The sequence below is a fragment of the Pseudomonas sp. EA_65y_Pfl2_P74 genome, assembly GCF_963970575.1.
GTDB classification, from domain to species: domain Bacteria; phylum Pseudomonadota; class Gammaproteobacteria; order Pseudomonadales; family Pseudomonadaceae; genus Aquipseudomonas; species Aquipseudomonas baetica_A.
The window spans coordinates 57,068-107,761 of sequence record NZ_CAXAOQ010000024.1 but is presented as its reverse complement, the minus strand read 5'-3'; the positions used below and the strand labels follow the sequence as shown (position 1 = coordinate 107,761).

The 50,694-nt window shown below is 59.8% G+C and carries 32 protein-coding genes and 1 pseudogene; 10 read left to right on the top strand and 23 right to left on the bottom strand.

Translation table 11 applies throughout. The annotated features are described in order from the left end of the window. The first annotated feature begins 365 nt into the window (after positions 1–365). The 7 genes from tpx (at position 366) to AACY18_RS19450 (ending at position 13,252) form a co-directional block, all read left to right on the top strand. A complete protein-coding gene (tpx, locus tag AACY18_RS19480; RefSeq protein ID WP_221734078.1) occupies positions 366–866 on the top strand; it encodes a thiol peroxidase in 501 nt (166 codons plus the stop codon). Positions 867–1,054: 188 nt separating this feature from the next. Next, complete coding sequence (locus AACY18_RS19475; protein WP_339465818.1) at positions 1,055–2,362, top strand: MdtA/MuxA family multidrug efflux RND transporter periplasmic adaptor subunit; 1,308 nt, start codon at positions 1,055–1,057, stop codon at positions 2,360–2,362. Further along, complete coding sequence (locus AACY18_RS19470; protein ID WP_339465817.1) at positions 2,359–5,463, top strand: MdtB/MuxB family multidrug efflux RND transporter permease subunit; 3,105 nt, start codon at positions 2,359–2,361, stop codon at positions 5,461–5,463. The genes AACY18_RS19475 and AACY18_RS19470 overlap by 4 nt, the downstream gene beginning before the upstream one ends. Beyond that, a complete protein-coding gene (locus AACY18_RS19465; RefSeq protein WP_339465815.1) occupies positions 5,460–8,567 on the top strand; it encodes an efflux RND transporter permease subunit in 3,108 nt (1,035 codons plus the stop codon). Before AACY18_RS19470 ends, AACY18_RS19465 begins: the two co-directional genes overlap by 4 nt. Continuing rightward, positions 8,564–10,033 carry an efflux transporter outer membrane subunit gene (locus AACY18_RS19460; protein WP_339465812.1) on the top strand — a complete coding sequence of 490 codons (1,470 nt, stop codon included), beginning with the start codon at positions 8,564–8,566 and terminating at the stop codon, positions 10,031–10,033. The genes AACY18_RS19465 and AACY18_RS19460 overlap by 4 nt, the downstream gene beginning before the upstream one ends. 250 nt (positions 10,034–10,283) lie before the next feature. Further along, the gene (locus AACY18_RS19455; RefSeq protein WP_339465810.1) at positions 10,284–12,365 is read left to right on the top strand and encodes a putative bifunctional diguanylate cyclase/phosphodiesterase; all 2,082 of its coding nucleotides are present in this window, start codon (positions 10,284–10,286) and stop codon (positions 12,363–12,365) included. A gap of 140 nt (positions 12,366–12,505) precedes the next feature. Next, positions 12,506–13,252: an SDR family oxidoreductase gene (locus AACY18_RS19450; protein WP_339465808.1), complete on the top strand. Its 747-nt coding sequence runs from the start codon at positions 12,506–12,508 to the stop codon at positions 13,250–13,252. Between the two features lie 78 nt (positions 13,253–13,330). Here AACY18_RS19450 and mapR read toward each other — a convergent pair whose 3' ends face one another. From mapR to AACY18_RS19430, 4 genes are all read right to left on the bottom strand, one after another. Next, complete coding sequence (gene mapR / locus AACY18_RS19445; RefSeq protein ID WP_007919188.1) at positions 13,331–14,740, bottom strand: GntR family transcriptional regulator MpaR; 1,410 nt, start codon at positions 14,738–14,740, stop codon at positions 13,331–13,333. Between the two features lie 133 nt (positions 14,741–14,873). Next, a complete protein-coding gene (ccoG, locus tag AACY18_RS19440) occupies positions 14,874–16,307 on the bottom strand; it encodes a cytochrome c oxidase accessory protein CcoG (RefSeq protein ID WP_339465805.1) in 1,434 nt (477 codons plus the stop codon). 195 nt (positions 16,308–16,502) lie between these two features. Continuing rightward, the gene (locus AACY18_RS19435; RefSeq protein WP_339465804.1) at positions 16,503–16,736 is read right to left on the bottom strand and encodes a DUF3203 family protein; all 234 of its coding nucleotides are present in this window, start codon (positions 16,734–16,736) and stop codon (positions 16,503–16,505) included. Between the two features lie 160 nt (positions 16,737–16,896). After that, a complete protein-coding gene (locus AACY18_RS19430) occupies positions 16,897–17,064 on the bottom strand; it encodes a hypothetical protein (protein ID WP_339465803.1) in 168 nt (55 codons plus the stop codon). A gap of 217 nt (positions 17,065–17,281) precedes the next feature. On the opposite strand from AACY18_RS19430, the gene AACY18_RS19425 reads away from it, so the two are divergent. The 3 genes from AACY18_RS19425 (at position 17,282) to glgB (ending at position 24,955) form a co-directional block, all read left to right on the top strand. Then, positions 17,282–19,279 carry an alpha-1,4-glucan--maltose-1-phosphate maltosyltransferase gene (locus tag AACY18_RS19425; RefSeq protein WP_339465802.1) on the top strand — a complete coding sequence of 666 codons (1,998 nt, stop codon included), beginning with the start codon at positions 17,282–17,284 and terminating at the stop codon, positions 19,277–19,279. A gap of 100 nt (positions 19,280–19,379) precedes the next feature. Next, a complete protein-coding gene (treS, locus tag AACY18_RS19420) occupies positions 19,380–22,721 on the top strand; it encodes a maltose alpha-D-glucosyltransferase (RefSeq protein ID WP_339465801.1) in 3,342 nt (1,113 codons plus the stop codon). Positions 22,722–22,723: 2 nt separating this feature from the next. Next, entirely contained in the window at positions 22,724–24,955 is a 2,232-nt protein-coding gene (glgB, locus tag AACY18_RS19415; protein ID WP_339465800.1) for a 1,4-alpha-glucan branching protein GlgB, read from the top strand. A gap of 117 nt (positions 24,956–25,072) precedes the next feature. Here the strand turns inward: glgB and AACY18_RS19410 are convergent, their stop codons facing one another. The 19 genes and pseudogenes from AACY18_RS19410 to AACY18_RS28180 all read right to left on the bottom strand — a co-directional run. Continuing rightward, complete coding sequence (locus tag AACY18_RS19410; protein WP_339465799.1) at positions 25,073–26,143, bottom strand: autotransporter outer membrane beta-barrel domain-containing protein; 1,071 nt, start codon at positions 26,141–26,143, stop codon at positions 25,073–25,075. A gap of 493 nt (positions 26,144–26,636) precedes the next feature. Beyond that, positions 26,637–27,452, bottom strand: a complete 816-nt coding sequence (locus AACY18_RS19405) for an endonuclease/exonuclease/phosphatase family protein (RefSeq protein WP_339465798.1) — start codon at positions 27,450–27,452, stop codon at positions 26,637–26,639. A gap of 486 nt (positions 27,453–27,938) precedes the next feature. Beyond that, on the bottom strand, positions 27,939–31,172 hold the full coding sequence (locus AACY18_RS19400) for a hypothetical protein (protein ID WP_339465797.1): 3,234 nt from the start codon (positions 31,170–31,172) through the stop codon (positions 27,939–27,941). A 278-nt stretch (positions 31,173–31,450) separates the two neighbouring features. Further along, positions 31,451–32,209: a PIG-L deacetylase family protein gene (locus tag AACY18_RS19395; protein WP_339465796.1), complete on the bottom strand. Its 759-nt coding sequence runs from the start codon at positions 32,207–32,209 to the stop codon at positions 31,451–31,453. Positions 32,210–32,396: 187 nt separating this feature from the next. Beyond that, positions 32,397–33,053, bottom strand: coding sequence for a glycosyltransferase (locus tag AACY18_RS19390; RefSeq protein WP_339465795.1), 657 nt, complete (start codon positions 33,051–33,053; stop codon positions 32,397–32,399). Further along, positions 33,050–33,649, bottom strand: a complete 600-nt coding sequence (locus AACY18_RS19385) for an SAM-dependent methyltransferase (protein WP_339465794.1) — start codon at positions 33,647–33,649, stop codon at positions 33,050–33,052. The genes AACY18_RS19390 and AACY18_RS19385 overlap by 4 nt, the downstream gene beginning before the upstream one ends. Further along, positions 33,646–34,404, bottom strand: a complete 759-nt coding sequence (locus tag AACY18_RS19380) for a PIG-L deacetylase family protein (RefSeq protein ID WP_339465793.1) — start codon at positions 34,402–34,404, stop codon at positions 33,646–33,648. The genes AACY18_RS19385 and AACY18_RS19380 overlap by 4 nt, the downstream gene beginning before the upstream one ends. Beyond that, positions 34,401–35,399: an acyl-CoA dehydrogenase gene (locus AACY18_RS19375; protein ID WP_339465791.1), complete on the bottom strand. Its 999-nt coding sequence runs from the start codon at positions 35,397–35,399 to the stop codon at positions 34,401–34,403. Before AACY18_RS19375 ends, AACY18_RS19380 begins: the two co-directional genes overlap by 4 nt. A 1-nt stretch (position 35,400) precedes the next feature. Then, entirely contained in the window at positions 35,401–37,560 is a 2,160-nt protein-coding gene (glgX, locus tag AACY18_RS19370) for a glycogen debranching protein GlgX (protein ID WP_339465789.1), read from the bottom strand. Positions 37,561–37,689: 129 nt separating this feature from the next. Then, positions 37,690–38,004 (bottom strand): DUF2934 domain-containing protein, encoded by a 315-nt coding sequence (locus AACY18_RS19365; protein WP_339465788.1) that lies wholly within the window; start codon positions 38,002–38,004, stop codon positions 37,690–37,692. A gap of 27 nt (positions 38,005–38,031) precedes the next feature. Then, a complete protein-coding gene (locus AACY18_RS19360) occupies positions 38,032–40,800 on the bottom strand; it encodes a malto-oligosyltrehalose synthase (protein WP_339465786.1) in 2,769 nt (922 codons plus the stop codon). Then, positions 40,797–42,875: a 4-alpha-glucanotransferase gene (gene malQ / locus AACY18_RS19355; protein ID WP_339465785.1), complete on the bottom strand. Its 2,079-nt coding sequence runs from the start codon at positions 42,873–42,875 to the stop codon at positions 40,797–40,799. Before malQ ends, AACY18_RS19360 begins: the two co-directional genes overlap by 4 nt. Continuing rightward, positions 42,872–44,674 (bottom strand): malto-oligosyltrehalose trehalohydrolase, encoded by a 1,803-nt coding sequence (gene treZ, locus AACY18_RS19350; RefSeq protein ID WP_339465784.1) that lies wholly within the window; start codon positions 44,672–44,674, stop codon positions 42,872–42,874. The genes malQ and treZ overlap by 4 nt, the downstream gene beginning before the upstream one ends. 16 nt (positions 44,675–44,690) lie before the next feature. After that, positions 44,691–46,277, bottom strand: coding sequence for a glycogen synthase GlgA (gene glgA / locus AACY18_RS19345; protein ID WP_339465783.1), 1,587 nt, complete (start codon positions 46,275–46,277; stop codon positions 44,691–44,693). A gap of 586 nt (positions 46,278–46,863) precedes the next feature. Then, positions 46,864–47,817 (bottom strand): D-2-hydroxyacid dehydrogenase family protein, encoded by a 954-nt coding sequence (locus AACY18_RS19340; RefSeq protein ID WP_339465781.1) that lies wholly within the window; start codon positions 47,815–47,817, stop codon positions 46,864–46,866. A 13-nt stretch (positions 47,818–47,830) separates the two neighbouring features. After that, positions 47,831–48,874 carry an alpha/beta fold hydrolase gene (locus AACY18_RS19335; RefSeq protein ID WP_339465779.1) on the bottom strand — a complete coding sequence of 348 codons (1,044 nt, stop codon included), beginning with the start codon at positions 48,872–48,874 and terminating at the stop codon, positions 47,831–47,833. Between the two features lie 87 nt (positions 48,875–48,961). After that, positions 48,962–49,396 carry a YqaA family protein gene (locus AACY18_RS19330; RefSeq protein WP_339465778.1) on the bottom strand — a complete coding sequence of 145 codons (435 nt, stop codon included), beginning with the start codon at positions 49,394–49,396 and terminating at the stop codon, positions 48,962–48,964. Beyond that, the gene (locus AACY18_RS19325) at positions 49,396–49,842 is read right to left on the bottom strand and encodes a DUF411 domain-containing protein (RefSeq protein ID WP_339465777.1); all 447 of its coding nucleotides are present in this window, start codon (positions 49,840–49,842) and stop codon (positions 49,396–49,398) included. The genes AACY18_RS19330 and AACY18_RS19325 overlap by 1 nt, the downstream gene beginning before the upstream one ends. A 232-nt stretch (positions 49,843–50,074) precedes the next feature. Next, positions 50,075–50,602: pseudogene (locus AACY18_RS28180) on the bottom strand (methyl-accepting chemotaxis protein); the annotation flags it as partial. Positions 50,603–50,694 lie beyond the last annotated feature (92 nt).

Here is a 50,694-nt window from a genome sequence, read left to right as displayed (position 1 = left end):
GCAGGAATCTGCAACGAGAAATGCGCCGCATTGGCCGGCCGGAACATACGCTTATCCTTAAGCAAAGAGGAAAAGAGCGCGATGTCGAAACCGTCCCTGGTTTGTGCTCGCGAGAACTGGCGGGCACGGTAACAAGGGCAGAAAAAAATCTATGTAGGAAGACTCGCTGAAGAATGCGGGAACATTCCTCAATACGATTTCAGTTTCAACAGGAACGGTGTAGCTGCCTACTGAGTACTTGGGTTGTATGCAGTTTTGCGTTTCGGCACATGACAATTTCAGTCAAGGCATAGGTCGTCGGACAATTTCGTGCTTAACTTCGGCCTCTTGCATGCTCAACAACAACGTTCAGAAGGACTCAAGTCATGGCTCAAGTCACCCTTAAAGGCAATCCGGTTCAAGTCAACGGCCAGTTGCCACAAGCCGGTTCCAAGGCGCCAGCCTTTTCCCTGGTTGCCGGCAATCTGTCGGATGTCACCCTGAAAGACTTCGCCGGCAAGCGCAAAGTGCTGAACATCTTCCCAAGCGTCGACACACCGACCTGCGCCACCTCCGTGCGCAAGTTCAACGCTCAGGCCAACGACATCAGCAACACCGTGGTGCTGTGCATCTCGGCTGACCTGCCGTTCGCTCAGGCTCGCTTCTGCGGCGCTGAAGGTCTGGAAAATGTCCAGAACCTGTCGACCTTGCGCGGTGTCGAGTTCATCGAGAACTACGGTGTGGCCATCGCTGACGGCCCACTCAAAGGCCTGACCGCTCGTGCCGTGGTGGTTCTGGACGAAAACGACAACGTTCTGCACAGCGAACTGGTCAAGGAAATCGCTGAAGAGCCTAATTACGAAGCGGCCCTGGCCGTCTTGAAATAAATGTTCTGAAACAAGCGCTTTACAATTGTTAACGGCCTGGCACTGTCCAGGCCGTTTTCATTTGTGTATCAGTGTTTTGCCTCACACCTTGAAACGTAAGTTGAAGGTAAATTGCCGGTAAAGCTGCTTTGCTAAATCCCCACCAGTGCTTATCGTTCAGCCTCCCGTAAAAGAAGCCCACGCGCCCAATGGTTAATCACTCCATGCAATCGTCCCCACGCAACGCCCGTCGCTGGCTGATCAGCCTGCTTGTCTTGTTGGTTATCGCCGTCCTGTGCTGGAAATTCTGGCCTGCCGGTTCAGCCCACAAGGAGGGCGACGAGAAAGCGGCGGCCGGTCATACCGGGCGTTCCGGGATGATGCGACCGGGCTTCGGTGGTGGCACGGGGCCTGTTCCGGTGCGGGTGGCGCCGGCCGTCACGGGCGACTTCCCGCTGTATTACAAGGCTTTGGGCACGGTGACCGCGCTCAACACCATCAACGTGCGCAGCCGGGTGGGTGGCGAACTGGTCAAGATCAATTTTGAAGAAGGCCAGATGGTCAAGGCTGGCGACTTGCTGGCCGAGATCGATCCGCGTCCGTACCAGAACGCCTTGCTCCAGGCCGAGGGCACCTTGCTGCAAAATCAGGCGCAACTGAAAAACGCGAAGGTCGATGTCGAGCGTTATCGTGGGTTGTACAAAGAAGACAGCATCGCCAAGCAGACCCTGGACACCGCCGAGGCGCTGGTCGGCCAGTATCTGGGCACGGTCAAGACCAATCAGGCGGCAGTCAACGACGCCAGACTCAATCTCGAATTCACCAAGATCCGTGCGCCAATTACCGGTCGTGTCGGCTTGCGTCAGGTAGACGTCGGTAATCTGGTGACCGCCAACGACACCACGTCCCTCGCGGTAATCACCCAGACGCAACCGATCAGCGTCGCCTTCACGCTGCCGGAAAACAGCCTCGAAACCGTGCTTGCCCGCTACCGAAGCGGCGCCAAACTGCCAGCCGAGGCCTGGGATCGCGGCGATACCAAACTGCAAGCCAGCGGCGTACTGCAAAGCCTCGACAACCAGATCGACGTGGCCACCGGCACTCTGAAATTCAAGGCCCGCTACGATAACCGTGATCAGGCGCTGTTTCCCAACCAGTTCGTCAACGTTCACTTGCTGGCCGACACCCTTAAAGGTGTGGTGCTGGTACCGTCCGCCGCCGTTCAATTCGGCACTAACGGCACCTTCGCTTACGCGCTTGATGGCGACAAGAACGTCACTATTCGCCAATTGAAGGTCGGCGCCAGTGACGGCGAAAACACGGTTATCAACGAAGGCCTCGCCGCTGGTGATCGTGTGGTGCTCGAAGGCACCGACCGTCTGAAAGAGGGCAGTGAGGTCGAGGTGGTCAACGACAGCAATCAGGTGCCCACCACCCCGACCGAGCACTTGCAAGGCCAATCCGCTGCCACGCCTGCTGACGCCGCTGTCACCGACAAGGCCAAGAAGGGCGCATGAACATTTCGCGGCTGTTCATCCTCCGTCCGGTAGCCACCACCCTGAGCATGCTGGCCATTGTTTTGGCCGGCCTGATCGCTTACCGCTTGCTGCCCGTGTCGGCGCTGCCCCAGGTCGACTACCCGACCATCCGCGTCATGACCCTCTATCCCGGCGCCAGCCCGGACGTGATGACCAGTGCCGTCACTGCGCCGCTTGAACGTCAGTTCGGGCAAATGCCGGGCCTCACTCAAATGGCTTCAACCAGTTCCGGCGGCGCCTCGGTGCTGACCCTGCGCTTCAGCCTCGACATCAACATGGACGTCGCCGAACAGCAGGTGCAAGCCGCGATCAACGCCGCGACCAATCTGTTGCCAAGCGACTTGCCGGCGCCACCGGTTTACAACAAGGTCAACCCGGCGGACACCCCGGTGCTGACCCTGGCGATTACCTCGAAAACCATGCTCCTGCCCAAACTCAATGATCTGGTCGATACGCGCATGGCGCAGAAAATCGCCCAGATCAGCGGGGTCGGTATGGTCAGTATTGCCGGTGGTCAGCGTCAGGCCGTGCGGATCAAGGTCAACCCGCAGGCTCTGGCTGCCAACAGCTTGAACCTGTCGGACGTGCGCACCCTGATCGCCGCCTCCAACGTCAACCAGCCCAAAGGCAACTTCGACGGCCCGACGCGGGTGTCGATGCTCGACGCCAACGATCAACTGACTTCGCCGAAGGACTACGCCAACCTGATCCTCGCCTACAAGAACGGTGCGCCGTTACGGCTCAAGGATGTCGCGCAAATCGTCGACGGCGCAGAAAACGAACGTCTGGCGGCGTGGGCCAACCTTAATCAGGCGGTTTTGCTGAACATCCAGCGTCAACCGGGCGCCAACGTGATCGAGGTGGTCGACCGGATCAAGACGCTGCTGCCGAGCATCACCGACAACCTGCCGGCCGGGCTCGATGTAACGGTACTGACTGACCGCACCCAAACCATTCGTGCCTCGGTTACCGACGTGCAGCACGAACTGCTGATCGCCATCGCGCTGGTGGTCATGGTGACGTTTCTGTTCCTGCGCCGTGCCAGTGCGACGATCATTCCATCGGTGGCCGTGCCGCTGTCGCTGATCGGTACGTTCGGCGTGATGTACCTCGCCGAGTTCTCGGTCAACAACCTGACCTTGATGGCCCTGACCATCGCCACCGGTTTTGTGGTCGACGATGCGATCGTGATGCTGGAAAACATCGCGCGTTTCATCGAGGAGGGCGATAGCCCCCTGCAAGCTGCGCTCAAGGGCGCCAAGCAGATCGGGTTCACCCTGATCTCTCTGACGTTGTCGCTGATCGCGGTGCTGATTCCGCTGTTGTTCATGGCGGACGTGGTTGGGCGACTGTTCCGCGAATTCGCTATCACCCTCGCGGTGGCGATCCTGATTTCGCTTGTTGTCTCGCTCACGCTGACGCCGATGATGTGCGCACGCTTGCTCAAACGTGAACCCGAGCCCCATGAACAGGGGCGTTTTTATCGAGCCAGCGGCGCGTGCATCGACTGGATGATTGCGGCCTACGGGCGCAAATTGCAGTGGGTGCTCAAGCATCAGTCGCTGACGCTGATGGTAGCCATCGGCACGTTGGCGCTCACTGTGTTCCTTTATTTGGTCGTGCCCAAGGGTTTCTTTCCGGTGCAGGACACCGGGGTGATTCAGGGTATTTCCGAGGCGCCGCAATCGATTTCCTTCGCCGCCATGAGTGAGCGTCAGCAGGAACTGGCGAGGGTGATTCTTGAAGATCCGGCGGTACAAAGCCTGTCGTCCTACATCGGTGTCGACGGCGATAACGCCACGCTGAACAGCGGTCGCTTGCTGATCAATCTCAAGCCTCACGGCGAGCGCGATCTGTCGGCTACCGAAGTGATCGCACGGCTGCAACCGCCACTCGCCAAACTGGTCGGTATCCGCCTGTATATGCAGCCGGTGCAAGACCTGACCATCGAGGACCGGGTCAGCCGCACCCAGTACCAGTTCAGCATGTCGTCGCCGGACTCCGAACTGCTGAGCCTGTGGAGCGGGCGGCTGGTCGAGGCACTGGCGCAGCGTCCGGAACTGACCGATGTTGCCAGCGATTTGCAGGACAAAGGTTTGCAGGTCTACCTGGTGATCGACCGTGATGCGGCCTCGCGGCTCGGCGTTTCGGTGGCAAACATCACTGATGCCCTGTACGACGCCTTCGGCCAGCGGCAGATTTCAACCATTTACACCCAGGCCAGCCAGTACCGTGTGGTGCTGCAAGTCCAGGCCGGAGAGAAGATCGGCCCGCAGGCGCTGGATCAGATTCACGTTAAAACCACCGATGGCGTGCAGGTGCGGTTGTCGAGTCTGGCCCATGTCGAACAGCGTCAGGCACAACTGGCGATCACTCACATCGGCCAGTTCCCGGCGGTGATGATGTCGTTCAACCTCGCGCCGGGTGTGGCGCTGGGGCATGCGGTTGATGTCATCGAACAGGTGCAGAAAGACATCGGCATGCCGGTTGGCGTGCAGACACAATTCCAGGGCGCAGCCGAAGCGTTCCAGGCCTCGCTGTCGAGCACCTTGCTGCTGATTCTGGCGGCGGTTGTGACCATGTACATCGTGCTGGGCGTGCTTTACGAGAGCTACATTCACCCGATCACCATTCTCTCGACTCTGCCGTCAGCGGCGGTTGGCGCCTTGCTGGCGTTGCTGCTGAGCGGCAATGACCTGGGCATGATCGCGATCATCGGCATCATCTTGCTGATCGGTATCGTCAAGAAAAACGCGATCATGATGATCGACTTCGCCCTCGACGCCGAGCGCAATCAGGGCATGGCACCGCAGGAGGCGATCTATCAGGCGGCGCTGTTGCGTTTCCGGCCGATCCTGATGACCACGCTGGCCGCATTGTTCGGCGCGGTACCGTTGATGCTCGCCACCGGTTCCGGCGCTGAGCTGCGCCAACCGCTGGGTCTGGTGATGGTTGGCGGCTTGCTGGTGAGTCAGGTGCTGACGTTGTTCACCACGCCGGTGATCTACCTGTATTTCGACCGTCTCGGTCGTCGCTGGGGGCGCGCGCCTTCGGCCGTGGAGCCGGTAGAGCAGCCATGAACCTCTCCGGCCCTTTCATCAAGCGCCCGGTCGCGACCATGCTGCTGAGCCTGGCGATCATGCTGTTGGGTGGTGTCAGCTTCGGTCTGCTGCCGGTATCGCCGCTGCCGCAAATGGACTTCCCGGTAATCGTTGTGCAGGCGAGCCTGCCCGGTGCCAGTCCGGAAGTCATGGCGTCTACGGTGGCGACGCCACTGGAGCGCTCGTTCGGCGCGATTGCCGGCGTCAACACCATGAGCAGCCGTTCCAGCCAGGGTTCGACCCGGGTCATTCTGCAATTTGACCTCGACCGCGACATCAATGGTGCCGCGCGGGAGGTACAGGCCGCGATCAACGCTTCGCGCAACTTGTTGCCGAGCGGGATGCGCAGCATGCCGACCTACAAGAAGGTCAACCCGTCGCAGGCGCCGATCATGGTGCTGTCGCTGACCTCGGATGTGCTGGAAAAGGGGCAGCTCTACGATTTGGCCTCGACCATTCTGTCCCAGAGTCTGTCGCAGGTGCAGGGCGTGGGTGAGGTGCAGATCGGCGGCAGCTCCCTGCCGGCAGTACGCATCGAACTCGAACCGCAGGCACTGAACCAGTACGGCGTGGCACTCGACGATGTGCGCAAGACCATTGCCGACGCCAACGTGCGCCGACCCAAAGGTTCGGTCGAGGACGGGCAGCGGTCATGGCAGATCCAGGCCAACGACCAGTTGGAGAAAGCCAAGGATTACGAATCGCTGATCATCCACTACGCTGACGGTGCGGCGTTGCGTCTCAAGGACGTGGCCAAGGTCAGCGACGGCGTCGAAGATCGCTACAACAGCGGTTTCTTCAACGATGACGCGGCGGTGTTGCTGGTGATCAACCGGCAGGCCGGTGCCAACATCATCGAAACGGTCAAGGAGATCAAAGCGCAATTGCCCGCGCTGCAAGCGGTGCTGCCGGCCAGCGTGAAGCTGAACCTGGCCATGGATCGCTCCCCCGTGATCAAGGCGACACTGCACGAAGCGGAAATGACCCTGCTGATCGCTGTAGCACTGGTGATTCTGGTGGTGTTCCTGTTTCTCGGTAATTTCCGTGCATCCCTGATTCCGACGCTGGCAGTGCCGGTGTCGCTGGTCGGCACCTTCGCGGTGATGTACCTCTACGGTTTCTCGCTGAACAACCTGTCGCTGATGGCGTTGATTCTGGCCACCGGGCTGGTGGTGGACGACGCCATCGTGGTGCTGGAGAACATTTCCCGGCACATCGACGACGGCGTCAAACCGATGCAGGCCGCGTATCTCGGGGCCAAGGAAGTCGGTTTTACCTTGCTGTCGATGAACGTGTCGCTGGTGGCGGTGTTCTTGTCGATTCTGTTCATGGGCGGGATCATCGAGAGTCTGTTCCGCGAATTCTCCATCACGTTGGCAGCGGCCATTGTCGTCTCGCTGGTGGTCTCGCTGACGCTGACCCCGATGCTCTGCGCCCGCTGGCTCAAGCCGCACACGCCCGGGCAGGAAAACCGCCTGCAACGCTGGAGCCGCACGACCAACGACTGGATGGTCGCCAGGTACGCCACCAGCCTCGACTGGGTGTTGCGCCATCGTCGTCTGACCTTGCTCAGTTTGCTGGTGACCGTTGGCGTCAACGTCGCCCTGTATGTGGTGGTGCCGAAAACCTTCATGCCGCAGCAGGACACCGGTCAGTTGATCGGTTTCGTTCGCGGTGACGACGGTCTGTCGTTCAACGTGATGCAGCCGAAAATGGAAATCTTCCGTCGCGCTGTGCTCAAGGACGAAGCGGTTGAAAGCGTCGCCGGTTTCATTGGCGGCAACAACGGCACCAACAACGCCTTCATGCTGGTGCGCCTGAAACCGATCAAGGAGCGCAACCTGTCGGCACAGAAAGTCATCGAGCGCCTGCGCAAGGAAATGCCGCAAGTGCCTGGCGCGCGATTGATGCTGATGGCCGATCAGGACCTGCAATTTGGCGGTGGCCGCGAACAGACCACTTCGCAGTACAGCTACATCTTGCAAAGCGGTGATCTGGGCGAGCTGCGCCAGTGGTATCCGAAAGTGGTGGCTGCTTTGCGCGCACTGCCGGAGCTGACCGCAATTGATGCCCGTGAAGGCAAGGGCGCGCAGCAAATAACATTGATCGTCGACCGTGATCAGGCTAAACGCTTGGGTGTGGACATGGACATGGTCACCTCGGTGCTCAATAACGCGTACAGCCAGCGGCAGATCTCGACGATCTACGACAGCCTCAACCAGTACCAGGTGGTGATGGAGGTCAATCCGAAGTACGCCCAGGACCCGGTGACGCTCAAGCAGGTGCAAGTGATCACGGCTGACGGTGCGCGGATTCCGCTATCGACCATCGCTCACTACGAGAGCAGCCTGGAAGACGACCGGGTCAGCCATGAAGGGCAGTTTGCTTCGGAAGACATTTCCTTCGACATGGCCGAAGGCGTGACGGTAGAGCAGGGCAGTGCCGCCATCGAACGAGCGATTGCCAAACTCGGTTTGCCGGAAGACGTGATTGCGAAAATGGCCGGTACCGCCGACGCGTTCGCCGCGACCCAGAAGAGCCAGCCGTTCATGATTCTCGGTGCGTTGCTGGCGGTGTATCTGGTGTTGGGTGTGCTGTACGAAAGTTACATCCACCCGCTGACGATTCTGTCGACGCTGCCGTCTGCCGGAGTCGGCGCGCTGTTGTCGATCTATGCGCTGGGCGGCGAGTTCAGCCTGATTTCACTGCTCGGGCTGTTTCTGTTGATCGGTGTGGTGAAGAAAAACGCCATCCTGATGATCGACCTGGCGCTGCAACTGGAACGGCATCAAGGCATGACGCCGCAGGAATCGATCCGCAGTGCCTGCTTGCAACGTCTGCGACCTATTCTGATGACCACACTGGCAGCGATCCTCGGTGCCTTGCCGTTGCTGCTCAGCCGGGCCGAAGGCGCGGAAATGCGCCAGCCGTTGGGCCTGACCATCATCGGCGGGCTGATTTTCAGCCAAGTGCTGACGCTTTACACCACGCCTGTGGTTTACCTCTATCTCGACAAGCTGCGCCATCGCTTCAATAAATGGCGTGGCGTGCGTACTGACGCCGCTCTGGAAACTCCGCTATGACTGACCGTTCGCTTATCAATCTGGCCACTGTTCGCGGCTCGCGTCTGTTGAGCCTTTCGCTGTGCGTGGCGATGCTCAGTGCTTGCGCTGTCGGCCCGGACTATCAGCGCCCGCAGACGGCTGAAATCGCGCAATACAAGGAAGCCGAAGGCTGGCGTCAGGCCAACCCGAGCGATTCGCTGGCCCGTGGCGCTTGGTGGGAGCTGTATGGCGATCAGCAACTCAACGGGCTGATCGAGAAGCTCAACAGTTCCAACCAGACGGTTGCGCAATCGCAAGCCCAGTACCGACAGGCCCAAGCCTTGGTGCGCAGTGCGCGTGGCGCTTTTTATCCAAGTGTCGACTTGAGTCTGGGCAAGACCCGGTCGAGTCAGGGCACCGGCAGTAGCAGTTCGAGTCTGAGCAGTTCCGCCAGCGGTATTCGCGACACCTACAACGCGCAACTGGGCGTCAGTTGGGAGGCGGATATCTGGGGCAAATTGCGCCGAGGGCTAGAATCTGACAAGGCCAGTGCCCAGGCGAGCTTCGCCGATCTGGCGGCAATGCGCCTGAGCCAGCAATCGGAATTGGTGCAGAACTACCTGCAATTGCGGGTCATCGATCAACAGAAACGTTTGCTCGAAGCCACCGTTGCGGCGTATGAACGTTCGCTGAAAATGACCCAGAACCAATACCGCGCCGGTGTTTCCGGGCGTGATGCGGTGGCTCAGGCACAGACACAGCTCAAAAGTACCCAGGCCGATCTGGTCGACCTGACCTGGCAGCGCGCGCAGTTCGAAAACGCCATCGCCGTACTGACCGGGCAAGCGCCAGCGGATTTCAGCATCGCGCAAACCCAAACCATTCCCGATCTGCCGCAAGTGCCTTTGAGCCTGCCATCGCAGTTGCTGGAGCGCCGTCCGGACATCGCCTCGGCCGAACGCTCGGTGATTGCCGCCAACGCCAAAATAGGTGTGGCGAAAGCGGCGTACTACCCGGATCTGTCCCTGAGCCTGAGTGGCGGCTACAGCAGCAGTAAGTCCCAAGACCTGATCAGCTTGCCGAACCGCTTTTGGTCGGTAGGGCCGAAACTGGACTTGCCGCTGTTTGACGGCGGCATACGCTCGGCTGAAGTCGACCGCACCGAGGCGGTCTACGACCAGACCGTTGCCAAGTACCGGCAGACCGTACTCGATGGCTTGCGTGAAGTGGAAAACTATCTGGTGCAGCTAAAAGTGTATGAGGACGAAGCGGCTGTGCGTCAGGAAGCACTCGATGCGGCGCGCGATTCGCTACGCCTGACGGAAAACCAGTACAAGGCCGGGTTGATTGCCTACATCGACGTGGTCGTGGTGCAAGCCACTGCACTGAGCAACGAGCGCAGCGTGCTGAGCCTATTGCAGAGTCGATTGATCGCCAGTGTGCAGTTGATTGCCGCGCTGGGCGGTGGTTGGGATGGGCAACTCGATGTCAGCGACAGCCGTTAGACCGGTAGGTTTGCTCGCGAAAGCGTCGCAACTTTTGGCATTTCACTGCCTGAAACACTGTTTTCGCGAGCAAGCCCGCAGCAAACGAGCGTCGACCCAGAGCCTTTCAGAACGATCGAACAAGCGTTTCATCGACTTGATGGCAATTTGGTTACTTTGTCAGTGCGTTCTTCTGCGCAATCAGTACAATCGCTGATTTTGCCCGACCGAGAATCGATGCAGTCCGGTTAGGGAGACGACGAGAAACCCTATGCTCATTGGTAGCTATTCCTCCACTTTGGTTTTCATTTCGTTGTGTGTGGCGATCCTCGCGTCGTACACCGCGCTCGATCTCACCGGACGCATCGCCACTGCCAAAGGCCGTTCCGTGCATTTCTGGACCGCCGGTGGTGCATTGGCCATGGGCGTTGGCGTGTGGTCGATGCACTTCATCGGCATGCTCGCCTTCAGGCTACCGATCGATCTGGGCTACGACATCAACATCACGGCGCTGTCGCTGCTGATCGCCGTGCTGTCCTGCGGTTTCGCCTTGTGGCTGGTCAGTCAGCCGAAACTACCGATTGCTCAGTTAGCGTTCGGTGCGCTGATCATGGGCGCCGGCATCAGCGCCATGCATTACACCGGCATGGCGGCGATGCGAATGACGCCGGGGATCGATTACGATCCTGCGTTGTTCGGTGCGTCCCTGTTGATCGCTGTCGGTGCCTCAGCGGCGGCGTTGTGGATCGCTTTCCGCCTGCGCCAGCATTCGCCCCATGTTCGTCTGATTCGCGGTGGTGCCGCGGTGATCATGGGCATCGCCATCGTCGGCATGCATTACACCGGCATGGCCGCCGCGCAATTCCCTGACGGCAGTTTTTGCGGCGCGACGCTCAATGGCCTGAAGGGCAACGGGCTCGACAGTCTGGTGCTGATCACCACGTTGGCGGTGCTGTCGATTGCCTTGCTGACCTCGATTCTCGACGCTCGGCTTGAAACGCGCACCGCCGGGCTGGCGCATTCGTTGACCGTGGCCAACCGCGAACTCACGCAACTGGCGCTGCACGACACCTTGACCGGTCTGCCTAACCGCATGTTGCTTGACGACCGGATCAATCAGGCGATGAAAAAGGTCGATGAACAGGGCGGCTGTTTTGCCTTGATGTTCATCGATCTGGATGGGTTCAAACCCGTCAACGATGCATTCGGCCATCACATGGGCGATCAGTTGTTGCGCGAAGTTGGTGTGCGCCTGCGGGAAGACTTGCGCAGCCAGGACACGCTGGCGCGGATCGGCGGCGATGAGTTTGTGCTGCTGGTGCGCCTGACCGAACCCAACGACGCAGTGGGGCTGGCGGCACGTCAGGTCGGGTTGGTTGCGCAGTCGTTTCGCGTTGCCGAGCATGACTTGCAGATTTCCGCCAGTGTTGGCATCGCCCTGTACCCCGGCAATGGCCGGACCGCTCAGGAACTGCTGATGAACGCCGATGCGGCGATGTATCACGCCAAGGGTGCCGGCAAGAACGGTTACAGCTTCTTTGACGCGTCGATGAACAGCAACGCACGCAAGCAGTTGCAGTTACTGCAGGACTTGCGTGCGGCCCTGGAGCACAGCCAGTTCACCCTGCATTACCAGCCCAAGTTCGACGCTGCCAATGGGCGCCCGGTCGGTGCCGAAGCACTGCTGCGTTGGCAACACCCGATCCACGGTTTGCTGATGCCGGACAAATTCATCGATCTGGCCGAGAAAACCGGCGTGATCATTCCGATCGGAGAGTGGGTGCTTAACGAGGCCTGCCGTCAGATGCGCGAGTGGTATGTGCTTGGCTATACCGACTGGCGTATCGCGGTCAACCTGTCGGCCTTGCAGTTCTGTCATGGCGGCCTGGTGCAAAGCGTCGCCAAGGCGCTGGCGACGCACCATTTGCCGGCGAACAGCCTGACCCTGGAGATCACCGAAACCACGGCCATGAGCGATGCCGATGCGAGCATGACGGTGTTGCAGGAGTTGTCGGACATGGGCGTTGACCTGTCGATCGACGACTTCGGCACCGGCTATTCGAGCCTGATGTACCTCAAGCGTCTGCCAGCCAATGAGTTGAAGATCGACCGTGGGTTTGTGCGGGATCTGGAGCACGACAGCGACGATGCGGCGATTGTCTCGGCAATTGTTGCGCTGGGACAGGCGCTGGGGCTGCGGATTGTGGCTGAGGGTGTGGAGACCGGTGTGCAGCAGGACTTCCTGACAAAACTGGGCTGTGATTCGTTGCAGGGCTATCTGCTGGGGTATCCGATGCCGGCAGACAAATTCATGCAGGACATTGCCCGGGGCGAGAAGCAGGCGGCCGTCTGAGTTAACCCTCACAAGAACATCTTCAGCCTCGCCATTGCTGTGGTCGCAGACCTAGCCTTTGACACGGCTCATGCAAAACCTGCCAATGGCGGTTATTCTTCTCCCCGACTGTTACGTGTGAATTTGGGGGAAAGGCCGGCATGGATAAAGTCATTGTGATCACCGGTGGCGGGCGCGGGATTGGCGCCGCTACGGCTTTGTTGGCTGCCGGGAAGGGCTATCGGATCTGCATCAACTACCAGTCAGACGAACAGGCCGCGCAAAGCGTGCTGGAGCAAGTCAGAGCGCTTGGCGCAACAGCCATCGCGGTGCGCGCCGACGTCAGCATTGAAGACGAAGTGGTCGCGCTGTTTCATCGGGTCGATACCGAACTGGGACGGGTCACCGCACTGGTGAACAATGCCGGCACCGTCGGGCATAAATCGCGGGTCGACGAAATGTCCGAATTCCGCATTCTCAAAACCATGAAAACCAATGTCCTGGCGCCGATTCTCTGTGCCAAGCACGCGATCCTGCGCATGTCGCCCAAACACGGCGGGCAGGGCGGCAGTATCGTCAACGTGTCGTCGGTCGCATCGCGCCTGGGGTCGCCTAACGAATACGTGGATTACGCCGCGTCCAAAGGCGCACTTGATTCGTTCACCATCGGTTTGTCCAAGGAAGTGGCGGGCGAGGGGATTCGGGTCAACGCGGTGCGTCCGGGCTTCATCTACACCGATTTCCATGCGCTGAGCGGCGATCCGGATCGGGTCAGCAAGCTTGAGTCGGCTATTCCGATGGCTCGAGGCGGGCGGCCGGACGAAGTGGCTGAGGCGATTGTCTGGTTGCTGTCGGACAAAGCTTCTTATGCCACCGGGACCTTTGTTGATCTCGGCGGCGGGCGTTGAATTCAGGGACTCAAGCGTCTGGGCGGGTTCCATCGCTGGCAAGCCTGCGATGGAACCCGTTCAATCAACATAAAAAACTCAGAACGACCGGACAATCCGCCCCAACGTCTCCATCGCTTTCTCCGAGTCCTCAGTCCAGGGGCTGCCGTAATTCAAGCGAATGCAGTTCCTGAAGCGTTGGGTCGGTGAAAAAATCGGCCCCGGCGCGATGCTGATGCCTTGCGCCAGCGCCATCTGAAACAACTTCAACGAATCCATCTGCGGTGGCAATTCCAGCCACAGGAAGTAGCCGCCGGCCGGCTGGCTGACGCGTGTCTGTGCCGGGAAATAACGGGCAATCGCGGCGAGCATCGCACTTTGCTGTTCCTCCAGCGCATACCGCAGTTTGCGCAAGTGCCGGTCGTAGCCGCCGTGTTGCAGATAGTCGGCAATTGCTGCCTGCGCCGGCATCGAGGCGCACAGCGAGGTCATCAGTTTCAGCCGTTCGATTTTCTGCGCGTAACGTCCGGCAGCGACCCAGCCGATGCGGTAGCCGGGGGCCAGGCTTTTGGCGAACGAACCGCAATGCATCACCAGCCCTTCGGTGTCGAAGGCCTTGGCCGGTTTCGGCGCTTGTTGGCCGTAATAGAGTTCGGCGTAGACGTCGTCCTCGATCAGCGGCACCTGGTGGCGGCGCAGCAGTTCGACCAGTTCCTGTTTCTTCGCCTCGGGCATGGTCGCGCCCATCGGGTTCTGGAAGCTGGTCATGCACCAGCAGGCTTTGATCGGGTGACGTTCGAGGGTCTGCGCAAGTACACCCAGATCGATGCCGTCACGCGGATGCACGGGGATTTCCACGGCTTTGAGTTTCAGGCGTTCCAGCACTTGCAGGCTGGCGTAGAACGCCGGGGCTTCGATGGCCACCAGATCACCCGGTTCGGTCACGGCTTGCAGGCACAGGTTCAGCGCTTCGAGGGCACCGTTGGTGATCAGCAGTTCTTCCATCGGCAGCATCAGCCCGCCGACCATGTAGCGCAGGGCAATCTGCCGGCGCAGTTGCGGGTTGCCCGGCGACATGTCGGTGACGACCATGCGCGGGTCCATCTCCCGCGCCGCACTGGCCAGGGAACGCGACAGGCGTTGCAGCGGGAACAACGTCGGGCTGGGGAACGCTGAGCCAAAAGGGACGGTGCTCGGATCCTTGATCGAGTCCAGCACCGAGAACACCAGTTCGCTGACATCGACCTCGGTGGAGTCGTTGACGTGACTGCTGATCACCGGCTCCGAGAACGGACTCGGCGCGTGGGTATTGACGAAGTAGCCGGAACGCGGGCGGGCGCGGATCAGACCGCGGCGTTCGAGCAGGTAATAGGCTTGAAACACAGTGGACGGGCTGACGCCGTAAGTCTGGCTGGCGTAGCGCACCGAGGGCACGCGCTGACCGGGGCCAAGGACGCCGGAGCGGATCAGTTCAGCGATGTCGTCGGCGAATTTTTCGTAGCGTTTCATCTTGGGTCCGGATTGATTTCATTCTGGAAGACCGCGTTGCTTACATTCGCGAGCAAGCCCGCTCCCACAGAGGAATGCATTCCAAATGTGAGGGCGGGCTTGCTCGCCAATGGCCGCGCCGCAGTTTAAGGGATCAGCGATTCATCGGCGCCACAAACCTGCTCTTCGACACGCTGTAAACCTCAGGTTCATCGCTGTCGGCAATCTTGAAACTCAGGGTCTGTGAACTGCTGCTCGGGCGTTCCGTGGTCATGGCCACCGACACCGGCACATCGACAATCTCGCCGGGGGCCAGGCTCAGTTCGGTCTTGCCTTGCAACTGGAAGCCGTCGCCGTCCACCAGACTCAGGTTGTAGTCCTGGCGCTGTTGAGTCTTGTTGATGACTTTGAGGGTGTAGATGTTCTCGATCTGGCCCAGACCGTTTTCGCGGAACAGGCCGCGATCCTTGGTCACGTCCAGCGACACCATCGGCCGCTCGACCAGCGCCAGGGCCAGCGCTCCGATCATCAGCAGTAACACGACGGTGTAGCCGATCAGCCGTGGCCGCAGCAGGTGGGTCTTGCCACCCTGCAATTCGCGCTCGGAACTGTAACGGATCAATCCGCGTGGGTAGTTCATTTTGTCCATGATCGAATCACAGGCGTCGATACACGCCGCGCAACCGATGCATTCCATCTGTAAACCGTCGCGAATGTCGATGCCGGTCGGGCAGACCTGTACGCACAACTGGCAATCGATGCAATCGCCCAGCCCGGCCTCGGCCGGTTTCACGTCGCGTTTGCGCGGGCCACGGTTCTCACCACGGGCCACGTCGTAGGAAATGGCCAGGGTGTCCTTGTCGAACATCACACTCTGGAACCGCGCATAAGGGCACATGTGCATGCACACCGCTTCGCGCAGCCAGCCGGCGTTGATGTAGGTGGCGGCGGTGAAGAACAGTACCCAGAACAGACTGACGCCACCGATTTGCAGGGTCAGCAACTCCTCGGCCAACGGTCGGATCGGGGTGAAGTAGCCGACGAATGTCAGGCCGGTCATCACGCTGATCGCCAGCCATAGCGTGTGTTTGGCGGCGCGGCGCGCGAGTTTGTTCAGCCCCCACGGCGCGGCTTGCAACTTGATCCGCTGGTTACGTTCGCCTTCGGTGATCTTCTCGCACCACATGAAGATCCAGGTCCACGAACTCTGCGGGCAGGTGTAACCGCACCAGACGCGGCCGGCGAACACTGTGATGGCGAACAGGCCGAACGCGGCAATGATCAGCAGGGCAGACAGCAGGATGAAATCCTGCGGCCAAAAAGTTGCGCCAAAGATGTGGAACTTGCTTTCGCCAAGGTCCCAGAGAACCGCCTGACGCCCACCCCAGTTCAGCCACACGGTGCCGAAAAACAGCAAAAACAGGAACCCCGCGCCACTCATGCGCAGGGTTCGAAACAGGCCGGTGAAGCTGCGGGTGTGGATCTGGTTATCGCTGGACTTGTTTCTCGCCTTCATTGGGCGACCCGGCACACTTTTTATGTGGGGTGGTTCAACTTCTACGGTTCGGACGGGGATTTGTTCGCTCATGGTCGTTCGCTCATCAGCCTCCATCAGGCCGATGCACTATGAGCGCCGATCTGTTTGCATAACAGACTCAGCTATTTCAATAAAAAGCGTATCAGATGGTGTTTGCCGGCCTGCCTGCGACAACTTGAAGCAGCCCGCAGGCGCAGGCGCAAACCCCTATCTCAAGGGTTTGCGCGCTGTGTTGATCAAGGTCAGTCAAATCACCGAATCACTCTCGTCAGCCTTCAAATGCTTGCGTCCGTCCTTGGCGCCTGCAACGGTCAATGCGTCGGCTTCTGCTTCGGTGAGGTAAAGGCGCTGGCCTTCGATCTCCACGGCCGACATGGCTTTCTCGCTGTCGGTGATCACGGTCAAGTCGCCGCACAGGCGGATTTCTTCGCCGTTTTCAGTGGTGAAAAAACAGGTCTGGTTTTCGATTCGAACGGGCATGGGACGGTCCTTTTTCAGAGTTGCCTGAAAGGTTAGGGCGCAGGCTTTGCTGGTCGTTCTGCGCAACCGATTAATGGTCGCCTGCTCATGGCGGCGCTCTTCAACGTGATGCCACGCATCGCAAAACCCTTTGATAGGGATCACCGATGACGGACCGTCATCAATCAGGCGCAACAATCACTGGCGGCATGGTCGTTGGCGGTTCCTCCCTGGGCGGTGGCGTCGTGCCCGGCGGTTCCTGATCGGGAATCGGCTGCGGCTCGGTCTCGGGCAAAGTGGGTTTATCGATGTTCGGATCAGGCGTTTCGGCCGGAATCGGGATACTCATCTGATGACCTCCGTGTGGCACATGGCGTGAGAAGTGCTTAAGTGAGTTGACCACCTCGCAGCGGATTCGATCCGCTTTTTTGCTCGGGCAAATCCCTGTGAACTTTTCCCGGCGCCGGTCGCTCGGAACTTAAGTGAGTTCATATCGGGGCAGGTGCCTCGTTGTGAACACTGATCCGGCACAAGAGCGTCCTTGGGGCGTTAAGGAGAGATGCTCAATGACTGCTGAAAAACCTTCTGAACTGAACTACAACCCGCACATGCCGCTGTCGCAAGCTTTGCTGCTGCCGCGCATCGTCATTGAAAACACCATGCCGACTCTCGATGGCGGTCAATTTGCCGTCAAATCCATTGTCGGGCGCGATGTGGAGGTCACCAGCAAGGTATTCGCCGACGGTCACGACAAGTTGGCGGTGCGCATTCGCTGGCGCGAGGAAGGCAAAGAGACGTGGCAAAGCGAGGTCATGTCGGAGCTGGGCAACAACGGCTGGCAAGGCCGCTTCCGCCCGGAAGATCAGGGCCGTTATGTGTATTGCATCGAAGCGTGGATCGACCATTTCGCCAGTTTTCAGTATGAACTGGAGAAGAAACACAACGCGGCGGTGCCCGTCTCACTTGAGCTGCAAGAGGGCCGCAGCATGGTGCAACAGGCTGCCGAACGCAGTGAAGGTGCGCTCAGCGAACAACTCGCGGCGCTGCACCATGAACTGTCCGGCCTGCTCGAAACCGAGCAGGTTGCGCTGTTTCTGCACTCACGCAGTGCGCATTTGATGGCCCAGGCCGATCACCGCGCCTATTTGAGCGTGAGCGCCGAATTTCCCATGGATGTCGAGCGCGAACTGGCCGAGTTTGCCAGTTGGTATGAGTTGTTTCCGCGCTCGATCACCGATGATCCCGACCGTCACGGCACCTTTAATGACGTGCATGCGCGGTTGCCGATGATTCAGGACATGGGCTTCGACGTCCTCTATTTCACACCGATCCACCCGATCGGTCGCGCCCATCGCAAGGGCCGCAACAATTCCCTGAGCGCCGGGCCGCAGGATCCTGGTAGCCCTTACGCGATTGGCAGCGAAGAGGGGGGGCACGAGGCCATTCACTCGCAACTGGGCACCCGCGAAGACTTCCGTCGGCTGGTGGTGGCTGCCGCCGATCATGGGCTGGAGATCGCCCTCGATTTTGCCATCCAGTGCTCCCAGGATCACCCTTGGCTCAAACAGCATCCGGGCTGGTTCAACTGGCGGCCGGACGGCACGATCAAATACGCGGAAAACCCACCGAAAAAATATCAAGACATCGTCAACGTTGATTTTTACGCGCCCGACGCGCTACCGAGCCTCTGGGTTGAGCTGCGTGACATCATCGTCGGTTGGGTCGAGGAGGGCGTGAAGATCTTCCGTGTCGACAACCCGCACACCAAGCCGCTGCCGTTCTGGCAATGGCTGATTGCTGATGTGCGCGCGCTGCATCCGGAGGTGATCTTCCTCGCGGAAGCGTTCACCACGCCGGCGATGATGGCGCGGTTGGGCAAGGTCGGTTACACCCAGAGCTACACCTATTTCACTTGGCGCAACTCCAAGGCAGAACTGGCGGCTTACTTCACCGAACTCAATGAGTCGCCGTGGCGCGAATGCTACCGGCCGAACTTTTTCGTCAACACGCCGGACATCAACCCGGCGTTCCTGCATGACTCCGGCCGGCCTGGGTTCTTGATTCGCGCCGCGCTGGCGACCATGGGCTCGGGCCTTTGGGGCATGTATTCGGGGTACGAGCTGTGCGAAGCGGCGCCGGTACCGGGCAAAGAGGAGTATCTGGATTCGGAGAAGTACGAGATCCGTGTCCGCGATTTCAACGCCCCCGGCAACATCATTGCCGAGATCGCCCAGCTCAACCGCATCCGCCGGCAAAACCCGGCGTTGCACACCCACCTGGGCCTGAAGGTCTACAACGCCTGGAACGACAACATCCTGTATTTCGGCAAACGCAGCGCGGACGGCCGCAACTTCATTCTGGTGGCGGTCAGCCTTGACCCGCACAACGTGCAGGAAGCGAATTTCGAGCTGCCGCTTTGGGAGATGGGCCTGCCGGACGACGCGACCACCCATGGCGAAGACTTGATGAGCGGGCATCGCTGGGAGTGGTACGGCAAGTACCAGTTCATGCGGATTGACCCCGCGTACCAGCCGTTCGGGATTTGGCGGATAACCGCCTCCTGAGGTTGGCGAAGATCAGATGTGGGCGCTGCTTTGCCGGCTTCCACAGTGACCAGTTTCTACAGGGAATAATTTGTTTTCCTGAATCGAACAGGAGTTTCACATGGCGAAGAAACCCAAGGCTGCCACCTTTATCAAAGACCCGCTCTGGTACAAGGACGCGGTGATTTATCAAGTTCACGTCAAATCGTTTTTCGACTCCAACAACGACGGTATCGGCGACTTTCCCGGCCTGATCGCCAAACTCGATTACATCGCCGAACTCGGCGTCAACACCATATGGCTGTTGCCGTTCTATCCATCGCCGCGTCGCGATGACGGCTACGACATCGCCGAATACCGTGGCGTGCACAGCGATTACGGGACCATGGCCGACGCCAAGCGCTTTATCGCCGAGGCGCACAAGCGTGGCTTGCGGGTGATCACCGAACTGGTCATCAACCACACCTCCGACCAGCATCCGTGGTTTCAACGGGCGCGCAAAGCCAAACCGGGCTCGGCCGCACGGGACTTTTACGTATGGTCGGATGACGACCAGAAATACGACGGCACGCGGATCATCTTTCTCGACACCGAAAAGTCCAACTGGACCTGGGACCCGGTCGCCGGCCAATACTTCTGGCACCGTTTTTATTCCCATCAGCCGGATCTGAACTTCGATAATCCGCAAGTGATGAAAGCCGTGCTGTCAGTGATGCGCTACTGGCTGGACATGGGCATCGACGGCCTGCGCCTCGACGCGATTCCGTACCTGATCGAGCGTGATGGCACCAATAACGAAAACCTGCCGGAAACCCACGACGTCCTCAAGCAGATCCGCGCCGAGATCGACGCCAATTACCCCGACCGCATGCTGCTGGCCGAAGCCAACCAATGGCCGGAAGACACCCAGTTGTATTTTGGCGATACCGACGCGCACGGCTTGAATGGCGACGAATGCCACATGGCCTTTCACTTCCCGCTGATGCCGCGCATGTACATGGCGCTGGCTCAGGAAGATCGCTTCCCGATCACCGATATTTTGCGCCAGACCCCGGAAATCCCCGCCAACTGCCAATGGGCGATTTTCCTGCGCAACCACGATGAGCTGACGCTGGAGATGGTCACCGACAAGGAGCGCGATTACCTGTGGAACTACTACGCCGCTGATCGCCGGGCGCGGATCAACCTCGGCATTCGTCGGCGGCTGGCGCCGTTGATGGAGCGTGACCGTCGCCGCGTCGAGTTGCTCAACAGTCTGCTGCTGTCGATGCCGGGCACGCCGACCCTGTATTACGGCGATGAAATCGGCATGGGCGACAACATCTATCTTGGCGACCGCGACGGTGTGCGCACGCCCATGCAGTGGTCCATCGACCGCAACGGCGGCTTCTCCCGCGCCGACCCGGCCAGCCTGGTGTTGCCGCCGATCATGGACCCGCAATACGGCTATCTGTCGGTCAACGTCGAAACTCAGGCCGGCGACCCGCATTCGTTGCTCAACTGGACGCGGCGCATGCTCGCCGTGCGCAAGCAATCCAAAGCGTTTGGCCGTGGCACGTTGAAAATGCTCTCGCCGAGCAACCGACGGATTCTGGCGTATACCCGCGAATTCACCGACGCCGATGGCAAACACGAAATCATTCTCTGCGTGGCCAACGTGTCGCGCAGCGCCCAGGCGGCGGAACTCGACTTGTCGGCCTACGTCGGCATGGTCCCGGTGGAGATGCTCGGCGGTAACGCCTTCCCACCCATCGGTCAGTTGAATTTCCTCCTGACCCTGGCACCGTACGGTTTTTACTGGTTCGCCCTCGCGGCGGAAAACCAGATGCCGAGCTGGCATGTGGAACCGGCGCAGAGCCTGCCGGATTTCACCACCCTGGTGTTGAAAAAACGCATGGAGGAACTGCTCGAGGCGCCAGCCCGCGCAACCCTGGAGCAGGGCATTCTGCCGAGCTGGCTGCAAAACCGCCGTTGGTTCGCCGGCAAGGATGCTGCCATCGACAAGGTGCATCTGGCCTACGGCGTGCGGTTCGGCGACGCCGAACATCCGGTGCTGCTCAGCGAGATCGAAGTCACCAGCGGCGGCCAGACCCACCGTTATCAACTGCCGTTTGGCTTTATCTCAGAGGATCAGGTCGGCGCGGCGCTGCCTCAGCAACTGGCATTGGCCCGCGTGCGTCGGGTGCGTCAGGTCGGTTTGATTACAGACGCATTCAGTCTCGAAGCGTTTATCCGCGCGGTATTGCAGGGTATGCAGAACAACACGGTGCTCGAATCGGCGGACGGTCAAATCCGTTTCGCGCCAACGCCGCTGTTGGAGAAACTGGGGTTGGGCAGTGAGTCCGAGGTGCGTTATCTGTCGGCCGAGCAATCAAACAGCTCGGTGGTCGTTGGCAACAGCGTAGTCCTTAAGCTGATCCGCAAAGTCGCTTCTGGCGTACACCCGGAACTGGAGATGAGCGCTTACCTGACCGCTGCCGGATTTGCCAATATCTCCCCGCTGCTGGGCTCGGTGATCCGCCATGATGCGCAGGGCGAAGACAATCTGTTGATGATCGCCCAAGGCTATCTGAGCAATCAGGGCGATGCGTGGGAATGGACGCAAAACAACCTCGAACGAGCATTGCGCGATGAGCTGGCCGATGCCATGTCCGAGCAGGAACAGCATTACAACGCCTTGGGGGAGTTGAAGGATTTTGCCGGGATGCTCGGTCAGCGCCTGGGCGAAATGCATCAGGTGCTGGCGGCGCCGACCGACAATCCCGACTTTGCACCGCAAATCAGTACGGCCAAGGACATGCAGGCCACCGGCAAGGACGTCGCCGCTCAGGTCGAACAGGCGCTGAAACTGCTCAAACAGCATCAGGGCGAACTCAGCGCGGCGGATCACAAGCGGGTTAAACGACTGATCGACGAGAAAAAAACCATCCTTGCCCATGTGCAGGATCTGGCGAAAAAAGCTGTCGGCGGTTTGCGGATCCGTGTCCACGGTGACCTGCATTTGGGTCAGGTGCTGGTGATCAAGGGCGATGCCTTTCTGATCGATTTCGAGGGCGAACCTGCACGGCCATTGAGCGAACGTCGCGGCAAACACAGCCCGTACAAGGATGTCAGCGGTGTGCTGCGTTCTTTCGATTACGCGGCAGCCATGACCATCAACGTGCACAACGTCGACCACAGCCCCGAATCCGAAGCCTCACGTCATCGTGTGGCGGATCGCTATTTGCAGGAGGCGCGAGAGGCATTTGTTCAGGCATATCGCCGGGCGGCAGCTAGTCTTGATCATGCTTGGCAAGATCCTGAAGGCGCCGACGCCGCACTGGCGTTGTTCGGCCTGGAGAAGGCGGCCTATGAAGTGGCCTATGAAGCCGAAAATCGCCCCGCGTGGCTGCCCGTGCCGTTGCACGGTTTGTATGGGTTATTGACGGGGCTTAAACCCTTTTCCGATCTTGGTGGAGAGTAGTCATGAGTTTCTCGAACAAGGAACAGGGTCAAGTCAAAGACGCATTGCTGCCCACGGCGAAGGACATCGACGCCCTGGTCCGTGCTGAGCATCACGATCCGTTTTCCATTCTTGGCCCGCACGGCGATGGCGCCGGCGGACAATTCATTCGCGCTTTTCTGCCCGGTGCGTTGAATGTTTCGGTGCTGGACAAAGAGACCGGGCAAGAGCGCGGCGCGCTTGAGCAGACTGAAACGCCGGGGCTGTTTGTCGGCCACTTCGATCAGACACGGCCGTATCAATTGCGTACCCGTTGGGCCGGTGGCGAGCAGGTGGCGGAAGACCCCTACAGCTTCGGTCAGTTGCTGGGCGAAATGGATTTGTATCTGTTTGCCGAAGGCAATCACCGCGACCTCAGTTCGTGCCTCGGCGCGCAACTGACCACCGTGGATGGCGTCGACGGCGTGCGGTTTGCCGTGTGGGCGCCGAATGCCCGACGGGTCTCGGTTGTCGGTGACTTCAACGTCTGGGACGGGCGCCGGCACCCGATGCGCCTGCGTCATCCGTCCGGGGTATGGGAGTTATTCATCCCGCGCCTACAAGCGGGGGAGTTGTACAAATACGAAATTCTTGGCACTCACGGGATTCTGCCGCTCAAGGCTGACCCGATGGCGCTCGCCACCAGCCTGCCGCCGGATACCGCGTCGAAAGTCGCCGCGCCGCTGCACGTCGACTGGCAGGATCAGGACTGGATGAGCAGCCGTCGCGAGCGGCAGCAACATTCGGCGCCGCTGTCTATTTATGAACTGCACGCCGGTTCCTGGCAGTGTGAACTGGACGATCTGGGTGAAGTAGCGCGCCAGTACACCTGGCCGGAATTGGCAGAGCGATTGATTCCGTATGTGAAGGAACTGGGTTTCACCCACATTGAGTTGATGCCGATCATGGAGCACCCGTTCGGTGGTTCCTGGGGGTATCAGTTGTTGTCGCAATTTGCGCCGAGCGCCCGTTACGGCACGCCGGAGCAATTCGCCGAGTTCATCAACGCCTGCCACCAAGCCGATATCGGCGTGATTCTCGATTGGGTACCGGCGCATTTCCCCACCGATACCCACGGCCTGGCGCAATTTGACGGCACCGCGCTGTACGAGTACGGCAATCCGCTGGAGGGTTTCCATCAGGATTGGGACACGTTGATCTACAACCTCGGGCGCACCGAAGTACACGGTTACATGCTGGCGTCGGCGCTGCATTGGTTGAAGCATTTCCACATCGATGGCCTGCGAGTCGATGCGGTGGCTTCGATGCTCTATCGCGACTATTCGCGCAAGGCCGGCGAATGGGTGCCGAACCGGCATGGCGGGCGGGAAAACCTTGAAGCCATCGATTTTCTGCGGCACTTGAACGACGTGGTCGACCTGGAGGCCCCGGGTGCACTGGTAATCGCCGAGGAATCCACGGCGTGGCCGGGCGTCAGTCAGAGCACGCAGCAGGGCGGTCTGGGCTTTGCCTACAAATGGAACATGGGCTGGATGCACGATTCGCTGCATTACATTCAGCAGGACCCGGTGTACCGCGCCCATCACCACAATGAGTTGAGTTTCGGCCTGGTCTACGCCTGGTCCGAGCGTTTCATTCTGCCGATCTCCCACGATGAAGTGGTCCACGGCAAACACTCGTTGATCGACAAGATGCCCGGCGATCGCTGGCAGAAATTCGCCAACCTGCGGGCCTATCTGAGTTTCATGTGGACCCATCCGGGCAAGAAGCTGCTGTTCATGGGCTGCGAGTTCGGCCAGTGGCGCGAGTGGAATCACGATCAACAGCTTGATTGGTATCTGTTGCAGTATTCCGAGCACAAAGGCGTGCAGAAACTGGTGGGCGACCTCAACCGTCTCTATCGCGAAGAGCCGGCATTGCACGATCAGGATGACGCGCCGCAGGGTTTCCAGTGGTTGATTGGCGACGATGCGATCAACAGCGTTTATGCCTGGCTGCGTTGGAGCAAGGACGGTAAACCCGTGCTGGTGGTGGCCAACTTCACCCCCGTGCCGCGTCATTCCTATCGTGTGGGTGTGCCGTTCGCCGGGCGTTGGAGCGAGTTGCTCAACAGCGACGCTGATACTTATGCCGGTTCCAACTATGGCAACGGTGGCGGCGCGTTTACCGAAGAAGTGCCTAGCCATGGCCAGGCGTTGTCGCTGGAGCTGAATTTGCCGCCGCTGGCGGTGTTGATCCTCAAGCCTGAGGGTTGATCCCACACCGAGTCGCTGCCTTCGCGAGCAAGCCCGCTCCCACAGAGGAATGCATTCCAGATGTGGGAGCGGGCTTGCTCGCGAAGGTGTCAGCTCAGACGCCGGGAAACCGAAGCCTCACCAAAGCATCCGTACGCCGAGGCTGCCAATCAAGCCATTCAAATCATTGTCATCGACATCACTGCTGTAATCGGCACTCACATACAGGCTCACCGCCGGCGTCACCCGAGCCACCAGCCCCAGTCCCAACTCGACGGTCGATGATTTGCGGCTGCTGCTGATCTTGTCGACCTTATCCAGAGTCACCGTGCTGCCGGTATAGACCGTGTGCCAGAGATTGGTGCGCAGGTACGGCTCGACCGGCAGACCACTCAAGTCATAGCTACCTTTCAAGCGTGCTCCGACGCGGCCGCTCCAGGCTGAGAGGTCTTTGGACGTTGCGTGGCCTGAGCCAGCGTTGGGGGTGTCGAGGGTGATGCGCTGGTTGACCAATTGCGCTTGGGGTTCGATCACCCAGTTTTCATTCAAACCAATCGGGAAACCGCCTTCGACCGAGAACGTCATGGCGCTGCCTTCTGTGGCCTGCCGCGCACCTCGTTGATCGCGGCTGAATCCGCTGACTCGTCCACCGCTGGCCGACAAGTCGACGTGCCATCCCCGTGCACCGATCAGGCTGTAATAGGCCCCCAGGCGTTGGCCTTGCAGGTTGAGGGTGTCGGTGGTCGGGTCGGCCAGGGCGCGGCTGATGATTTGCCCATTGCCATTGGCTTGAATCTGGTTCGGACCGCCCATCAGGCCGATTTTCTGCGTAGGGCCGCCGCCGCTTTGCAGAGTCAGTACGGCGGGGCCCTTCCAGTCAGAGCCGCCGGGCATCGCGAAACCCGAAGACACCACATCGGTTTGCGCCTTTCGGGCACTTTGTCCGTAGAGCAGGTCCCAGGCGCCTGGCGCGAGTTCTTCGGTGATCAGCCTCGCAATTTGCCGATCAGATAGGGGATTGAACCGTTGCCGGTCCGGGGTGATGACCGTCGCAGGCAATGTGATGACGGGGACGTTCTCTCGATACCACGGTGTCGCTTCATCCGCCGCAGGGGCTGCCTGCGCCTCCATGGATGAGCACAGCAAGAGAAAACTCGAGACTGTGCAGAAAGTAATTTTGATCTCGCGTGGGGTGATTGAAGTTCTCATGGAGGCCTACCTTGCAAGCGCATGCAGCATCTCGATGTGGCGTCTCTCCTACCCCGAACGAGGGGCGACCGAATGGAGCGGGCAGATCCATGGCCGCTCGATTTCGCGAGTGTCCGATGGTTCGGCCCGGAGGGTTATTCCGGGGGTAGTAAGGTTGAGATAAGAAGAACCACAGGCATGCGTCAAGAAATTGATCGATGAGTGGTCGGTGTTATTTAGGTTTTGTAACTGTTTGTTTATTTGAATATAACCAAGTGGTTGTTTGTGTGGGTCGCGGCAGTGAAAACCCCGATGCAGAGGGAATGTATTGTTGACGGACGGTTTTTCGGTTGATCCAGGTTCCGACATTGCCGAACGCACCGCATAAGCCGTTGCTGTCAATATTTCGAATATTAGCCGGATACCAAGGGCGTGAGTTACGACAATCGCCCGGAGCGAAACGTCCAGGTGAGTCATCACGCAGAGCCGAAAAGCAGGCTTGTCCGTTCGGCAGCTACAGATGCACTTCAACGGCCAGCGGCAAGTGATCCGACAGGTGCGTCCACGGCTTGTTGCCGAGGATCTGCGGGTCATGGCTGCTGGCGTTGCGCAGGTAGATCCGGTCCAGTCGCAGCAATGGAAAACGCGCCGGATAGGTTTTGGCAGGGCGGCCATGATGGCGCTCGAAGGCTTCGTGCAAATAGTCGCGCCGGGCGAGGGCGACGTTGCCGTGAAGCTGCCAGTCGTTGAAGTCTCCGGCGATGATCACCGGCGCGTCATCAGGCAAGGATTCAAGCAACTGGCAGAGCAGTTGCAACTGCAATTGGCGATGGCTTTCCAGGAGACTCAAATGCACGCAGACCGCATGGACTTCGGCATGCCCCGGCACATCCAGCACGCAGTGCAACAAGCCACGGCGCTCGGGGCCGGTGATCGACACGTCGAGGTTGCGGTACTCGCGGATCGGGTATTTGGACAGCAGCGCATTGCCGTGATGGCCATCGGGATAAACCGCGTTGCGCCCATAGGCGAAATCGCTCCACATGCTGTAGGCGAGAAATTCGTATTGCGAGGTTTGCGGCCATTCGTTGTAGCGGTTCGAATGCCGTTCGTGTTCACCCACCACTTCCTGCAAAAACACCAGATCGGCCGAAGTACTGCGTACGGCTTCACGCAACTCCGGAAGAATGAAACGTCGGTTGAGTGCGGTGAAACCCTTGTGGGTATTGACCGTCAGCACGCGCAGGCGATGGATGACTGAATCGTCGACGACGTGACGATTGGGGGCGCTGGACACGGTGACTCCTGTGAATCCTGAGTGCGTATTCATGCGACTGGTGGGTGGGGGTGGCGGTTCCTTCTGAATCAACACCGCCAACTAGTGTAGGAGCTGTCGAGTGAAACGAGGCTGCGATCATTTGGTCTTGTTGTTCTGGATCAAATGATCGCAGCCTTCGGCAGCTTCTACATCAGACGCGCAATCGAATCTGCCGCCCAACACATCCATGTGGCGGCTTGGCCTGGAATACTGGCGTAGGTGCATAGAGTTCGGAGGCAGCGGAGACTGGGGAAAATTGGAGAAAGCTCTGCGCGATGAGGTGCATCATCAGGCGCAGAGCCTGGAGTAGATTTGTGGGGATCCCTCAGGGGCTGGCCCCGTTTAACATGTATTGGCCATTCCAAAGCGTTGAGGATCGTAAACGAAGTATTCTTGGTTGTTTATAGAGATTGAATAAAAGGCGAAAAATAAACTCATCGCCTTTTGTTTTCTTTGTCAAGAGCGTCTCAATACAAGTAATTTGCATTGAACTTCAAGTCATGGATCCATGGCAATAACTTTAATAGTGTCAGTGCCGGACGCATATAGGCGGTTGTTTCGATAGTCAACAGGCCCGCACCCCGTTTCAAAAGGATATTTTTTCAAAGTCCGACCTCCGGCGGCATCAATCACAGAGCCCTCGCTATATGTTATTTGGGTTTCGCTAGCGTTAATGACAAATGCGGTTGCTTTAATTTCATTTAAAGGGCTGATTGTCCTGATGGGTTGCATTTGTAGAACATCAACAACTGTTATGGTTGGTGTCCAGGATAAAGTATTTCCAATTGCATAAGCGCGAGTTCCTGATGCATTAAAGTGAAATGTGTAAGGGCGGCTGTTAATGTTTGTTCTGGCGACAGTTGAGTGCGTTTTTGTTTCAATGATAGCCAGTGTGCCAGCATTGCCAACCCAGATCACAATATATAAATATTCGCCATCAGGAGTGTAATCAATCATTTTGGTGTTGCTTCCTGCTTCAGTTATTTCGCGAGTAATTCTTTGCGTTGATATATCAACTATCGCTGCCTGAATATTGTAGAGGCTTGAATTTATACCGCCATATCCGACCGCAAGGGATTTGCCATCCGGACTCACCGCTAAATAATGGGGTGATTGATTTACCTTTATATCTCCAATAATCTTTAGGTTGGTCGTGTCAATAATGGTGATGTTTCCGCTGTGTGTGTATCCAATAAATAACTGCTTTCCATCAGGGCTTATGGCCATTCTTGGCCATGAGAGGGCGATAGGGGGAGTCTGAATATGATTTAAAACTTTCCTTGAAATCAGATCTACGACTTTAACCAAAGAAGCCGAGGGAACAAGGACATAAAGCGTAAGCCCGTCGGGGCTTAAAGCTTTTTCAGTGCCACCCGTTCCGATTGATATGTCCCCCTCAGAGATTTCGGGGAAGACCGTTACCTTCGCGGATGCTATTGCCCCTTCACTGACAGCATTCAGCGCGTACTCTCCAGGAACCATAGACGCCTGTACGCCCTTCACTATTACAAGGCCTTGCCCATCAGCTATGAATTCACGCTCCCCCCCAGTGCCATCGGCGAAAAACATTCCACTGGCGAGTGTCAATATTACAGGTGCCTCTGGACGAGGCGTGCCATCCAGTTTGCTTGCGAATATCTCAATATCTTTCAGCCGTACTCCGGGTGACGATCGATAGGGCTGATTTATAAAAGAAAGTACATTCGCCGTTACATTCACCGTCCAGGCTTCGGAGGTCGCACCATCGCCATACAACGCCTTGGCGGTAAAACTGTGCGCCGCTACGCTCAGGCCTGTAACGGTTAATGTCCAGATCCCTGTTGCTTGATCCGTGTCGGGTTGACCTTTGGACGTGATCCCATCGAGGATATCGACTTTTTGGCCCTTGGCGGCACTGCCGGTCAGAGTCACGGCTGTTTCCGCGGTGGTGCCGCCGGGTGGGATTTCCACGCCGCTCGGCGAGCCTTTGACCGAGGTGATCGTCGGTGCGGTGGCGGCTATAACGGTCAGTAACCGAACATTCGAATACACCGGGCTTACGGCATACAGTGCCTTTGCATACAACCGGCGACTACCCTCTGGTACGGCGATGGTTTTCTCCCATTCGCCTGTTGTTTCATGGGCGGGCGCAGTCCCTTTGGACACGGCAGACGCACCGTTGCCATCAAAAATCTCGACGGTCTGGCCTTTGCTGGCCTTGCCTTTGAGTTTCAGCGTGGTGCTGATGGTGGACGTGCCCTCCGGCACTTCTTTATTGCTCGCATCCAGCACATTCACCAGCGTCGGCACCACTAGCTCTATCGACTTGATGCTGTAAGTTCGATCCGGAAACACCGTGGCCGTTGCCGGGTTGTCGCTCTTGTCCATCGACACCTTGTACTTGATTTTCAGCGTGGTGCCGTGCCCGAGTTCTTTGAGGTAACTGTTGGCCAGTGCTGCGGGCCAGAAGCCCTGGCTGACCCACGTCGCATTGACATTGGCGTCTCCGCCGTTCCAGATTGTCAGGTTGTGAGGGCTGGCGTCGGCCTTCTGACCTTCCAGGCTCATCCAGACCTGTTGGCCCGCCTCGATCAGTGTGTGGAGCAACCCGTGAAGGGTCGCGTTTTTGCTGCCCAACGCGTTCACGTCCAGGACGTTGTTGGCATCGGCCTCGACGATCTTCGGCGGGATCAGCGCCGTCGCCGGTAGCGTCAGGATGTTCAGAGACAGCGGCAGGGAATTACTGGAGGCGCCATTATGTTCGATGACATAGATGACGGTCACCGGTTTGCCAAGGCTGTAAGCCAGGACTGATCGCGGCACCGCGATTTCCAGACCGGCGCTGACAAGCCGTTGAGGGCTGGTGTAGGTGCCCGCAGCCGGTGTCTCGGCTGCGCCTTGCCAGATTACGTTCAGCTTATCGTCAGGCAGCAGCGAACCCTGCGGCACCAGCACCCGGACTTCCGGTTGGGTCGGGCTGAAGTTGTTGCCGGTCTGGCCCTTGACGGTTGGGGCGGGCAACGTGAGGCGATTCAAATGCACGTCCACCGTCACTACATCCGACCAGGTCGGAGGGCCGGACGGATTGGTCAGATAGTCGACCACGCGGAATTTGAATTCGAAGTCGGAATCGTCGCCGCCTTGTTCCAGCTTCTCTTTAGGGATCGGGATCACCACGCTTTGCGGAACCGGCGGTAGGGGAGACGTGCTGTCTGGTGTCAATGTGTGGGTGACACGCGCGCCATTACAATAAATAGAAATCGTGTCGTACCAATTCATGTTCTTGTAGTTGACCGTGACCGAAACCTTGTTCGCTTGCTCGGGGCCGATGCTGGAGTGGCTGACGCTGAGGTTCAGGACCGGGGGCGTGTCGCCGGGTGGCGAGGTGCGGTGAAGCAGGATGAGTTCATCGGTGAAATCGCAGTTGCCGGAAGTACGTTTGACGCTGAACTTGATTTTGTTCAGGCCTTTTTGAAACCATTCCGGCGGAATGTAAAGTGGCGTGTTGTCACGCTCCTTGCCTTTGGCAATGGTGGTGTCATCCGCCTTTTCATCGTTCAACCAAAGCGTGATTTTGTCGTTTTCTGATTGGTTGTCATACGCAAGCATGAGTATCTGAAATCCCTCTTCCTCACTCGCGTCGTCGAAGGCAACGCCACCGTGGACTCCCTCACTGGCAGGGACGAGGGGGATCATCTTGGGTGCTTTCGGAAGGGGCAGTGCAAAGGGGTCAATCGTGCGGGTGCTGGTCATCGCCAACTCCAGGCTGAATAGGAAAATGCCATGGCGACAGGTGACGCTAATCAGCAATGTTTGTCACCTGTCAGATCTGACAGGTGCGCGCGGTTTCCGGACGAATGGTTACGCGGTCGGGAAGGGGGAAATCTTCCCTCAGACACACGGGGTAGCCCCTAGGGGAGCGGGCTTGCCAGCGATGAGGGTATGCAACTCAGCATCTGATTGGCTGACCCACCGCGATCGTTGGCAAGCCCGCCCACGAAAGATGTTGGCGAAGGTGCTACCTGTGGCCTTCAGACGAAAACGATTTCATAGGGCAAACGCATCCGTTCCAGAATCACCGGTGGCAGCATTGGCGCGATGCCAATCGCCGGTTCGCCCTTGAGCTGGCTGGCGTAGGCGTGGGTGGCGTGGCTTTTGCGCGCCACGGTCCAGGTGTCGAGGCGCAGTTTGCGTGCGCGATCCCAGGGGATCAGTTTTTGATCGCGCTCAGGCCAGTGCCACGCCCAGACCGGCACATCGTGGAAGGTCGCCCCGGCCAGTTCGGCGGCTTCGGCGGCAGCACGTCCGACCGCCTCATGATCGTCGTTGCCATCGCCGCGCCAGGTGCTGAATACCACGTCGCCGGGGCGCAGGTAACGGCCGATGAACCCGGCCAATTGGCTGTGCTGATCGCTCAGTGCGTTGTCGGTGAAACCGCCGCGTACCCATTTCAGGCTGTGCATGGGTAAGCCGAGGCGGCGCAGGGCTTCGACGCTTTCCTGCGGGCGGAACACGCTCAGGCGTTTTTCCGACCATTGTCGTGAACCGGGATGGCTGGCGCTGCCGTCGGTGATCGAGAGCAGTTGCAGCGGATGACCGAGGCTTGAGAGTAATTGCAGCAGGCCACCGCACGTCACCACCTCATCGCCGGGATGAGGGGCGATCACCACGGCGCGGGCACCGGGTGGCACCAGGCTGCGGGTGTTGATGACGGGAATGTTGTGCAGTTGCGGGGCGCTGTTCCAGATTTGCGCCGACGGGCTGTTTTCGATGAGCGATAACGGTTTCATGGGTGCGACGTCCTTGTGTTGTTTCGCCCTCAATCGTGCCCACAGCCATAAACCTGTGACGCGGCCGACCCGTGAAGGCTGGTTGATTGCCATACGACGCTCCGAACCCTGGATTGCCGCGCAGCACAGTATTGCTCATGAAGTGACGTTCGTCGCGCCACAGATCAATCTGATACGGTTTTTTTTATTACATCTGTGCCAGGTTTCGCAAGTAGTCGCCAAATCCACCCCGGGCCCGGCTGTCGAAACGAGCGCTGGTGTGGACTTGCGGACGATGGCTCCAGGCGATGTTCGCACCGGTCAGTTCCAGATCCCGCACCAGGTGCACATCTTCGTCGCACGCCAGCGGTTTAAAGCCTCCGGCCCACCGATAGGCATCGGCGCTGACGCCCAGATTGGCGCCATGAATATGCCGATGGCCCTCACTGGCCCGATAGTGCCGGTGATAGCGAATTTGCGCCGCTTCATCGAATGATTCATGCCAGTGCTCGACGGTGACCGTGCCACACACCGCATCCGCGCCCAGCCCGATTTGCGCCACCAGCCAGTCGTCGGCGACGCGACTGTCGGCGTCGGAGCAGGAGATCCAGCGTGCCCCGCGCTCCAGCAGCAACTGAGCGCCGACGGCGCGGGCCTGACCGACATTGCGTGCGTCGATATTCAGGCTCAGCACCGGATAACCGCTGACAATCTGCGCCGAGCGGTCGGTACAACTGTCGAGCACCACCAACACTTCGACCCGCTCACCGGCGAGCAAACCGTGCCGGCTGGCGCGCATGGCCGCGCTCAGGCATTCGTCGAGCAGGTCTTCTTCGTTGTGCGCCGGGATCAAAATGCCAATCATCGCAAACCCTCCAACGCCGCCACCGAGCGCGGCTCGCGGCTCCATACTTCAAGAATGAAATCAGCCTCCTGATGCAGTGCCACGCGTGGCAGATTCAACTGCTCATGGATCAGGTCGTGAACCTGTCGGGCGTTTAGCGGACAGCCGTCGATGGGCGGGCGCCAGTGACAGGCGAGGAGTTGGCCGTCGGCGGTCAGGGAATCACTGATCCGGCGAATCACTTCTGTCAGATCCTTGCCGTCGAGGTAGTAGCCGATTTCGCTAAATACAATCAGGTCGAATTTTTCTTCCGGCCAGTCACCGGGCAGACGGTTTTGACGCACTTGGGCGTGGTCAAAAAGACTTAAACGGGTTCGTGCCAGTGTCACTGCCGCGCTGGCGGTGTCGCAACACAACAGTCGATCACAGCGCGTCGCCAGTTCGGCGCTCAGTTCGCCGTTCGCACAGCCCGGTTCGAAGATCGCCCGATAGTGCGCACGAGGCAGTGCGGCGAGGGTGATCGCCCGTTTGCGCTGTTCGTACCAGCGCTGACGAAATGCCCACGGGTCGTCGTTGCCGGCGAACAAGCCTTCGAAATAACGATCTTCAACGCTCATAGGAATACCACCTCGAAAGGTTGCAGTAAGCGGTCAAGCACATAGGGCGCCAGTACCGGCGCGAGCCCTGCCTCGGGATCACCCTCCAATTGGCTGGCAAAGGCATGGACGGCGTGGCGTTTGCGGGCGATTTGAACCGGTGACAGGAGAATCTTGCGCGCCCGCTGCCAGGGCACCAGCGCGTCTTCGGGCGTTGCCCAGTGCCACGTCCATACGGGCAGTTCGTGGCACGTCGCGCCGACTCTGCGCGCCGCTTCAGCGCTGGCGCGGCCGACGGCTTCGTGGTCGCAATGACCGTCCTCGATCCACGTGGTAAAAATGACGTCATCGGGGCGCAGATGGTGTTCGATAAACGCGCTCAGCTCGGATTCTCGCGCCGCCACCTGCGTGTCGCTGAAACCGCCGCGCAGCCATTTCAAACGATGCATCGGCAGACCGAGGCGCCGCAGCGCTTCAGCGGACTCCTGTGGCCGGATCACGCTCAGGCGCTCCACCGGCCAGCGCGTGGAACCGGGGTGGCTGGCGCTGCCGTCGGTGACCGAGATCAGTTGTAACGAGCGGCCGGCAGCGGCGAGCACTTGCAGCAGGCCGCCGCAGCCCAGCACTTCATCGTCCGGGTGCGGCGCGACAATCACCGCGCGAGCACCCGGAGGCACCAGACTGAGGATATTGATGCTTTGCATGTCCGCCAGATGCTGTGAACTCTGCCATTGCTGCAAGGACGTGCCTTGGCCGACGATGGGATTGGTTTTCATAGCGCCCATGCTCCGTCAGGTTGCGCGGCAATCATTTGGCCGAGGGCGGCGAGGTCCCGTTCGGCGTGGCTTTGGCGCAGGAACACCGGCAAATCGGCGATCAACCGGGCGAAGTGCCGATCCTTGCAATATGGCCCGGCCCCCAAGGCGCGGCCGACTTCGCGGATCACCTGTTCGACAGACTGTTCAACCACGGCCCGGGCACGCCGGGCCAGCAACTGAGTATCGGCTTGCGGATGCGCGTCGATCTGCAGGGCGCTGAAACGCAAGACATCGGCGGCTGCCTGCAAGGCGCTATCGACCGCGCCCAGATGGGCGAGGGCATGCGGCTCCTGCCGTTGCGCACATGGCTGGCGCAGGCGTTCGGCAATCTGCCGCGCGGCGCCGTACCAGCAGGCAGCAATGCCGATCCCGCCTTGCCAGAAACCCGGTCGTTGCAGGTAATCGCCGGGATTGCCGATGGCTTGAGCTTCGGCGCCGTCGAACAGCACCTCGACACTGCCCGTGGCGCCCATGCCCACCGCCTGCCAGCCTTGATCGGTGATGGTCACGCCGGGTTGATCGAGGGCCACGGCAACCAGTTGCTGCTGATCATCAGCGTCCCACGCGGTGAGCAGCGCATGGCTGAGTACCGCGGCGCCGGAACACCAGGCCTTGCGGCCGTTCAGTTCCACCATATGCCCGGCGGGTCGCACCTGCACCCGCGCTTGCGGCGGTTCTGCCGCCCACATGCCCCACGTGCTGCCGGGCGTTGGCGCGCCTGCCAGTTGCTCGATGATCGCTAACGCGTCGGTGTGGCCCTCGTAAAGTTTGCACAAACCCAGATCATGCCCACCAACATCGGCCAGACGCTGAAATCGCTCCAGCGTGCTGCCGCTGCCGGGTAACGGCAATCGGTCCAGCCCGGCCTCGACCATCGCCCGCAGGCACAGGCCGAGCGAGGCTGTGTCTGCGTAGTCCGGCGGACGGCGAGCGAGATAGCTTTGCAAGTCCATGTCAGTCTTCTTCTTCGCGTTGCAATTCAAACAGCAGCAGTGAACGGCCAGTGACCGAGTATTCATGACCGAACTCGAAGCGTTCCTGGCCACGAATCGACGGTTGATTGGTATCGACCATGCACGTCCAGAAACTGCCCTCAGGAACCTCCGGCAAGGTGAAGTTGACGATGTCGTGGTGCGCGTTGACCACCAATAGCAGCGTCGCATCAGCACCTTTGCGACGGATGCCGGTTTCCTGTGCGCGGCCATCGAGCAGCATGCCCAGGCAGCGGTTGTGCGCGTCGTGCCAATGCTCGGTGGTCATCTCGGTGGCGTCCGGCGCGAGCCAGGTCACGTCTTTGACGCCGATGTCCTCGTTGTACTCGCCGACCAGAAAACGTCCACGGCGCAGGATCGGATACGCCAGACGCAGCTTGATCAGACGTTTGACGAATTTGAGCAACGCCTGGCCGTCTTCGCTCAGGTCCCAGTTGACCCAGCCGATCTCGCTGTCCTGGCAATAGGCGTTGTTATTGCCGTCCTGGGTTCGGGCGAATTCGTCACCGGCAACGATCATCGGCGTGCCTTGGGCCAGCAGCAGGGTGGCGAAGAAGTTGCGCATCTGCCGGTGGCGCAGGGCGTTGATGTCAGGGTCGTCAGTCGGGCCTTCGACGCCGTGGTTCCACGACAGATTATTGTTGCTGCCGTCCTGATTATTCTCGTCGTTGGCTTCGTTGTGTTTGTCGTTGTACGACACCAGATCGTTGAGGGTGAAACCGTCGTGAGCGGTGATGAAGTTCACCGACGAATACGGCCGTCGTCCGCGCTGGTTGAACATCTCGCCCGAAGCGGTCATGCGGCTGGCAAAGTCGGCCACCTGGCCGTCGTCACCTTTCCAGAACGCACGCACGGTGTCGCGGAACTTGTCGTTCCACTCCACCCACCCCGGCGGGAAGTTGCCGACCTGATAGCCTCCGGGGCCACAGTCCCAAGGCTCGGCGATCATTTTTACCTGACGCAGCACCGGATCCTGGCGGCAGGCAACAAGGAAGCTGTGACGCTCGTCGAACCCGTCGTGGTAGCGGCCCAGAATGGTCGCCAGATCGAAGCGGAAACCGTCGACATGCATTTCGCTGGCCCAGTAGCGCAGCGAGTCGGTGACCATTTGCAGCACGCACGGGTGGCTCAGATCCAGCGTGTTGCCGGTGCCGGAATCGTTGATGTAGAAGCGTTTGTCATCCGGCATCAAGCGGTAGTAGGAGGCGTTGTCGATGCCGCGCATCGACAGGGTCGGGCCTTGTTCGTTGCCCTCGGCGGTGTGGTTGTAGACCACGTCAAGGATCACTTCGAGGTTGGCTTCGTGCAGGTGCGCGACCATCTCCTTGAATTCGGCGATCTTGCCGCTGGCCAGATAGCGCGGGTCGGGGGCGAAAAACGCGATGCTGTTGTAGCCCCAGTAATTGGTCATGCCCTTGTGCAGCAGGTGCTGGTCATTGACGAACGCGTGGATTGGCAAAAGCTCAACGCTCGAAACCCCGACACTGCGAATGTGCTTGAGCACATCGTCGTTCATCAGCCCGGCGAAAGTGCCGCGTACGTTTTCCGCAACCGAGGGGTGCCGCATGCTGATGCCGCGCACGTGGGTCTCATAAATAATGGTCTTGTCCCACGGCACGCTGACGCGCTGGTCGTTGCCCCAGGTGTGCGCCGGGTCGATGACTTTGCACTTGGGCACGAAGGGGGCGCTGTCGCGTTCGTCGAAGCTGAGGTCGGCGTCGGGGTGGCCGATGGTGTAGCCAAAGAGCGCCTCCGACCACTTGAGTTCACTGACCAGCTGTTTGGCGTACGGGTCGATGAGCAACTTGTTGTGGTTGAAGCGGTGGCCGTTGGCCGGGTCATACGCGCCGTAGACACGGTAGCCGTAGATCAGCCCCGGATGTGCGTCGGGCAGGTAGCCGTGGTAGATCTCGTCGGTGTATTCCGGCAGTTCGATGCGTTCGAGCTCGACTTCACCGGCATCATCGAAAATGCACAGTTCAACTTTGGTGGCGTTGGCGGAGAACAGGGCAAAGTTCACCCCCAAGCCATCCCAGGTCGCGCCGAGCGGGAAGGGCAGGCCTTCGCGGATTCTCGAGGGTTCGGCGTGCTGTGTGGGCTCGGCTTTCTTTGGATGGGTCATGATTGCTCCTGCAAAACGGATGAATTCTGGGCTGACACGCGGGGTTGTGCATGTTTCTTGAGGGCGAACGCCCCCTCTGTGGCGAGCAAGCCCGCCACAGGATCATTGAGTTCAATAATCGCGAGAGCGTCAGTTCGCCGGAGGCTTGCGCGGTGCGCGCGGCTTTTTCTCGGCGGTTTTTTCGCCCGGCGGTACGACTTTTGCGGCGCTCGCTGGCTTGGCTTTGGCCGGGGTTTTGGGCTTGGCTGCCGGCGCTTTCACCTCGGCGGTCTTGGCAGCAGTCTTGCTGCCGGCAGCCTTCGGCGATTTCTTCGGTGCCAGCGCTTCAGCCTCGGCCAATTTACGCGCCATCTCCCAGTGACGCGCTTCCTGACCTTCGGGTTTACCTTCGGATTCCCAGATCTGATAGGCGAATTCGCGGATGCGTTTATCGTCGGTGCTCATCGTAATGCTCCTGAACTGAACTCGTGCTTACGTTAAGTGTTGGATAAAGAGATTCACCGGGACATCCCCCAGCGCGTCGCTGACATTCAGCTCCCTGTTTTTTGTGACTGCGCTGCTTGAAAAAAGTCCCTTCAGGTTTGCGTCAGAGGCGGCGAACGGTAAAACCACCCGAGTGTCGCCCCAGCGCAGCGCATCGACCTGAGGTACAGCACTGTTTTCCAGCAGTGTTGCGCAACGGATCGGCACGATCACGATGGCCTGCAGGCCATCGTGATCGCGGGCAAACGCGAGTACGTTGTGCGCCTGGCTGCCCAGTACCTCAAGGGCCTGGTACGCGCCACGCCGAAACAGCTCCGCGTGTTCAGCGCGCAGGTTCAGCACTTGAGCGATCAAGGCTTGCTTGATACGCCCGTCACGCCAATTGGTCAGCAGCGCCGAGGTCGGCGCGGGTGCCGGCAAGGCCTGCTCGCGAGCGGCGTAATCCACCGGCCGGCGGTTGTCCGGATCAACCAGGCTGAAGTCCCAGAACTCGTTGCCTTGATACAGATCCGGCACCCCCGGTACCGTCATGTGCAGCAAGGTTTGCGCCAAGCCGTTGAGCGCGCCGGCAGCAGCGATGCTGTTGACGGTCTTGCTCAGTGCAGCGCGCAGCAACTCACCTTCATCGCCGGTCAGCAGTTTTTCGGTGAACGCCTGCGTGGCGTTTTCATAGGCTTCGTTGGGCGCGCTCCAACTGCTTTGCAGCTTGGCCTCGCGCAGGGCTTTCTGTTGCCACTGCCAGATGCGTTTGGCGTAGTCGGCGAAACCGGCCTGATCGTCATCCTGTAAATCCAGCGGCCAGCTACCGATCAGCGCCTGGTAGAGGATCAGTTCGTCGCCGGTCGACGGCATTTGATCATCAAGGCGCACCGGGCGGGCGAGGGCGCGCCACAACTCGATCTGTTCGGCGTACCAGTGGCTGCGCTCGCTCAGCACCGCGAGGCGTGCGCGGGTGTCTTCGCCGCGTTTGTGATCGTGGGTGGCGGTGGCCAGCAGGTTGTCGGGAAACTCGGTCAGGCGTTGCTGATTGACCGCATGGAAATCACTGACCGGTGCGCTGAACTGTTCGGTGTTGTAGCCCACATCATTGCGCGACAGCAGCACGGCCGAGCGGTACAGCGCAGTGTCTTCCACGGCTTTGGCGGCCGCCGGTGACGTCAGTTGCTGAAAGCGTACGCAGGCATGCTTGAGGATTTTGCGCGAGCGCCCGCGGGGCTTGCGTCGCCACGGCGTGCCACCGAGCCAGGCCGCCACGCAGTCGAGCACCGGCCAGTCGCCTTCGCCCAGCGTCTGCCGGGCACCGTCCATGGCATGCTGGAAAATTTCATCGTCTTGCGCCGAACGACCCATCGCGCTGATGTAGGTGCGATACACCGGGAAATGCACGATCAACGCCTGCAAGACCCGGCGGATTGCGCCGAGGGTCAAGTCGCGGGTCATCAGGTCATCGCGGGCCACTTGCAGCAACGCCTGAGCGACGCTTTCGCAATCGCTGGCCAGCGAACCGTTGAGGATCTGCTGACGGGCAAGCTGCGCCTCTTCGATAAACGCAGCCGGGCGTTCGGTGCGCCGCTGCCACAGCTCACCGAGCACGTGTTCGCCATCCGGATCGTGTTGCAGCAGGGACAACTGATTCATGAACTCATAACCGGTGGTGCCGTCCACTGCCCAGTCGCGGCGCAGGGTTTCGCCGGCGCCCAGGATTTTCTCGACGTAGATTGGCAAATGCCTTCCCGGCGCCAACCGATCCAGACGTCGGCGCAGCTTGCGGCAATAACCGCGTGGGTCGGCGAGGCCGTCGATGTGGTCGATGCGCAAGCCGTCGACCAACCCCTCGGCGACCAACTGGAAGATTTTGCCGTGGGTGGCCTCGAACACGGCCGGCCGTTCGACACGCAAACCACCGAGCTCGTTGATGTCGAAAAAACGCCGCCAGTTGATGTCATCCGCGGCGGTGCGCCAACTGGCCAGGCGATAACTCTGGCGCTCCAGCAACTCATGCAGCTTGTGAAAGCCTTCTTCGGTGGTGGAGTCGTAATGCGCCAGATGGCTGTGGATGGCTGCCAGTGTCCGCGGATCACTCGCTCGCTGTTGCAACTCTTCCTTGAGTGGAGCCGCCAGCGAATGGGCGTCGGTTTGATAGCTGAGGGCACTGAAACGATCCGCGAGGGTTTTCAGTGTTTCATCAGGCTTGAGCAGCTCGCCGTAATCATTCGGGCAGATCGGGAAGTGATGGTCGTAATGCTCGACGTGGAAGCTGCCGGTTTGTGCGTTGAAATGCAGCTTCAGGGTGCCTTCCTGCAACGCGACGCCGTAATCGCTGCCCAGAAACGGCAGCAGCAACTGGCCTTCCATCAGCGGGTCAGGCGAGTGCCATTGAATGTCGAAAAATTCCCCATATGGACTCAATCGCCCCCATTCCAGCAGGTCGAGCCACCACGGGTTGTCGCTGCCACCGACGGCCATGTGATTGGACACGATGTCGAGGATCAAGCCCATCTTGTGTTCACGCAAGGTGCTGACCAGGTGCCGCAGGGCTGGTTCGCCGCCCAGTTCCGGGTTCACTTGAGTCGGGTCGACCACGTCGTAACCGTGCATGGAGCCTGCCCGCGCGGCGAGCAGCGGCGAAGCGTAAATATGGCTGATGCCGAGCCGGGCGAAATACGGCACCAGGGGCACCGCTTGTTCAAGGGTAAAACCTTTGTGAAATTGCAGTCGCAGGGTGGCGCGTAGCGGTTGGATGAGCGTTTGATTCATTGGTCACGCTCGGCAGCCTGAAGACGTGCACACGCCAGGAGTTCCAGACGTCGCGCGGCATCTGCGCCATCGAGCAACGTTTCGCTGTTGCCCGGCAAGCGCCGCGACCAGTTGGGGTGGGTATCGATCGTGCCGGGCAAGTTCGCCTGCTCATTGATGCCCAGCGCATCTTCCAGAGGCAGCAACACCAGCGGTGCGCGGGTATGGCCGAGGAAACGCACACTGGCATCGATCACTTGGTCGGCCTCGTGGGACTCCTCTCGAAAATTCTGCGGGTCCTGGCTCAACGCGCTGCGCAGGCCTTCGCGTTCACGTTGACGGTGATGACGCCATTCGATTTCGCCATTGGCATCGACAAAACCCAATCGCGCATTCCAGTCGATGTCGCGACCATGCCACCAGCCATTGAGTGTCGGCAGGTCATGGGTGCTGGTAGTGGCCAGCGCATTGTCCGGCCAGTCGAGGATCGGTTTGAAACGGGTGTTGTCCTGTTCGAACAGCAGCACGCGCATGCCCAGAATGGAGCGAGCGATGAGTTTTTCCTGAAGCCCCTCCGGTACGGTGCCGAGGTCTTCACCGAGCACGATGGCTTGATGGCGATGGGATTCGAGGGTCAGCAGGCGCAGCAGGTCGTCGACTGGGTAATACAGGTACGCGCCGTCGGCCGGCGCCGCGCCGTTGGGGATGACCCAAAGACGTTGCAGGCCCATGACATGATCGATGCGCAGGCCGCCAGCGTGGGCAAAGTTGGTGCGCAGCATTTCGATGAACGCACGAAAACCATTGCGGATCAGGCCTTCGGGGGAAAACGCGGAAATCCCCCAGCCTTGTCCTGCGCGATTGAGGATATCGGGCGGCGCACCCACGGTCAGTGAAGCGAGCAGTTCATCCTGAAAACTCCAGGCTTGGCTGCCGGCGCCGTCGGCACCCACCGCAAGGTCAGCGATCAGGCCAATGCCCATACCGGCGCTGCGGGCGGCGCTTTGTGCGCGCTCAAGCGAGCGGTGGATCAGCCATTGGCAGAAGGCGAAGTAGGCGATGCGTTCGGCGTATTCCTCGGCAAAGGCTTCCAGGGCAGCGCCACGCGGGTCGTGCCAGTGCTCGGGCCATTCGCGCCAGTCGAGGCTTTCGCCACGGGCGGCGCGCATTTCCTGGATCGCTTCAAAGCGGCAGTGGTTTTCCAGCGCTTCGCCACCGGCATGACGGAAACTGGCAAAGTCCGGATGCAAGGGGTGCTCGCCGGCGACAAAGCCTTCGTACAGCGCTTGCAGCAATTGCTGTTTGGCGTCGGCGGCGGCTGGCCAGTCGATCAGTTTCAGGTCTTGCAGTTGCGTAAATTGCTCTGCCAGACCCGCGGCGTCGATGGCATCACGCACGGCGCGCTCGCCGAGAATCGCCCCCGGTGCGGCGTACAGGGCGTTAAGGAACAGGCGACTGGATGGCGAATAAGGACTGTAGCGTCCGGTGTCGGCGCTGAACATCGCGTGCAGCGGGCTGATCGCCAAGGCTTCGGCGCCCCGTTCACCGGCTACGCGAGCGAGTGCTTCCAAGGCTTGCGTGTCGCCGAAGCCGCCGTCACCTGGGCGGCGCAACGAATACAGTTGCACGCTCAGGCCCCACACACGCGGGATCGGGTTGTCCACCGCATCGCCGACGCTGAAGCAGCGTTCGGGGGCGACGGCCAGCGTGAAATATTGATCGCCGATGTGCACTTGCTGATAACCGACCGGAATCAGCCCGGGCAGTATCGCTTGCGCATCCAGTTTCAGGTTCAGTCGCGAACCGTCTTCGAGGTGAATCTCACAAGGCGTTAAAGGTGCGAAATAGCGCACCAGATCAACGCCAGCGCCGACATCGCTGGTCAGCAACGGGGGCAGGTGACGGTCTTGCTGGACTTGTTGCAGTTCAAGCAGGCTGGCGTCGATTTCCTGCGTCGTACTGGCAGGGTGGCCGAGCCCGATCAGGACATTGCGCAACACCGCCGGAGCGACTTTTTGCGGGCGGCCGTTGGCGTCGATCCAGTCGACGGCAAGGCCGGCGCGGCTTGCAAGAATTTCCAGTTGCGCATCGCTCATAGGCGCTCTCCATCCAGAGGTTGCAAAGGGGTTGCGGCCGTGAGGCTGACGAGTGCGCAATACGGGGGCAACAGGCCCTCATCCGATAACTCGACGGCACCGGGCTGTTGAAACAGCCACACTGCGTCGGTTCGTGGAGGGTTGACCACCGCCGTATTGCTGAGGTTCAGGTCAATTCGCAGTTCGCTGCCATTGCCCAGGCGCCAGCGTGCGCTGACGGCGCCGTGGCCGAGCAGGTGCGCGCCCAACGCTTGCGTCCCGGGAAGGTGGGGAATGATGTGCTGATGGCGCAATTGCAGGAGTTGCCGATACAGCGCGAGGGTTTCCTGCTGTTTGGCAGTACCGTTGCCTGTCAAACGTGGCTGTGAAGCGTGGAAGGTTTGCAAGGCGTTGGGATCGGGAATTTGCTCGCGCTTGTGTGGGTCGGTGAAGGCGCTGAACGCGGCAAACTCGTTGCGCCGGCCTTCGCGCACCAACTGCGCGAGTTCGTCGTGATGGCTGGTAAAGAACAGGAATGGCTGCTCGGCGGCAAACTCGTCGCCCATGAACATCAGTGGAATCATCGGTGACAACAGCAGCAACACCGTTGCCGCTTGCAGCGCGCGTGGATCAGCAAGCTGATGCAGGCGTTCGCCGAAGGCGCGGTTGCCGATCTGGTCGTGGTTCTGCAAAAACAGCACGAATGCGGTGGAAGGCAAATGTTCGCTCGGCTCACCCCGGGGTTCGCCGTGGCGAGTGATATGCCCCTGGAACACGAAACCCTGGCTCAGACAACGCACCAGTTGCTCGGTGGGTTGTTGGGCGTAGTCGGCATAATAGGCGTCGGTTTCGCCGGTCAGCAGCACATGCAGGGCGTTATGGCCGTCGTCATTCCACTGCGCATCGTAATTTTCTTCCAGCAGGCTGGACTGATTCAGCTCGTTTTCGACGGTCAGCCAGACATGGCGACTCGGGTCGATTTGCTGGCGTACCTGCTGGGCCAGTTCGGGGAGGAAATCCGGACTGTCTATGGCGTGTACCGCGTCCAGACGCAAGCCGTCGAAACGGTATTCGAGCAGCCACATCAAGGCGTTTTCGATAAAGAAATCACGGACCTCGGTACGGCGAAAGTCGATCGCTGCGCCCCATGGCGTGTGTTTGTCTTCGCGAAAGAATCCTTTGGCGTAGCGGTGCAGGTAATTGCCGTCCGGGCCAAAGTGGTTGTAAACCACATCCAGAATCACAGCCAAGCCATGGCCGTGAGCGCTGTCGATCAAATGTTTGAGTTGTTCCGGGGTGCCGTAGGAGGCTTGCGGCGCGTAGGGCAGGACACCGTCATACCCCCAGTTTCGCGCACCGGGGAATTGCGCCAGCGGCATCAGTTCAATGGCCGTGATGCCCAGCGCGGCGAGGCGCTCCAGATGTTGCTCGACTTCAGCGAAACCGCCGAGCGCACCGACGTGCAACTCGTAGATCACCGCCTCGCTCCAGGGCCGGCCGTGCCAGGTGCTGTGTTGCCATGGGTAGGCGAGGGGGTCGACTACCACGCTCTGGCGATCAAGGTCGCCATTCTGCGCTCTGGAGGCCGGGTCCGGCACCTCCAGTTCGCCATCGATGTTGTAGCGGTAACGGCTGCCTGCCGGGCAGTGGGTCTGGATCACAAACCAGCCATCGGCCTGAGGCAGCATCGGCACAGAACGTCCGTCTTCGAGTTCGACACTGACGTAAAACGCATCCGGCGCCCATAGCGCGAACTGCGTGTGTTCGGCATCCAGCATGATTGCGCCGTGGGGCCAGGTTTCTTGGGTCCGTAACGGCATCGTTGAAACTCCCTGATTATTTGTGGACGGCTTTACCCAGCGCCTTGGCGACCAGTTGTTCATACAGTTCAGCGTAGGGTTCAACCGCTTTGCACCAGTTGAAAGGCGCGGCCATGGCTCGGCAACGCATGGCGTTGAGCAGCTCCGGAAAGGCGAACACCTTGAACGCGCGGCTCAGGGCCTCGCGATAGCTGTCTGGCGTGGATTCGTCGAAGAGGAAACCGGTGACGCCGTTCTCGATGGTGTCGGCCAGTCCGCCAGTGTTGCGCGCCACCGGCAGCGAGCCGAAGCGTTGGGCGTACATCTGGCTCAGGCCGCACGGTTCGTACCGTGATGGCATCAGCAGGAAATCACTGCCGGCAAACATCCGGCGGGCGTCGGTTTCGTTAAAGCCGATCCGCACGCCGATCTGGCCGGGAAAGCGCAGTGCCAGTTCGCGCATGGCTTGTTCTTCCTCCGGTTCGCCACGACCGATGATCGCGATCTGGCCGCCGTTCTGCACGATGAACTCCGAGACGGCTTCGGTCAGGTCCAGACCTTTCTGGTAAACCAGGCGCGATACGACCGCGAACAGCGGCCCTTCGGAGTGGTCCAGACCGAACAGCTCGCGAACATGCGCGGCATTGACCGCTTTGCCTTCCCAATCGCCAATGGCGAAAGGTGCAAACAGGTGCGGATCGGTGGCCGCATCCCAGCTCTCGTCAATGCCGTTGGGGATGCCGCTGAGCAAACCTTGCTGGGTCTTGGCGGCAAGAAATCCGTGGAGACCGCAACCGAAGTCCGGGGTGGTGATTTCCTGCGCGTAAGTGGCGCTGACCGTGGTGATGTGGCTCGAATACGCCATACCGGCCTTGAGGAACGACATCTTGCCGTAGAACTCCATGCCTTCCTGTTGCAGGGCATGGTTGGGAATGCCCAGTTCCGGGCAGGAACCCAGGCTGGTTACGCCTTGGTAGGCAAGGTTGTGAATGGTGAACAGCGTCGGCGTGCGTTGCCCGCGCCAATGCATATAAGCGGGTGCCAGTCCGGCCGGCCAGTCATGGGCGTGCACCAGATCCGGGCGCCAGTGGATTTGCGCGAGGTTGGCGGCGATGTCCGCAGCGGCCAGACCCAAGCGGGCGAAGCGAATGTGGTTGTCCGGCCAGTCGCGGCCGTTGTTGGCGCCGTAAGGCGAACCTTCGCGCTCGTAAAGTTCGGGGCAGATCAACACATAGATCACCAGCCCGTCAGGCATGTCCATGCGACCGATCTTGCACGGTGGCAGTGCGGCATGGCCACCCAGTTCGCCAATGATGTGAATCGGGTTTTCGCTGTGCATCACTTGCGGGTAGCCGGGGATCAGCACGCGCACATCGTGCAGATGTGCCATGGCGCGGGGCAGGGCGGCGGAAACGTCACCCAGACCGCCGGTCTTCACCAGGTCGGCGATTTCCGAGGTCACGAACAACACTTTTTTCTTGTTGGGATTCTGACTCGCTACCGGAGCCAGCGTCTTGGTGCCGGGGGCGTTGATCGATCGGCTGCCGGGAACGCTGACGGTGCTCGATTCACCTATCGATTGCTGAGCACGTTCTCCCTGAATATCCAATGCCGCACTGATCATATGAATCTCCCGTTTTGTTGATCTGATTCTTGTCTTTAGCAGGCGATGTCCATGGCCAACGTCCTGTGGCCGGGCGCAAACGCACCACGCATCGCTGAGCAAACGCTACCCGACACGCGCAAGCAGAATGGGTGAAGAGGCCATTGCAAGGAATGAACCAGCCGCGTTCCCCTGCCTTTCAGATGACCCACCGCCGTCAGCAAAAGTTTCGATTATTTTGCGGGTGTGTGACCGGCAGGTTTTGACCCGCGAAAACCAGTCTAGGCCAGATCCTAGAGCGGGCCACAACAAATGGCTAAATTGTTCGACAATCGGTTTCCTTTAATGAAAACCGTGATCAGGCCGGGTAAACGCACCGACGAAGTGCAGGTTTTTTTGCGGGGAAGAGCCAAAACAGTGACTGGTCGGTCACGGATGTGTGCTAGCGGAAAGGCGGGACGCACTGTTGTGGTGCGGGCAATTTGTAGCAGGGGCTTTCATGGCCCCTTCGCGAGCAAGCGCTCCACTGGTGATCAGTCGGACACGCATCATTGTGGGCGCAGGCTTGCTCGCGAAGACGCAGGCTGGAGCAACGCAGCCCTCGGACTCAATTCAGTAATCGAAGGGGCGCTCCTGCCGCCCAGCCCTGAATATCCTCGATCATCTGTGAAAAAAACCGCTCATAGTTCTGCCGACTGACATACCCCACATGGGGCGTGGCGAGCACATTGTCCAGCGTGCGAAACGGGTGCAACGCCGGTAACGGTTCTTGCTCGAACACATCCAGCGCGGCCCCGGCGATCTGTCGCTTGTGCAAGGCTTTGATCAACGCTGACTCGTCGACGATCGGCCCGCGTGCGGTGTTCACCAACAGTGCTGTCGGTTTCATCCACGCCAACGCTTGCGCATCGACCAGCCCGCGACTGCGGTCGCTGAGCACCAGGTGCACCGACAGCACATCGGCCTGTTCGAACAGTTGCTGCTTGCTGACATACGTCACGCCCGCCTGTTCGGCGCGCTCGGCGGTGAGGTTTTCGCTCCAGGCGATGACCCGCATGCCAAACACCTGGCCGAACTGCGCCACACGCAGGCCGATGCTGCCCAGGCCGAGAATGCCCAGGGTCTTGCCATGCAGATCGCCACCCAGCCCTTTTTGCCAGGTGCCGGCGCGCAACGAGTTCGCCTCGTTCACCAGGTTACGGGTCGCCGCCATGATCAGCGCCCAGGTCAGTTCCGGTGCCGCGTGTTTATAGCTGTCGGTGCCACAAACCTTGATACCCAGTTTTGCTGCCGCCTGCATGTCCAGCGCCGCGTTGCGCAGGCCGCCAGTGACCAGCAACTTGAGATTGGGCAATCGCTTGAGCAAGTCTTCGTCGAACCGGGTGCGTTCGCGCATCACGCAAATCACCTGGTACTTGCCCAGACGTTCGGCCAGCGTGGCGTTGTCCGCCGGATACTCATGCTCGAACGTCACCTCACCGACGCTATCGAGGGCGGACCAGTCGACCACGTCTCGGGCTACGTCCTGCCAGTCATCGATCACTGCAATCTGCACCGCCATCAGCCATACCTCATCAACGAACGGGATTGTTTTTGCCCAGCCAGCTCAACAGCGCTTTGTGAAACTGCGCGGGTTCTTCCATTTGCGGCGCGTGGCCCATGCCGGGAAACTCCACCAGCGTCGACTGCGGGATCAGCTTGGCCACCTGTTTGCCGAGCACCTCATAGTGGCCGATTTTCGCTTTCACTTCGGGCGGCGCGATGTCCTTGCCAATGGCGGTGGTGTCGCTGGTGCCGATCAGCAACAGGGTCGGCATCTTCAGGTTTTTGAATTCGTAGTACACCGGCTGGGTGAAAATCATGTCGTAGATCAGCGCCGAGTTCCACGCCACTTGGGTTTTGCCCGGGCCTTTGTTCAGACCGGCGAGCATGTCCACCCAACGGTCGAACTCGGGTTTCCAGCGACCCTCGTAATAGGTCTTGCGTTCGTACTCGCGGATGCCTTGGGCACTGACGTTCAGTTCGCGCTGGTACCACTGATCTACAGTGCGATAGGGCACGCCGAGGGCTTTCCAGTCTTCCAGGCCAATCGGGTTGACCAGCGCCAGTTGATCGACCTGTTCCGGGAACTGCAGCGCATAACGGGTGGCGAGCATGCCGCCGGTGGAATGGCCAAGCAGGGTGGCTTTCTGGATGCCCAGCGCTTTGAGCAATTGGTGAGTGTTGGTCGCCAGTTGCTGGAAACTGTACTGATAGTTGTCGGGTTTGCTGGACGTGCAGAAACCGATCTGATCCGGCGCGACCACCCGATAACCCGCCTCGCTCAAAGCCTTGATCGAGCTATCCCAGGTGGCGCCGCAAAAATTCTTGCCGTGCATCAACACCACGGTGCGACCGTTGGCCTTGCCGTGGGCGGCGACGTCCATATATCCCATCTGCAGGGATTTACCTTGGGACTGGAAGGCGAAGTGTTTAAGCGTGTAAGGGTATTCGAAGCCTTCCAGTTGCGGGCCGTATTCGGGGCCTTCGGGCGCAGGCGCTGTTTCGGCCTGGGCGAGCAGTGGCAGCGCAGCGCTCAAAAGCAGGCTGGGCAGCCAGCGGGAAAACGTAATGGGCATGGGTGCAAACTCCAGTGAAAATCGGCTGATGCTGGAACGACCGGATTAGGGCGATGTTAAACACAGGCAATGCCCAGGCCCGAACGTTCAACCGAGCCAGCCCAGTGTCAGCATTGCCAGCACGGCATAGCGGGCGCCCTTGGCGAGGCTGACGATCACCAGAAACCGCCCCAGAGGCTCGCGCATCACGCCGGCAATCAGGGTCAACGGATCACCGATGATCGGCAGCCAACTGAGCAACAGCGACCAATGCCCGTAACGTTCGTAGTGCTTGCGCGCCGTGGCCATGTGTTTGGGGCTGACCGCAAACCAGCGCCGATGCTGAAACCGTTCAAGTCGACATCCCAACCACCAGTTGACCAGTGAACCGAGGACGTTGCCCAGCGTGGCGACCGCCAGCAACCCCCAGAGCCAATGACGATCGCTGACGATCAGGCCAACCAGTAACGCCTCTGACTGCAACGGCAGCAATGTTGCGGCGCCGAATGCGGCGAAGAACAGCCCGATATACGCCGCGCCCATCAATGGGCCGGGTAGTCTGCCACCACCACGTCAGCGCCGTCCTTGTTCAGGCCGATGATTTGATAAGCATCGCTCATGCCGTCCATTTCCATGCCCGGCGAGCCCATCGGCATGCCCGGCGCAGCGACACCGAGCAAGTCGTCACGCTTGCTCAGAGCCAGCACTTGTTCGGCCGGCACATGGCCCTCGACGAACTTGCCGTTGATGATCGCGGTGTGACACGACGCCAGACGCGGCGGCACGCCATGCTGTTGCTTGAAACTGCTCATGTCGCTTTCGACGTGATCTTCTACCTTGAAGCCGTTGGCTTCCAGGTGGCTGATCCATTTTTTGCAGCAGCCACAGTTGGCGTCGCGATGGACTTCGATCGGGATCAGGTCGCCAGCCTGGGCGAGGGAGGAGATGAACAGGGCGCTCAGGGCGACCAGACGCAAAGGGGTTCGCATGATGGCTTCTCGACTCGGATTGACGGTCAAAAAAGAACGCATTTTGACCGGTTTTTCCTGGCAGGCATCAACGGATTGTTTCCAGTTGCTACGAGGCAGACCGTCAGCATGATCGTAGATCAAGGCTGACAGCCCGATGAGCGAGAGATTACAAATCTGTCAGTTGAGCCGCCGGGCAAGGGCGGTAGACACCCGAGGTGGCGAGGCCGCAATCGCCCTCGCCACAGGCCTGTCAGCGCACCTTGAACCGCCCCATGATCGCACTCACCTGGCTGTTGGCTTCCAGCAACTGACGGGTGTTGAGTTCGCTGGCCTGGCCGCTTTTCACCAGTTCATCGACCATGTGACGGATCTGCACCATGCTGCGGTTGATCTCTTCGGTCACTGCGCTTTGCTGTTCGGCGGCAGTGGCGATCTGAGTGCTGAGGCCGTTGATGTGGCTGACCGAGCCAGCCATTTCGTCCAGCCCGGAGTTGACCCGCGCCGTAGCGTCAGCGGCGGACTGGCAACTGGCCTGAGTGTTTTCCATCGCGCTGACCGATGAGCTCACCCCTTGGGTCAGACGGGCCAACATTTCGTTGATTTCCGAGGTACTGGCTTGGGTACGGGCGGCGAGGGCGCGTACCTCGTCAGCGACCACTGCAAAACCACGACCCTGCTCGCCGGCGCGGGCCGCTTCAATCGCGGCGTTTAGCGCCAGCAGGTTGGTCTGACCGGCAATCGCTCCGATGACCCCGAGAATCTCGGTGATGCGTTGAGCATCCTGCTGCATGTTTTCAACTTTGTGTGTGGCACTGGCCACTTCGTCAATCAGTGCAACCACGCTGTTGGTCGCTTCGCCCACCACTACGC

Coding starts and splice junctions, on each gene's coding strand:
- AACY18_RS19430 (WP_339465803.1), bottom strand. CDS start 17,064: ATGAGTATCCCGATTCCGGCCGAAACGCCTGATCCGAACATCGATAAA.
- AACY18_RS19360 (WP_339465786.1), bottom strand. CDS start 40,800: ATGAATCAAACGCTCATCCAACCGCTACGCGCCACCCTGCGACTGCAA.
- AACY18_RS19475 (WP_339465818.1), top strand. CDS start 1,055: ATGGTTAATCACTCCATGCAATCGTCCCCACGCAACGCCCGTCGCTGG.
- treZ (WP_339465784.1), bottom strand. CDS start 44,674: ATGCCGTTACGGACCCAAGAAACCTGGCCCCACGGCGCAATCATGCTG.
- AACY18_RS19455 (WP_339465810.1), top strand. CDS start 10,284: ATGCTCATTGGTAGCTATTCCTCCACTTTGGTTTTCATTTCGTTGTGT.
- AACY18_RS19450 (WP_339465808.1), top strand. CDS start 12,506: ATGGATAAAGTCATTGTGATCACCGGTGGCGGGCGCGGGATTGGCGCC.
- AACY18_RS19405 (WP_339465798.1), bottom strand. CDS start 27,452: ATGAATACGCACTCAGGATTCACAGGAGTCACCGTGTCCAGCGCCCCC.
- AACY18_RS19425 (WP_339465802.1), top strand. CDS start 17,282: ATGACTGCTGAAAAACCTTCTGAACTGAACTACAACCCGCACATGCCG.
- tpx (WP_221734078.1), top strand. CDS start 366: ATGGCTCAAGTCACCCTTAAAGGCAATCCGGTTCAAGTCAACGGCCAG.
- AACY18_RS19365 (WP_339465788.1), bottom strand. CDS start 38,004: ATGAGCACCGACGATAAACGCATCCGCGAATTCGCCTATCAGATCTGG.
- AACY18_RS19435 (WP_339465804.1), bottom strand. CDS start 16,736: ATGCCCGTTCGAATCGAAAACCAGACCTGTTTTTTCACCACTGAAAAC.
- glgB (WP_339465800.1), top strand. CDS start 22,724: ATGAGTTTCTCGAACAAGGAACAGGGTCAAGTCAAAGACGCATTGCTG.
- AACY18_RS19410 (WP_339465799.1), bottom strand. CDS start 26,143: ATGAGAACTTCAATCACCCCACGCGAGATCAAAATTACTTTCTGCACA.
- AACY18_RS19465 (WP_339465815.1), top strand. CDS start 5,460: ATGAACCTCTCCGGCCCTTTCATCAAGCGCCCGGTCGCGACCATGCTG.
- AACY18_RS19390 (WP_339465795.1), bottom strand. CDS start 33,053: ATGATTGGCATTTTGATCCCGGCGCACAACGAAGAAGACCTGCTCGAC.
- AACY18_RS19330 (WP_339465778.1), bottom strand. CDS start 49,396: ATGGGCGCGGCGTATATCGGGCTGTTCTTCGCCGCATTCGGCGCCGCA.
- AACY18_RS19375 (WP_339465791.1), bottom strand. CDS start 35,399: ATGGACTTGCAAAGCTATCTCGCTCGCCGTCCGCCGGACTACGCAGAC.
- AACY18_RS19340 (WP_339465781.1), bottom strand. CDS start 47,817: ATGGCGGTGCAGATTGCAGTGATCGATGACTGGCAGGACGTAGCCCGA.
- malQ (WP_339465785.1), bottom strand. CDS start 42,875: ATGAGCGATGCGCAACTGGAAATTCTTGCAAGCCGCGCCGGCCTTGCC.
- AACY18_RS19385 (WP_339465794.1), bottom strand. CDS start 33,649: ATGAGCGTTGAAGATCGTTATTTCGAAGGCTTGTTCGCCGGCAACGAC.
- treS (WP_339465801.1), top strand. CDS start 19,380: ATGGCGAAGAAACCCAAGGCTGCCACCTTTATCAAAGACCCGCTCTGG.
- AACY18_RS19325 (WP_339465777.1), bottom strand. CDS start 49,842: ATGCGAACCCCTTTGCGTCTGGTCGCCCTGAGCGCCCTGTTCATCTCC.
- ccoG (WP_339465805.1), bottom strand. CDS start 16,307: ATGAGCGAACAAATCCCCGTCCGAACCGTAGAAGTTGAACCACCCCAC.
- AACY18_RS19460 (WP_339465812.1), top strand. CDS start 8,564: ATGACTGACCGTTCGCTTATCAATCTGGCCACTGTTCGCGGCTCGCGT.
- AACY18_RS19395 (WP_339465796.1), bottom strand. CDS start 32,209: ATGAAACCGTTATCGCTCATCGAAAACAGCCCGTCGGCGCAAATCTGG.
- glgA (WP_339465783.1), bottom strand. CDS start 46,277: ATGATCAGTGCGGCATTGGATATTCAGGGAGAACGTGCTCAGCAATCG.
- glgX (WP_339465789.1), bottom strand. CDS start 37,560: ATGACCCATCCAAAGAAAGCCGAGCCCACACAGCACGCCGAACCCTCG.
- AACY18_RS19400 (WP_339465797.1), bottom strand. CDS start 31,172: ATGACCAGCACCCGCACGATTGACCCCTTTGCACTGCCCCTTCCGAAA.
- mapR (WP_007919188.1), bottom strand. CDS start 14,740: ATGAAACGCTACGAAAAATTCGCCGACGACATCGCTGAACTGATCCGC.
- AACY18_RS19335 (WP_339465779.1), bottom strand. CDS start 48,874: ATGCCCATTACGTTTTCCCGCTGGCTGCCCAGCCTGCTTTTGAGCGCT.
- AACY18_RS19470 (WP_339465817.1), top strand. CDS start 2,359: ATGAACATTTCGCGGCTGTTCATCCTCCGTCCGGTAGCCACCACCCTG.
- AACY18_RS19380 (WP_339465793.1), bottom strand. CDS start 34,404: ATGAAAACCAATCCCATCGTCGGCCAAGGCACGTCCTTGCAGCAATGG.